We start from the raw sequence: 56,180 nt of genomic DNA, 5'->3' as shown, positions 1-56,180 counted from the left end.
GCGCGCGAGCGAGCCCGAGGAGATCGCCCGCGCCGTGCTGTTCCTCGCGAGCGACGAAGCGCTGAACATCCACGGCGCCACGCTCAGCGTCGACGGCGGTTACTCCGCGGTGCGGTCCGCGTAGCTCAGAACGCCGTGCCGCCGTCCGACCAGTTCGTGTCGCCGAAGTCCTCGTCGTCCACCGCCGCACGACGAGGACGTGGCTTCGGTTTCGGCAACGACTCGGCCACCACGGGCGGGACCTGCTCCGAGGCCGCCGCCTCCGGCTGCCCGTTCGGCCACACACACGGCGAGGTCGCACCGAGGTAGAGCTTGCCCAGTTCGTTGGCCTGGATCGACATGTCGAAGCTGTCGGAACCGTTGCGCACGAACACGTACTGGTCCCCCGGCCGCTTGTCGGCGACCACGGTGAACCCGTGCGAACGCCACCACGCGACCACGGCGTCGAAGTGCTCACCGAACGAGGCCACCGCCAGTCCGGTGACCTCGTAGGTCACGGAGATCTCGAAGCGCCCGGGCGGGCCGCCGTCGGTCGGGTCCGTGCACTCGGACCGGTTCTGCGAGAACAAGGTGCGCGACGCCGTGGCCGGCAACGCCTTGAATGCCGCGCGCACGTAGTCCTCGGCCCGGTCGTGGGCTTGTTGCTCGGTCATCGTGGTTTCCATGGCCCCACCTCCGGGGGAGCAGGCGACACAGGTCAGCAGGACGGTCAGCGCGGCGAGCGCGCGGCGGGCACTCACCCCGGCTTCCCCGCGATGATGCGGCCGAAGCTGCGCAGCGAAGGATTGTTGTCCTCCCAGTACTGGCTGTGCGCCGCGGGGGAAAGCCCGCCCTCGTACCACGGGCCGGCGGTGCCGGGCGCGGAGTCGAAGACCTGACCGCCGAAGCCGGACGCCGCCGGGTCCGGCCCCAGCGGGTCGTGCCCGGCGACGCCCACGTTGGTGATCTTGATCAGGTCGTGCTCGGCGACGGTCGAGTGCACGTGCTGCGCCACCTGGTCCTGCGGCACGCCGTCGAGGTGCAGCTGGTTCGCGTGGTCGACGCCGACGCCCGGGCTCGCGACGAACACGAGCTCGTCGGCGTCGAGGCCGCCGTCGCGCGCGGCGTGGCCGACGACAGTGGTGCCGTAGCTGTGCCCGAGCACGGTGTTGTGCGACGGCGCGCCTTCGTGGGAGGCGCGCAGACCGTCCTCGAACTTCGAGAGGTCGGCTTTGCCGTTGTCCGCGTAACTCGCGCCGGCCGCGTCCCACAGTTCGTCGGGCGCGTCGTAGCCGACCCAGGCGATCACCGACGGCGAGGGCGAGCCCGCCATCGTCGCCGACTGCCACATCTTGTCCGAGCGCACGAGGTCACCGCCGATCTTGCCGAGCTCACTGCCGGTGCCGGGCACGTAGGTGGCCACATCCGTTGCCGTGTCGGGGTTTCCGGCCGCGACCACGGCTTTGCCGTCACCGCTGGTGTCGAGCTGCATCAAGTACGCCTGCGGTTTGCCGGGCCCGGTCTCACCGAGCCGGTCACTGATGTCGGTGAGCCCCCGCAGTTTGGTTTTCGCGTCGTCGCTCGGGTCGTTGCGCAGCCGGGCCATCTCCCGTTGCAGGACAACGCGGTTCGCGGCGTCGCGATCCTTCACCGGCACGCCGTCGAGATTGCGCACCAGATCCGGGTTGTCGCGCAGGATCGTGCCCTGCGCCGTGGTCGAGAGGCTGTCCCACCACGCGCGGTTGTCGCCGGGTGTGCCACCCTGCGGCGGGCCGATGGTCGACAGGCCGCTCTGCGCGGCGCCGGCGTCGGCCGCCTGGGCGAGTGTGGTGACGCCTCGGTCGGTGATCTCGCCGCGCGCGGCGCGCGTGAGCACGGCCGCGAAATCGGCGTCGACATCCGTGGCCTGCCTGAGGATCTGCTCGACGCGGTCGGACAGCTCCACGCGCACGCTCTCGTTCGGCACCACACCCGGCCCGGGGACGGCGGTGATCCAGCCGCCGTCGTCGATGGTGAATCCGTTGTGGGCAGCCACTTCGTCGGTGTCGCGGACGTCGGCCACGATGCGTTCCACGGCCACCTGCGTCTCGTGCGCGGCGCGCCGCACGGCCGAAGCCTCGGCCACGAGCTGTTCGAGGCGCGTGGTCAACGCGGTGCCGCGGGCTCGCGCGGCCGTCGCGGCGTCGCCGGTCCAGCCGTCGAGGCGGGTCATGCCCTCGACGTCACCGTCGGCCGCGAGCAGTTGCTCGACGCGCCGGCTCACGGTGTCGGCCACCGCGCCGACGGCCGCGGGGTTCCAGCTCCGCACCTCACCCCACGTGATCATCGGCCGGCCTCGGTCACGTCGCCGGTGGCTTGCTGTTCCGTGCCGTGGTAAGCGCGCGCGGCGTCGTCGAGCTGTGTGCCGTAAGCGTCGGTGTCGGTCGCCCACTGCGGGACGGCCGTGTGCCAGGCGTCGCCCAGCTGCGCCGCCGCCCCGACACTCGTGCCGCCCGGCATCCCGGTCGCGACCCCGGCGATCGAGCCGGCCAGGTCGACCGGGCGCACGGTCGCGGCCGCGCGGTGGGCGTGCCCGGCCGCCTCCGCCACCGTCGCCGGAACGACTTCGAACCCCGCACCCATGCGCAACCTCGCTCACCCCGCGGCCAGAAGTCACCGTACGACGATCGGCCCTACCGCGCGGTTCCGAGACGACACCGGAAATCCGGATTGTCTGTACCACTGCTCCTGACCTGGGCACTCTTGCCCTTATCTTGTCCACATATGTGAACGCCAGTCACGTGACTGAATAGTTATCAGCCGGTGTATTGCCCACCGATGGGCCGCGTGTGACTGTGTACGGCGAAGTTCGTCGGAACGCGTCCGGCGCCCAGCCAGGAAAAAACCGGCTATTCGAGACCACCATGCTCGGCCGAACGGCGCTGGTCCCCACCGGCGAGCCGGACCGGCCGGCCAGCACCGGAAAGAGACGGCTCGGTTATGACACAAACTGCCGCGGCGCGGCGGCCCATCAACAGGACCACGTTGTACTTCTTCGGTGCCCTCGGCGGCATCCTCTTCGGTTACGACCTCGGTGTCATCTCCGGTGTGCTGCCGTTCATCGGCAAGACCTGGAGCCTGACCGGGTGGGACAAGGGCGTGATCACCGCCAGCCTGTCGGTCGGCGCGATCATCGGAGCCCTGTTCTCCTCGCGGATGAACGAGAAACTGGGCCGGCGCCGCACGATCATGGTCGCCGCGGTCATCGTCATCATCGGCACGATCGCGGCGAGCGCGTCGCCGAACTTCGCGTTGCTGATCATCTCGCGGCTCGTGATCGGTGTCGGCATCGGGCTTTCCTCGTCCACCGTGCCGACCTACCTGTCCGAGCTGGCGCCGGCGCGCCTGCGCGGTGCCATGGGCGCGCTCAACCAGATCTTCATCGTGCTCGGCATCCTGATCGCGTTCCTCGTGAGCTACGGCCTCGGCCCGTCGGCCAACTGGCGGCTGATGTTCGCGGGCGCCATCGTTCCGGCCGTGATTCTGCTCGTGGGCTTGATCTTCCTGCCCGAGACGCCGCGGTGGCTCGTCGCCAACGGCCACGAGGAGCAGGCGCGATCGGTGCTGCGCAGCTCTCACGGCAACAACGTGAACATCGACGAGGAGATCGGCACCATCCGCGAGGTCATCCGCCTCGACACGGAGTCGGCCAGGACGCGCTTTCGTGACCTGTGGGCCCCGATGGTGCGCCCGATGCTGATCGTCGCCCTGCTGCTCGCCGTGGGCCAGCAGTTCAGCGGCGTCAACGCGGTCAACGCGTACTTCCCGACGATGCTGATCGGCCTCGGCTTCGCCACGCAAGCGGCGCTGCTGTCCGGCGTGCTGCTGGGTGTCACGAAGTTCCTGTTCACCGCGTGGGTGGTGTTCGTCGTGGACCGCTGGGGCCGCAAGCCGCTGCTGCTGATCGGCAACGTGCTCATGGTGATCACGCTCGTCGCGGCCGGGTTCATCGTGATCGAGGTGGACGACGTGACCACCAAGGGCATCCTGATGCTCGTCGCGATGGTGCTCTACCTGGTGGGCTACGAGCTCGGCTGGGGCGCGGTCGTGTGGGTCATGATGGCCGAGGTGTTCCCGCTCAAGGTCCGCGCCGCGGGCATGGGCATCAGCAGCGTGGTGTTGTGGGCCGCGACCGGCATCATCAGCGCGATCTTCCCGATCATCTCCGATCCGGGTGCGCTGGGGCTCGGCGGTTCGATGTTCCTGTTCGCGGGTATCAACGTGGTGCTCTTCGGCCTCACCAAGTGGCTGGTCCCCGAGACCAAGGGCCGCACGCTCGAGCAGATCGAGCTCGATCTGCGCGGCCGCCACAAGGCGAGCGCACCGGCCGAAGCGGCCTGATCCCTTCATCCCGGCCGGCCGGGGCGTGCCGTTGCGGGCGCGCACCGGCCGGCGTCGGTTTCAGGGTTCCTTCAGGCGCTCTTCGGGTCCACTTCGGACAGAATTTGCCGCGCGGAGTTGGCACGGCGGTGATCACGGTGCTGTACTGCCACCAGAGCACGAGGAGGTGGCGACATGAGCGAGCCGGACGGGACACCGGGCCGGCACCGCGTGTCCGACCCCGCCGAACTCCCCGAAGACGGCCTGCTCGTGCGGCCGTACGCCCGCGCCCACGCGACCGCGCGCGTCAGCCACGAGCTCGCCCTCGAGACGCTGGTCTCGACCACCGAGCAGGGCCGGCGGCTCAGCCGCATGCTGCGCGAGCCGTACGGCAGCGCGTGCGAGCTGTGCGTGTCCACCGTGTCGGTCGCCGAGCTGTCGGCGTACCTCAACCTCTCGATCGGCACCGCGCGCGAGCTGGTGGAGGAACTGCTGGCCGAAGAGCTGCTGTACGCACACCCGCCGGTCGGCGCGTACGACACGCAGGCCCGTACGGAGGTCCTCGACCGCATGCTCGGCGGGCTCGACCGGCTGTAGCGGCGCGGATATCCTCGGCGCGATGACGACTGCCGTGGCGCGGTTCGACCGCTGGATCAGAAACGAGTTCGTCGAGTACAACACCGCGCTGGAAGAAGCGTACTTCGCCGAGCGGCGGGAGGTCCTCGGCGGCCGTCCCGAACTCGACGAGCTCAACCGGGCCCTGGTCGCCGAAGGCCACCACCTGATCGGCCGCATTCTGGCCGAGGGCGCGCTACCCGTGGTAGAGCGGGAGAAGTACCAACTGCTGGGCCTGGTGGGCTATCACCTCGCCGCCTGCCGGAGGCACGAATCGGTTGCGCCGGGTGCCGAGGAGCTCTCGGCCGCCTGGTCGCTGGCAACGTTGCTCGGGTCCTCGCTCGGCGTGGCGCCGCGGTTCGTTTTCGCGCACCAGGCAATGTACAACCCTGCCGGTGGCGGGCGGTTCCGGACGTTCACCGCACTCGAAGACGAAGCGATTTTCCTGACCAACAACGGGCTGGCCGTGTTCGCTTACCAGCGCGCGGCCGAGGCGATCCGGCAGATCGTGCCGATCGGTGTGTCGAGCCCGCTTTCGGCGTATTTGCTGGAAACGGCACGCGCAGCTCTGGAAGACGTTCTGCAGTTCAACCAGGTGCTCTCGAAGACTTTGGACGTCGAGCGGTTCTTCTTCAACGTCCGGCCGTACTTCAAGACCCATCGCGTGGGCAATGCCGACTACCGCGGCGCGAACGCGGGTGACTTCTCCGCGATCAACGAGCTCGACGTCCTGCTGGGACTGGCGAGCACGCGCGATCCGTTCTACCAGAACGTGGTGACCGAGAAGTACCCGTATGTCACGCCCGCGGACCAGGTGCGACTGCGCGCGATCGGGGACGCGGAGCCGTTGCTCGGGCAATTCCTGCGAGAAGCTGCCGATTCGCCGAACGAACAGCTCCGGCGCAATGCGGAACTGTTCCTCGCCGTCTGCCGGGCGCACGGCGCCGCGTATACCTACCATCACCACAAACTCGTGCTGCCGTTCCTCGTCGAACCCGCGAAAAAGGCGCCGCCCGAACGGCTTTCGGAGCTCACGGCGAGCGGCCCACCGCTCGAGGTCGTCGTTTCCGGTCTCGCGCACCTCGCGGATCTGCGGGCGGCCCGCGACCGGCCCGGAAAACCGTCGGCGCGAAACGACCTCGACCGACTCCGGGAATGGGTTTCCGCCGCTCCCGGTGACGGCCACCCTGCGTCACTCACCGTATCGGCCGAGTAACTCGGCGGCCGCGGCGACGACTTTCCCACCGTTGATCCCGATCGACGAAAGGGAAGTGAAGCCTTGAGACCGAGACTGTGGGCCGGCGCCGTGCCGCTGGCCGTGGTGGCTCTTGTCATGAGTGCGATACCGGCTCAAGCCGTGACCGGGAACCTGCCCGGCGGCACGAGCATCGCCGTGACCGTGGCCTCCCCGGCCGAGAACACCGTGATCCCCCAGGGATCCGCAACCGTGACCGGCACCGCGTCGGTGGGCACCGGCGCGGCCGTGAAGGACACCGGGCTCACCTACGTGCTCGACGTGTCCGGCAGCACCGGATCCGGCTGCTCGAACACCACCGTGCTGGGCTGCGAGATCGCGGCGGCCAAGGCGCTCAACAACGACGCGGCGGCGCCGAACACCGTGATCGGCAGTGTCGGCGCGGCCGTGTTCGGCTCCGACAGCGCCACGGCCGACGTGGGCCCGGCCGCCGGCGAGCAGACGCTGACCACCCCGACCGCCGACGCCAACGGCAACGGCGCCCGCGACATCGACGAGGTGCTCGACTCCGCCGTGATCGGCGGAATCGGCAAGTTCACCTCGAAAAGCTTCCCCAGCGGCACGAACTACGTCGCGGGCATCAACGCGGCCAAGACCGTGACCAACGCGCAGACCGAGAACCGCAAGATCGTGGTGTTCCTCTCCGACGGCGCGGCGATCGGCGACGTGCACCCGCCGCTGAGCACGGTGCCCGCGAACGTCACGTACTACACGTTCGCCGTCGGCGGCGGCGCGAGCTGCGCCGGGATCGAGTACCAGTCGAGCCTGCAGGCCATCGCCGACCTCACGGGCGGCACCTGCACCGCGGTGCCCGACCCGGCGAACCTGCCCAACGTGCTGCCGGGCGTGATCGACTCGCAGCTGAGCTCGCTGACGCTGTCGGTCGACGGCGGCGGCGCGACGCCGGTGACCAACGTGAACCCCGGGCTGCCGCGCACGGGCCCGGCGTCCATCACCTACTCCGTGGCCACGGGCAACCTCGCGCCCGGACGCCACGAGCTGTGCGTGACCGCGCACGGCACCGACGGCGGCGGCCCGGGCGCCGTCGCCGACTGCACGCACGTGATCGTGAACGCGCCGCCGGTGGTGACGGCCGGTGGTCCGTACGCGGGTCAGGAAGGCTCGACCGTGTCGCTCGCCGGCACGGTCACGGACCCCGACGGCCCCGCCGGTACCCGACACTGGAGCATCACGCCGGGTGCGGGGGTCGACCCGGGCACGTCGTGCTCGTTCGACAACCCCTCGGCGCTGAGCACCTCGGTGGTCTGTGACGACGACGGCACGTACACGGTCACCCTGACCGCCGACGACGGTGTCAACCCGCCGGTGTCCCGCTCGGCCACGCTGACCCTGACGAACGTGGCGCCGACCGTGCAGATCTCGGTGCCTGCCACCGACAAGGTGTTCAACCACGGTGCCGCGGTGGACGTGCTCGCGCCGTTCTCCGACGTCGGCCGCCACGACACGCACACGTGCACCGTGGACTACGCCGACGGTTCACCGCTCGTCACGGGCACGATCACGGAATCTGCGGGCGCGGGCGACTGTGCCGCTTCGCACGCGTACACGGTTTCGGGCACGTACAACGTGCTGGTGCGCGTGACCGACGACGACGGCGGCGCGGCGACCGCGATCGTGCGGATCATCGTGAACGATCCGCCGGTGGTCACGGTCGGCGGCCCGTACGCGGGCCAGGAGGGCACGGCGGTTTCGTTGGCGGGTTCGGTGTCCGACCCGGACGGCCCGTCGCTGGCCACGCACTGGAGCCTGACCCCGCAGTCCGGTGTGGACAGTGGGACTTCCTGTGCCTTCACCGATCCCGCCGCGCTGTCCACCACGGTGACCTGTGACGACGACGGCGTGTGGACGCTCACGCTCTCGGCCGGCGACAGCCTGCACCCAGCCGTGCTGAAGACGACCACGCTGACGCTGACGAACGTCGCGCCGCACGTGAGCATCTCGTCGCCGCCCGACGGGCAGCTCGTGGTGCGCGGCACGTCCATCGGCGTCACCGCGCCGTTCACCGACATCGGCAAGCACGACACGCACACGTGCACGCTCGACTTCGGTGACGGCTCCCCCGTCGCGACGGGCGCGGTGTCCGAGACGCCCGGCACCGGCACGTGTACCGCTTCGCACACCTACACCGGCGTCGGCGCGCACAACGTGCTCGTCACCGTGACCGACGACGACGGCGGCGCGGCGACGGCCGTGGTGAAGATCGTGTCGTACGTGCGCGCCGAGGCGTGGTCGCTGAGCGCGAGCGGCCTGATCAACGTCAGCAAGACGCCGCTCGCCGGCTGCCCGCCGAACAGCGACCGCACCACGGCGTCGGTGAACGTGCTGGGGCTGGCTTCGGTCCAGGCCCTGCACGCCGACTGCACCCTCGACGCGTCCACCGGCCACACCGACGCCGGCGCGCTCGTCTCGGGCGCAACGCTCCTGGGTGGCGTGATCTCACTGCAGGACATCCAGACGTCCTGCGTCGCCGACGAGACCGGCTTGCACGGCTCGTCGCGGGTCGGCACGCTCAACGGCCAGCCGATCGGCACCGGGCCGGCCACCATCGGCATCCCCGGAGTGGCGACGGTGCACCTCAACGAGACGGTCACCGGGCCGAACGGGCAGCTCGCCCAGTACGCGGTGCGGGTGGTGACGTTGCTGGGGCAGGAGATCGTGGTGTCGGGATGCCGGATGGGCTTATGACGGCCGTCGCTCCGACCGCGCGGCCTTTCCACCATTCGAGTGTGACGAAAAAACAATGAATTGTTATCCGGTCGGGGTGGACAGGACGTGAGGAAAATGTCTTGTCCCCCCGATCGGGTGAGTACGGAAAAAGTCCACCGAACTCTTCGGTCGAATCGAAACACAAACCGGCCCGGCACCCCGGGGAGCGGGGTGCCGGGCCGGTTTGCCGGGAGCCGAGGGTCAGCAGCTGATGAGCAGGCTGCTGATGGCGGTGCAGGAACGCGACGCCTTGTCGTTGGCCGCGTTCGGGTCGGTCGGGGAGCTGGCCTGCCGCTGGGCCGTGGTGGTGATCGTGCCGAGGCTCAGGAGTCCGGCGCGGGCGGTGAAGGTCGCCTTGGCCGAGGAGCCCGAGGGCACGGACGCGACGTTGCAGGTGACGGTGCGCCCGGAAGCCGTGCAGGAGGACGACTTCGAGAACTGCAGGCCGTTGGCCAGCGTCGCCTGGAGCTTGACGCCGGTGGCCGCGGCGGGGCCGGAGTTCTTCGCGGTGAGCGTGTAGGTGATCTCCGAGCTCAGCAGGCCCGTGGAGGCGGCCAGCGAGACGCCGACGTCGGCGGAGTCGGTGGCCGGCGTGACGGTGATGGCCGGGCCGTCGAGGGTTTCGAAGGAGAAGTTGTCGCCGACGAACTGGTCCTGCAGGGTGACCGAGCCGGTCGGGGCGGTGTCCTTCACCTTGAGCGTGAAGGTGACCTCGGCGCTCGCGCCCGGGGCGAGGTCGCCGACGCCCGCGCGCAGGCTGCTGCCGAGCACGCCGCACGCGACGTTGCAGGAGACCACGTCGGCGACGTCGGTGATCGGCGTTTCCTTGCCGTACAGCGCGGCCTTCGCACCGGTGACGGTGAAGTCCTCCGGGTTGTACAGGGTCTCGGTGACCGTGAAGGTCTCACCGCGCTGCACGCTCGTGGGGCTCACGTCGATCGCGCTGCTGGGCGGGGCCGCGAGCGCAGCGCCGGGCGCCACGAACAGCATCCCGGCGGAAGCCGCCACCACCGAGAGAATGGTGATACCACGCCGGCGTCTTTGCTTGTCCATGCTTTCTCACTGTTTCGTCCGAGGGGTACCGCTCTGGCATTTTCGGGAAGACTCGGGAAAACGTAGCTGCCCCTCCGTCGCCGGAAGCCCTTCGTTCGTTACACGGGCATTTCCCTGGCACCGACCTGATCGACAGTGAGTTCTTCACCGGATGCCCTCGGCACCCCGTGGAGATCAGTCCGGCAGCAGCGGCACCGCCATCCCGGGGTCGTGCCCGAGCAGCGACCCGCGGGTGATCGCCTCGCTCCCGAACCGGTCGCGGATCCCGTCGACGGCCGAGTCGAGAACCACCCCGTCCTCCACCTCGAAGGGCAGCACCAGCTGCACCGACCCGTGGGGCGTGAGGTTCGAGAACGAGATCCCGAGCAGCGTGAGCCCTCGGTCGTAGACCAGCGATTGGGCCTGCACCAACAACTCCCGCGCGGCGGCCAGCAGCGTCGCGGTGTGGTCGGTGGCCTCGACCAATGTGCGCGACCGCGTGGCCCGCGTGAAATCGGCGAACCGCATGCGCAGCACCACCGTGCGGGTCAGCCGCGACGCCGACCGCAGCCGCCGCGCCAACCGGTCCACAATGGACACCAGCAGCTCGTCGAGCTCCGCCATCGACCGCCGCCGGCGCCCGAGCGCCCGCTGCGAGCCCATGGACCGCCGCCTCCGGCCCACCTGCACCGGACGCGGATCGAGACCGTGGGACAACGCGTGCAGGTGGTGCCCGGCGCCGCGCCCGAGCATCGACACCAGGTCCACCTCCGGCAGCTCGGCGACCTGCCGGACGGTGCGGATCCCCCGCGACCGCAGCTTTTCCGACGTCACCTTCCCCACGCCCCACAGCCGCTCCACCGGCAGCGGGTGCAGGAACGCCAGCTCACCGTCGGGTGGCACGACCAGCAGCCCGTCGGGCTTCGCCACCGCGCTGGCCACCTTCGCGAGGAACTTCGTGCGCGCCACCCCCACTGTGATCGGCAGCCCGACCTGCTCCAGCACGTCGGCCTTCAACCGCCGCGCGATCTCCGACGGCGTGCCCCTGATCCGCCGCAGCCCGCCCACGTCGAGGAACGCCTCGTCGATCGACAGCCCCTCCACCACCGGCGTGGTGTCCCGGAAGACCTCGAACACGGCCTTGCTGGCCGCGCTGTAGGCCGCCATCCGCGGCGGCACCACCACCGCGTGCGGGCACAGCCGCAGGGCCTGCGCACCGCCCATGGCCGTGCGCACGCCCAGCGCCTTCGCCTCGTAACTCGCCGCCAGCACCACCCCGCCCCCGACGATCACGGGCCGGCCGCGCAGCCGCGGATCGTCGCGCTGCTCGACCGACGCGTAGAAGGCGTCGAGGTCGGCGTGGAGGATGGGCCCTTCAGTCGACACGAACACATGTTCGCATCGAACACCGACAAAACCTAGCCTTCTTTCACCCGATCAGCCTAATATCAGCCCTCGGACCCCCGCATTCCGGCCAGCGCGGACGCGACCAACGCAACGGCCGGATCGTCGTCGGACGTCAGCTGCCGCAGCAGATCCTCGGCCCCCGGCAGCTCCGCAAGCGCTTGCGTGAGCCGGATCCGGACGGCCGCGTCCGCCGTGTGGGCCGCCAGCTCGTCGGCCAGCGCGGCCTTGATCCGGTCCGCGGTCGCAGCGTCCTCCGAAAGCGCGCTCAGCACCTCCGCCGCCTCGACGTCGTTCGGGCCGTCGACCACCATCGCGATCAGCACGGGCACGGCCGACGTCGAGCCGCGGGAGCCCAGCGCGAGCGCGGCGCGGGTGTGCACGGCCGGGTCCGGGTCCGAGAGGGCGTCGGACAGCGCGGCCATCGCGTCGTCGCCGGGCAGGCCGGCGAGGGCGCGGACCGCGCGGCGGCGCACGGCGGCATCGTCGGAACGCAGGCCCGCCGTCAGGCTCGCCAGGCCGTCGCCGCCCGCGCGGGCCAGTGCCCAGCGCAGGGCACCCGCCACGTTCTCGTCGGCTTCGGCGAGCACGGCCTCGACCAGTACCTCCGCGGGCACGTCCTCGGCCGGGGCCAGCGCGGCTTGCTGCCTGCGGGCGGCGTCGGGCGAGTCGAGGCCGTGCAAGAGCTCCACCAGACGCAGCACCTCCTGCCAGCCCGGCGGGGCCGACGCGTCGACCCGCCGCAACCGCTCCAGCAGCTCCTGCTCGCGCCGCAGCCGATCTTCCGTCCGACCGATGAGCTCACCGACCAAAGTGGACGGTGTGAAACCCGGGTCCGCCAGCGCCCGCCCGATCTCCCGCAGCGACAAACCCAGTGACCGCAGGCTTTCCACGTGGAAGATCCGCCGGATGTCCTCTTCGGCGTACTCGCGGTAGCCGCCGACCGTCCGGCCGGTGGGGCGCACCAGCCCGAGGGTGTCGTAGTGCCGGAGCATCCGGGCACTCACCCCCGAGCGGCGCGCCACTTCACCGATCAGCACCGGCCACCTCCGCCGCCCGCTCCGGCCCGAGCGCGGCCATGCGCCTGGCCTCGTCGAGGCCTGGGTCGAAGGCCGCGTCCGGGTCACGCAGCAGCCGTTCGGTGGCGCGGGCGTGCGCGCGCACCAGCGGGTCGGCGCTGATCAGACCTTGCCGCAGCACGGGTTCGGCGACGTCCCCGAGCGCGACGAGCGCGCGGCTCAGGCTCAGCTTCACAGCCCGGTCACCACGCCCGAGCCGGCTCGCCAGCTCCGCGGCCAGCGCCGGCCGTTCGGCGGCGGGCACGAGCACGACGGCCGCCCGCCACGCGCTGCGCGCGACCTCGTCGTCGGCGTCGTGCAGCAGCGTCCGCGTGATCGCGGGCCAGCCGCTGCCGTCCCCGATCTTCGACAGCGTGTGCAACGCCTGGCTGCGCGCCTGGGCGCGCTCGGAGCGCAGCTGTTCGACGAGCCGGGGCACCGTCAGCTCCGCCGGCAGCCGGGTGAGGGCCCAGGTGAGCATGTCGCGCACGAAGAAGTCCGGCTCGACCGCGCAGCGCTCGATCAGCGCGCCGAGGAGCCCCGGGTCGGCGGCCGTGCCGGCGGCCAGGGCCGCTTGCAGGCGCCGCGACGAGTTGCCGGTTTCCAGTGCGATGTGTGGCGGGTTCATCCGGACCACCTCCTGCGACCCAGTGAAGGCCTTGTCACGGTGTCAAGGTCAAGTACCGGGTTCAGGCGTGGTAGCGCAACCCGTCCACCAGCAGGTCGAGCAAACGTCCGGCCTGCTCGCGCCGCTCCGGCGCGCCGGCCGCCAGCGCGATACCGCTGAGGCTGACGAGGACGTCGTCCACGGGGACGTCGCCGCGCAGCTCACCCGAGGTGATCAACGGCGAGACGAGCTGGTCGATGGTCGAGCCGAGCCGGTCGCGGCTGTGGGCGTACGGGTCGCCACCGGAGGCGATCACGGCGCGCAGGGCGTCGGACATGCCGATCTTCGTGGTCACGTAGTCCACGAACCGGTCCATCCACGTGCGCAGCGCCTGGTCCGCCGGCAGTTCCTTCAGCAGCGCGGGACCGGCGTCGCACAGCTGGTCCAGCTCGTTGCGGTAGGCGGCCTCGATCAGGGCCTCGCGCGTCGGGAAGTGGCGGTAGAGCGTACCGATGCCGACGCCCGCGTCCTTGGCGATGCCTTCGAGCGTGGCGTCGAGACCCTTGTCGGAGAACAGCTTCACCGCGGACGCGAGCAGGAGGTCGCGGTTGCGCCGGGCGTCCGCGCGCAATGGCCTGGTCACCTCTCACCCCTTCCGGTTGCGCCTACTCAAGCACACTCTCCGCCGGAGAGATGTCCGGTTGGCGGCAAAAATCACGTCAGACCGGAGTGGGTGCAGAAGTTGATCGCCGTTAGGCTCGCGGCATGAGCGAGGAGATGAAGCTCGCGGAGGCACTGGCGCTGCGTGCCGACGCGGCGAAGCGGATCGAACAGCTGCGCACGCGGATCGTCGCGAGCGCCCGCTACCAGGAAGGCGAGCCGCCGTCGGAGGACGCGGCCGAGCTGCTCACCGAGGCCGGGACCGTCCTCACCGAACTGGAGACGTTGATCCGGCGCATCAACCGGACGAACGCGCAGACCCCGCTCGGCGACGGCACCGTCACCGACGCCCTCGCCCGCCGCGACGTGCTGCGCCTGCGCCACTCCGTGCTCACCGGGGCGGCCGATGCCGCGTCCGGGCGCGGGCAGGGTGTCGGGCGGCAGCTGCGATCCGAGCTGAGGCAGCTGGCCGCCCTCCCGGTGGCCGAGCTGCGTGAGCAGGCCGACCGCGTCGCCGTCGAGCTGCGCCACCTCGACATGGACATCCAGCGCACCAACTGGGAGGCCGACCTCCTCCACTGACCAGCGGCACGGAAGCAGGTAACCGCCCGGGGAAAGCGAGCACAAGCCGAGGGCCGGCGGCCAATCCGGCTCGTGGTGCGTGGTGGGCAACGCAGGGGTTCGATTCCCCACTTCGACAACGCAGCCCAGCACCGCGCACAGGTGACCGCGCACGCGGCACACCTCATCACCACGTGCTGGTTCCCCGGGAAGGTGAGGGTGGGCAAGGGGTTTTCCGTGCCAGGGCAGCGCCGCGGGTCGGGGTGCCGGCGTCGACCTCGACGAGGTTGTGGGAGGTCTCGCTGGAGCTGCTCGCGCGCTGACCCTCCGGTCGGTGTGCGCCGCTCGGGTCGTTCGGGCGTGATCGGCGTGCGGTGGCGCGCGGTGTCTGCATAGGGTCGTCCGGTGCGGCTCGTGCTGTTCGACCTCGACAACACCCTCGTCGACCGGGCGGAGGGGTTCCGGCGCTGGAGCTGGGAGTTCTGCGCGGAACACCGCCTGACCCCCGACGACGCGGGCTGGCTCACGTCCGCGGACGACGACGGGCTCGCGCCGCGCGACGTGTTCTTCCAAGCCGTGCGCGACCGGTTCGGGCTGCGCGAGAGCGGCGCTGAGCTGCTCGAGTCGTACCGGCGGCGGCACCCGGCGCTGATTCCCGCCGCGCCGGGGGTGCTGGCCGGCCTGCCGCGGCTGCGCGCCGCGGGCTGGCGCATCGGCGTGGTGACCAACGGCGACGCCGAGCAGCAGCTCGCGACCCTGGTGTGCACCGGCGTCGCCGGGCTCGTGGACGGGTGGGCGATCTCCGGTCACGAGGGCGTCGGCAAACCGGACCGGCGGCTGTTCGAGATCGCCGCCGACCGGTGCGAAGCGCCGCTGCGCGACGGCTGGATGGTCGGCGACGGCGCGGCGACCGACATCGCCGGCGGCCGGGCCGCCGGGCTGCACACGGTGTGGGTCGAGCGCGGGCGCGCGTGGGCCGGAGAAGGGAAAGCCCCGGACCACGTCGTCGCCGACGCGGCCGGGGCCATCGAACTGCTGCTGGAGTGAGGGCTATCCGCGGCTCTCGGTGTCGATCTTCCACACGCCGTTGTCGTTGACCATGTGGTAGACGTGGCGCTCGGTCGAGCGGACCCGGCCGCCATAGGTGATCTCGGCGCTGAACGTGTCGGCGCCGACCTGCCGGATGTCGCTCGCACTGGCCGTGCGTCCGGTCCAGAACTCCTGGTAGCTGGTGTAGTTCTGGTGGGCGGTGGCCTTGAAGTTGTCCGTCAGGAGGCCAAAAGCCTTCTGCAGGTTGCCCGGGATGAGCGTGAAGTAGTTCTGCAGCGCGGCGGCCGCGTCCTTGGGGGTGTCGGCCGGGCTGCTCGGTGACGACGGCACGGTGCTCGGCACCGACGGCTTGGTCGGCGGCGGGGTCGTCGGCGTCGTGGTCTTCGAGTCCGTGGCCGGCGCCTGGGAGTTGACCGACGACGGGTTGAGCACCGGCGACGAGCCGTCGGCGGTCGGCGGCGTGCCGTTGCCATTGCGGTTCACCAGCACGATCACCACGACGGCGACCACCACGAGCACGGCGCCGAGGCCGGCGAGGACCATCGAGCGTCGTCTTCGGTCGACGGGGGCCGGCGCCGGGGTCGTCGGTGCGGCGGCCGGCGCGGGGGCGGCAGGCGCGGGCGCGACGGGCAGCGCCGCGGGCACCGTGAGCGGGACCGGCACCGCCGCGACGGGCGTGACGCCGCCGTCGAGCTCGCGCAGCTCGGTGAGCACCTCGGCCATCGACGGCCGGTCCTCGGGCTTGAGCTCCAGCAGCTTCAGCAGCAGGGGTTCCAGCTTCCCGGCCTGCTTCGGCGGGTTGATCGAACCGCTGGACACGCGGTACAGCAGGGCGATCGCGTTGTCGGCCGTGCCGAACGGCGGCGCACCTTCCACCGCCATGTACAGGGTGGCGCCGAGCGCGAAGACGTCGGAGGCGAACATCGCCTCCTCACCGCGTGCGACCTCGGGCGCGAGGAACGCGGGCGTGCCGGAGATCTCGCCCGTGGCGGTGAGGGTGACGTCGCCGACCGCGCGGGAGATGCCGAAGTCGGTGACCTTGACCGTGCCGTCTTCGCCGAGCAGGACGTTGCCGGGTTTCACATCGCGGTGCACGATGCCGGCGCGGTGCGCGGCGGCCAGCACACCGGCGAGCTGCACGGCGATGGGGATGACCTCGTCGACGGAGAGGGGACCGTCTTCGTGCAGCTTCGCGGAAAGGCTGCGCGAGGGCAGGTACTCCATGATCAGCCACGGCCGGTCTTCGTACTCGACCACGTTGAACACGGAGATGGCGTTGGGGTGCTGCAGGCGCGCGGCGATGCGGGCTTCGCGCATGGCGCGGCTCTTCGCCTCGTCGACCTTCTCCTCGCCCTGGTTCACGGGCATGAGGAGTTCCTTCACCGCGACCACGCGGCCGAGGATCTTGTCCTCACCGCGCCAGACCATGCCCATGGCCCCGCTGCCGATGAGCTCGACGAGCTGGTAGCGACCGGCGATCTGCCGGCTCTCCTCGGTCAACGAAAACCCCTCAGTACGACGTTCACGGACGGCGATCGCCAAGTTTTTCACGGCCCTCGCCCGAGTGTCCCGACGCCCCACCGGTGGTACCGGGGGTTGCTCCGCGTGGCCGAACCGGGACACTCTGATCATATGAGCGCCGGGGCCCCGTCCATCCGAAACGTGTTCGGCGTGACCGAATTCCGGGCCCTGTGGCTCGCGCACGTGCTCTCGGTCGCCGGTGATCAACTGGCTCGTGTCGCGCTCACGGTCCTCGTCTTCGACCGTACCGAATCCGCGGGCTGGGCGGCGCTCACGTACGCGCTGACCTACCTGCCCGATCTGCTCGGCGGCGCCCTCGGTGGTCTGGCGGACCGCTTCCCGCGCCGCACGGTGCTCGTGGTGGCCGACGTGCTGCGGGCCGTGCTCGTGGCCGTGATGGCGATTCCCGGGCTGCCGTGGCCGGTGGCGGCGGTGCTGCTGGTGGTGGTGCAGCTGGCGGCCGGGCCGTTCCAGTCGGCGCGCCAGGCCGTGCTGCCCGACATCCTCGGGCCGGACCGGCTGCCCGTCGGCCAGGCGATGCTGTCCTCGACCTACCAGGCGGCGCTCGTGATCGGCTTCGGCGCGGGCGCGGCGGTCGTCGCGTGGCTCGGGGTGACGGGCGCGCTGGCGGTGGACGCGGTGACGTTCGCCGTGTCCGCGCTCGCCCTGCGGTGGGGCTTGCGGCCGCACCCGGCCTCGGCGGTGGGCGGTGGCGAGCGGGGTTCCCAGTGGGCGTCACTCGTCGCGGGCTGCCGCCTGGTCGCGCGAGACCGGCGGCTGCGGTCGTTGCTGGTGATCGCGTGCTGCAGCGGGTTCTACGTCGTGCCCGAGGGCCTGGCCGTGCCGATCGCCGCCCAGCTCGGCGGCACGGGCGTGCTGGCGTGGCTGCTGATCGCCAACCCGGTCGGTTCACTGCTCGGCGCGGTGGTGCTGAGCCGGGTGCCGCGCGTGCGCCAGGCGCGGCTGCTCGGGCCCCTCGCCGTGGCGACCAGCCTCGTGCTGCTGCCGACGGGCTGGACGCCCGGGCTCGTGGTGACCGTGCTCCTGTGGACGCTGTCCGGGATGTTCTCGGCGCACGACTTGATCACCCAGGTCCAGTACAGTCTCGCGGCCCCGCCCGAGCAGCGCGGCCAGGTGATCGGCGTGGCCATCGCCGGTCTGCGCGCGGCCCAGGGCCTGGCCATCGCCGCCGCCGGCGCCCTCGCGCAGGTCCTGGCGCCGACCACGGTGGTGACGGTCGCCGCGCTCGCCGGCTCGACGGTCGCCGCCCTCGCCGCCACCTCCTGGGTCCGCGCGGCGTGGCCTCGTCGACGTCCCCTCGACGAGGCCACTCCACCCGCGGCTTCCTGACCCGCTGGGGTGCGGCTGGGTTTCTTGCCGCCTGGGTCCGGTGACTGGCGCACCTCCTCGTGGTGGTCGTGGGTTTGCGGGTTCCCCGGTTCCCGTGGTTCTCGCCGTGCTCACGCGCGGCCGAGCTCCATCGCGAAAGACCTCAGGTCCAGTTGTTGTCACGCATGCCTTTCACCCCCTCTGCGGGCGCTTGGCCGGGTTTCGCTCAGCAGGTCCAGTTGTTGTCACGCACGGGCTTCTCCTCTCGACTCGTCACGAACGTCGGCGGGGCTCAGCGAGTCCAGTTGTTGTCACGCACCGGCATCTCCTCTCCACTCGTCACGAACGTCGGCCACTCGGCTCAGCGGGTCCAGTTGTTGTCCCTCACCAGGGACTCCTTTCCATTCGTCGCAGCAGTCGGCAGGGCCTTCAACAGGTCCAGTTGTTGTCACGCACAGCAAGCTCCTCTCGATTCGTCGCGGCAGTCGGCGGGTCTCAACGGGTCCAGTTGTTGTCGCGCACGGACTTCTCCTCTCCACTCGTCGCGGGCAGCGGACCGCTTCAGTTGGTCCAGTTGTTGTCCTGCATCTCGGACACCTCCTCTCGCTCGTCGGAACCCGTGCCGGTCACCAGTTGTTGTCCCGCATTCGCTCTACCTCCCTTCGTCTGCGCTGGTCAGCGGACTTCGACCGTCACCGGTTGTTGTCCTGCACCGCGGACACCTCCTCCGCTCGCGTAAACCACACCGCCGAAACTCTCGACCTCAGGTCGACCTCAAGGGTCCAGACCACTCCTGCCGACCACGGCCGCACACCGAGGCCGACAAACCCTCCGAGGCCGCAGGACCAGTGGTCTTGCCGGTCACCGATCGTGGTGGCCGCACGTCAGTGGCCCAGGCGGACACAACTCGTGGATGCCCTGGTCCGCCGGGGAATCCGGGCGGACCGTCGCTACACTCAGTGGTCACCTCCCCTCTGCGCTGCTCGGACACTGGGCTGTCCGGGCGAAATTCCCGGGCCAGGTCCCAGAGTCCGGACCACGGGCGGCACCCGGCGCGCCCCGTCGTTTACGGTAGAAGCCAACCGGGTGAGGTGAAGAGTGCGCGGACGAGCAAACCGGTCTGCCGGATGGTTCACGGGCTGGCGCCTTTGGCGGTTGCCCTCTCACGTCCGCACTTATGTGCTCCTCGTCAACTTCCTGGCGGTCCTCGCGTCGGTGAGCACCGCGTGGCTGGTGCCGGTGCACCAGCAGGACCTGATCCGCTTCGGCGTCCTCGCCGTGTGCGCGGCGGCGGCCATCGAGGCGACGCGGCACATCGAGCGGCAGCGCGAGTACAACCGGGCGCCGACGGTCGCGTACGTCGACACCAAGGCCGTGTGGAGCATCGCGGCGGTCGTGGCGCTACCGGCGGTGCTGGCCACGGCGATGGTCGTGTTCACCTACGCCATGGCGTGGTGGCGGATCTGGCCGCGGGAACGGCCCGTGCTCCCCCACCGCTGGATCTTCTCCGCCGCCTCGGTCCTCTGCGGCACGCAGGCGGCCGTCGCCGTGCTCGCGCTGGGCATGCACGACTACCCCGGTGTCCCGGCCGCGGGCTTCCTGCCCGGCCTGACCGACCTCGTGGTCATCGTCTTCGCGGCCGCCCTGCGCTGGGCCATCAACACCGCGCTGGTGATGGTCGCCATCGCGCTCTCGAGCGCGCCGCGGTCGCTTTCGGAGCTGTTCTCCGGCTTCGGCGACCAGCTGCTGGAAGCCGGCGCCATCGGCCTCGGCCTGGTCACCGCCGCGCTGCTCCTGCTGGCCAACCCGCTGGTGCTCGTCGGCGTGGTCGTGGCGCTCGTCGCGCTGCACCGAGGCCTGCTACTCGCGCAGTTCCAGCGCGACGCCCGCACCGACGTGACCACGGGCCTGGCCACCAAACGCTGGTGGCGCACCCTGGCCGAGCAATACCTCGAGCGCGCCCGCACCGGCAACGGCACCGTCGGCGTGCTGCTGCTCGACCTCGACCACTTCAAGGCCATCAACGACACCTACGGCCACCCGACCGGCGACCTCGTGCTGCGCGAGATCGCCATGGCGCTGCGCAGCGAGGTCCGCGACCAGGACGTGTGCGGCCGCTGGGGCGGCGAGGAGTTCGCGATCGTGCTGCCCAACGTGCCCACGATGGAGCACCTCGGCCAGCTCGCCGACCGCATCCGCCGGCGCATCCCGCAGGTCGTGGTGGCGCTGCCCGAGCGTGACACGGTGATCAGCGACCTGACCGTGTCGATCGGCTGCGCGCTCTACCCGGCCGAGCACCTCACGGGGGTCGACGACGTCCTGGTCGCCACCGACACCGCCCTCTACCGGGCTAAGCAGGCGGGCCGCAACCGCGTGGAGCTCGCCACACACTGAAGGACGTTCCGGACAACCCCGCCGTCTCGGCCCGACTTCGCCGCTGCCCCGTGCCACGATGGACGGGGAGGCCCGCACCGTGGCCGGCGAGGAGGTCGGAGTGCCCGACTGGGATGGCCGTGGACTGCCACCGGTCGCGCGGGCGCGCGTCGACCGGTTCGCTTCCTCGGGCCTGCGCACCTCGCTGCTCAGCGTGCCGGGGGCGGTCGGCGCGGAAGTCGCCGGATTCACCCCCGTGGGGGAGGTCATGGGGTGCGTCGTCGAGCGCCTCGGCTGGACGTCCGGCTTCGGCATCACCCCCAACCAGCAGGCCGCGATCTACGCCGACGCGCTGCGCCAGGGTTACCGCATCGCCCTCGAACGGCTTCGTCTCGAAGCCGAGGCGATCGGCGCCGACGGTGTCCTCGACATCAGCACGTCCGTCACGCGGCTCGACGAGACCATGCAGGAGTTCGTGGCACTCGGCACCGCCGTGCGCGCCGAGACGCGGCAACGGCCCGGGTGCGTGTTCACCACCGAGCTGCCCGGCCAGGACGTCGGCAAGCTGATGCAGGCCGGCTGGGTGCCCGCGGCCGTCGCGATCGGCATCTCGGCGCACACCACGTTCGACTACAACATGCAGTACCAGACCACGATGTGGGCCGGGAACGTCGAGGTCGACGCCCACACCCGGCTCGTCACCGAGGTGCGGTCCGACGCGCGCAGCCAGTTCCACCGGTCCGTGAAGTCCATCGGCGCCGACGGCGCGATCGTCACGCGGATGTCACTCGACACCTGGCAGCTCGGCGAGGTCGCCGTGGCCGGGGTGTCGAGCGTGTTCGGCACCGCCATCGCGCGGTTCCACAGCGGCAGCGCCGCGCCCACTTCCGCGCTCGCCATCCTGCCGCTGAACCGAGCCTGAAGGAGGCCCTGTGACGACCACGGACCCCACCGCGCAGCACATCCCCGAGGACGCGATGCGCCGGCTCGCCGAAATGCGGCCGGGCCAGGCCACGAGCCTGTTCACATCGGACCTGAGCGTGAACGAGTTCCTGCTCGTGCGCGAAGCCGGCTTCCGCCCGCTCGGGCTGGTGCTCGGGTCGAGCATCTACCACGTCGGGTTCCAGATGGGCCGCTGGAGCAAGAACCAGGAGATGGACCGGCTCTCGGCCGCGATGTACCACGCGCGCGAGCTCGCGATGACCCGCATGGAAGCCGAGGCCGATCTGCTGGGCGCCGACGGGATCGTGGCCGTGCGGCTGGAGATCGAGTTCAAGGAGTTCGGCAGCGACCTCGCCGAGTTCATCGCCGTGGGCACTGCCGTGAAGGCCGACGAGCCCGGCGAGTGGCGCAACAACACCGGCAAGCCGTTCACGTCCGACCTGTCGGGCCAGGACTTCTGGACGCTGGTGCAGGCCGGCTACGCGCCGCTGGGCATGGTGATGGGCACGTGCGTCTACCACATCGCGCACCAGCGGTTCCGCCAGGCGATGAGCAACATCGGCCAGAACGTGGAGATCCCGCAGTACACCGAAGCCCTCTACGACGCGCGCGAGCTGGCGATGTCGCGCATGCAGGCCGAGGCCGAGCAGCTGAAGGCCGAGGGCATCGTGGGGGTGCAGTTGCTGTCACTGCCGCATCGCTGGGGCGGGCACACGACGGAGTTCTTCGCGATCGGCACCGCCGTGAAGCCACTGCGCCCCGACCACCGCATCACCAAACCGCAGCTCGTGCTGCCGCTCACCGACTGATGGCCGGGTCAGAGCTCGGCCCGGCCGGCGAGTTCCACCTGCTGGTGGCCGCCCTGCGCGCCGACCGCGCCGACGTCGAGTCGTACACCCGCGTGCTGTCCGAGACGCTCGGCGACGCACTGCCGCCGGGCATGGTCGAGATCGATCGGCGGCGCAGCTTCGCCGACCGCGTGGCCGGCCGGCTCGGGCAGCCGGTGGAGGTGCGCGTGTCGACGCCGCACCAGCTGCTCGTGCTCACGGCCGGGCGCACCGGCGGGGTCACGGGCGAGATCCGCCAGGTGGTGCGCGGGGTCGTGATCAGCCGCCGCGACGCGGACGTCGAGGAGTGGGTGACGGTGCTCGCCGAGGAGCTGCAGGCGCTGGCGTCGCGGGACGCGCGGGCGCGCGAGGCGTTGGCGCGGCTGCTGGGTGGTTGACCGGGCCTGGTTGAACCACTGGTGCTTGACCTGCCCGTTTCGCCCGATTACAACTCGGGGATGGACTGGACACTCGAGGTCGTCGTCGTTCCCGTGTCCGATGTGGACCGCGCCAAGGCGTTCTACGCCGAGCGGTGCGGTTTCCACGTCGACCACGACATCGAGATCGGGCCCGGCGCCCGGCTCGTGCAGCTGACCCCGCAGGGCTCGGGCTGCTCCATCGTGATCGGCGAGGGTGTGGTGGCGTCGATGCCGCCCGGCTCGCTCAAGGGCCTTCAGCTCGTGGTCGCCGACCTGCCGAGCGCCCGCGAAACGCTCGTCGCCGCCGGCGTCGACGTCAGCGAGATCCAGCTCCTCGGACCGGACCCGGCTACGGGCCGGCCCGAAGACCTGGACAACATCGGCTTCATCCACTTCACCGACCCCGACGGCAACGCCTGGGCCGTGCAGCAGATCTCTGCCCGTGCGAAGGGCTAATCCACCAGCGCCCCACAGCTGATGTTGGCCGTCGCCGCGGTCATGCTGCGCGCGCGGTCCGAGGCGACGAACGCGGCGACCGCGCCCACGTCGGCCAGCGTCGCGGCGCGGCCGAGCATGGTGGACTTCGCGATCCCCTCCGAGATCGCCTCGGAGTGCGCGAAATCTGCGGGCAGCGTCTCGGGCACGCCGCCGGTGCGCAGGGTGACCGTGCGGACGCCGTAGCTCCCGAGTTCCGCGGCGAGCTGACGGCGCATGGCCTCGAGCGCGTGGAAGGCCACCTGCAGCCCACCGACGGCGTGGCTGCGCACCGGGTCCCCGTCGCCGCCGAACACGAGCACGACCCCGCCGCCTTGGCGCTTCATGTGCCGACCGGCCGCGCGCATGGTGAGGAACGTGGTGCGCACTGCCGTGACCACGGGTTGTTCGTAGTCGGCCAGGGACATCTCCAGCATCGGGGTACCCTGCACGTCGCCGTGGGTGATCACGTTGACCGAGATGTCGAGGCTGCCGCCGGCGGCGACCACGGCGTCCGCGTGGGCGTCGACGGCCTGCTCGTCGAGTGCGTCCAGCTCCGCGACCTCGGCCCGTCCACCGGCGGCGCGGATGTCGCCGGCCACCTTCTCGAGCTTCGCGCGCGTACGCCCGGCGAGGAACACCCGCGCGCCCTCCTCGGCGAAGGCGCGCGCGATGGCGCCGCCGATCGCTCCGCCACCGCCGTAGACCACCGCGTTCTTGCCTTCGAGCAGCATGGGTCCTCCGTTCGTTCGGGTTCGGCTTCCACCCGTGCGTCGAACGAGGTGCTCAGGAATCGACAGGCTGGTCCACGACGAGCACGATCCGGCGCCCGTGCAGCTCACCACGCTCCATGCGGCCGTGCGCGTCGGCGGCTTCGGCGAGCGGCACCCGCTCTAGTGCCCGCGGCCGCAGCCCCCCGGCGGCGAAGCGCTCGTTCAGCGCCGCCGCCGCTTCGGCCAGTTCCCCGACTGGGGCCCGGGAAATGACGAACCCGGTCACGGTCTGGTCGTTCAGGTACAGCTCGCCCGCCGGCAGCACCGGCCGGCTGCGCGGCCCCGCGAGCAACACGATCCGGCCGCGGAAGGCCAGGTGCCCCACGGCGGTCTCGAGATCGTTGGTGCCGGAGGTGTCCACGAACAGGTCGACGCGCTCGGGCAGCTCGGCCTTGCGGTAGTCGAGCGCCACGTCGGCGCCGCGGGCCACGCAGTGCTCCAGATCCCCCGCCGAAGCCGTGGCCACCACCCGCGCCCCCGCGGCGGCCGCCAGCTCGATCATCGCCGTGCCGACGTTCCCGCCGCCCCCGACGATCAGCACCGTCCGCCCCGCGACCAGCCCGCCGTGGGTGAACAACGCCAGGTACGCCGTGGCCGCCGGGTGCACCACCGCGACGGTTTCCAGCGGATCCGCGCCCTCGGGCAGGCGGTAGAGGCGCTCGGCCGCCACGGACACGCAACCGGCCGCCGCGCCCTGGCGCCCGCCGTGCCCGAGACTGTTGCCCCACACGGCTTCCCCGGCCGTGAACCCCTCGGCCGACTGCCGCACGCGGCCCACGAAATCCCGCCCGAGCACCAATGGCCAGGGCCCGGGCACCGGCCACTTCCCGTTGCGCACGAACGTGTCCACGGGATTCACGGTGCTCGCCGCGACGTCCACGAGCACCTCACCGGCCGCCGGCACCGGCTCGGGAAGGTCACCGAAGCGGATTTCCCCGACGGCGCCGGGTTTCTGGACGAATGCGGCCTTCACCCAGGCGAACGTACCAGCGGTGACGACGGTCCACTCCCGGCTCTGCCGATGGAGCCGCGCCGCACCCCCGCCACTCGCCGGCTAGGGCCGCACGGCGCCCATCGGGTTCGGGATCGGCAGGCCACCCGCGTCGACGACAGCGCGGCCGAGCGGTTCGGCCAGCGTCAGCACGCGGTCCACCGCGTCGGGACCCAGCGCGTCGAGCGGGTCCGTGGCCAGCCGGTCGGTCATCTCCTCGACGTCGCGGCGGACGGCGGCGCCGCCGGCCGTGAGCCGGCCGGCTGAGTCGAGCAGGCCGCGCGAGAGCAGGCGCGCGGTCGACGCGCTCCACTCGTCGTCGGTCCAGCCGCGGGCGCGCTGCACGACCTCGCGGTTCGTGGCACCGGCGGCGATGTGGGTGAGGCTCGCGTCGAGGCCGGTCAGCCCGGCGGCAACACCGGCCAGCACGTGACCGTCGCCGCGGTGTTCCCGCAGCGCGCAGGTGGCGAGCCACAGCCGGGCCAGCGGGCGGTCGGGCCGCGCGGCCTCGGCCCACGCCGCGGCGAGCGGGCGGCCGTCGAAGCGGCAGCCGGCCACCGCTCGTTCCAGCAGCTCCACGAGCTCGTCGACGCCCGGGTGCGGCAGCAGGCGTGTGAGCGCGGCCTCCACGGCCTCGATGCGGGTGCGCAGCACGTCTTCGGGGTTGGCGAACGTCCACGCGTCGGGCAGGGCGCGCGCGACCATTGCCGGGGCGAAGCCGTAGAACATCGACGTGACGGGCCCGGGGCCGATCGGGCCCAGCGGGGCCGCGCGGCCCGCGAAGTACCCCATCCACCAGCCGCGCAGGCCCACTCCCTTCGCCGCCGCGGCGGGTTCGGGCGCGAAGTAGACCACCGCGTGCAACGGCTCCAGCGCCACCCAGAACCGCCTGGCCAGGCTCGAGTTCGGCTCCATGACGATCAGCGTACGCACGACGGAGGCCCCTCCACCGCGTGGTGAAGGGGCCTCCGGGGAAACGGATCAGGCGAGGTCGAGCCCGTAGGACTGGAGCTCGAGGGTGAGCGGGTAGAAGTAGCTGGTCACGGTGTCGCCGCCGGACAGGGTGCCGAGACCCTTCGAGCCGTCGTACGCCGGGCCGCCCGAGTCGCCGTGGTCGGTGTGCGCGGTGGTGCCGAACTCGTGGTTGAGCACGCCCACGTCGAAGTTCACGGACTCGTCGACCGAGGTGACCTCGCCGCTGCCGCCGCCGGTGGTCTGGCCCTGCTTCTGGATCTGCTCGCCGACGGTCGGCGTGCCGGCGCTGGTGATCTCCTGGCCGGTGTTGATGGCGCCATCACCCGAGCCGTTCGGGCGGGTCAGCAGGCCGGAGTCCGCTCCGGGGCAGTCGCTCTCCACCACGCGGGCGCCGGAGACGTCGCCACCCGACCAGGTGCCGCCCTCGTTGGTGCAGTGGCCGGCGGTGAGCATCATCGGCTCGCCGCCGCGGGTGACGTTGAAGCCGAGCGAGCAGGTGAACTGGCCGTTGTTGATCGAGTCGCCGTCGGCGATGTAGGTCGAGAGCTTGCCGGCGCGGTGCTCGATGCGGGCGGAGTCGCCCAGCTTCGCGGCGGCCTCGGTGACCTTGGCGACGGTGGCCGGCGACGCGGCGTCGTAGATCTTCACCACGACCTGGTTGTTCTTGGTGTCGATGCCCCACGCGGTCTGCGGCACGTTCTTCACGGCGTCGAGCGAGTTCTTGGCGCTGGTCAGCGCGGCGAAGCTGTGCTTCACCAGCTTTGTGGCGAAGCCGGCGGCTTCGGCCTTCTGCTGGGCGGCCGCGTCGGTGACGTTGACGATGGCCTTGCCGTTGTCGAGGTAGATGCCACCGCCCGACAGGCCGAGGCTGTCGACGACCTGCGTCGCCTGGGTGATGGCCTGGGCCTGCATCTGCGCGAAGGCGAGCGGGCTGGCCGAAGCGGCGTTGACGCAAAGGCCGGCGGTGAGCGCCGCCGCGGAGAACACGGTGAAGCCGGCGACGAATGTTTTCCGGGAAGTCATGGACTCTTCCTCCAGGTGAGCTGGACGGATCCTGCGCGAACGGCTCGCGCGACCACGGTGGGACTCCCCACACTTTTGTTGCCAGGCAACCAACGCACTACCGACTAAGGTTGGTTAATAACCAATTCATGCGGGCAAAACGGACTGCCCGCGCCTGTTCGGCCCACTGAGATTGGACCGAATGGGCGAGCAGCGGCTCCGGTCAAGCGTGAAGTACCCGCTCGCCGGCCGACCGACACGGGTCGCGGGCAAAAGAAAAGCCCGCGCGGAGTCACTCACGCGCGGGCTTCGTCACCGAGTCCACTAAGGACTTACTGGGCCGCGGAAGTGCCTTCCGGCCACCGGACGTGGTCTTCGTACCCGTCGTGCTTCTTCAGGAACGCCGCGATGAACGGGCACACCGGCACGATCACCCCGCCGCGCTTCACGACGTCGTCGAGCGCCTGCGTCGCCAGGATGGTGCCGAGGCCACGGCCGCCGAAGGCCTTGTCGATCTCGGTGTGGGTGAAGACGGTCTGGTCGCCGCGCAGCAGGTATTGCGTGAAGCCGGCCAGCTGCTCGTCCGCGTACACCTCATAGCGGTGTTTCTCGTCGTTGCGCACGACTCGGGTCTCGTCGCTCATACGGTCGCTCCTCGTAGTCTTCCGGCATTCAGGTGAACGCCGGACACCTTGCCGTACTTCCCCGGCACGCGTTGATCTTCACCGAAGAATGACGCCGTGGCACGGGAAACGACCGTGAGGTGATCCGGGCTGGGCCGCCTGGGCGACACCGTGGGGGCGATCGGGTGGAACGCACCCGCGGACCTTCCGGCGCGCGGGAGGAGTTTGGTTGCCTCTCTGCGTCGGTGACCACCACTGGGAAGGCCAGGACCGCGCTGTGCAGCCCTTCGTTCTGCCCGAGTTCTACATGCCCTACCCGGCCCGGCTGAACCCGCACCTGGAGGGCGCGCGGGCGCACAGCAAGGCGTGGGCCCACACGATGGACATGATCGACGTGCCCCAGCACGGCACCGTGATCTGGGACGAACACGATTTCGACTCCCACGACTACGCGCTGCTGTGCGCCTACACCCACCCCGACGCCGGCGCGACGGAACTCGACCTCGTCACCGACTGGTACGTCTGGGTCTTCTACTTCGACGACCACTTCCTCGAGCTGTTCAAGCGCACCGGCGACATCGACAGCGCCCGCGCCTACCTCGACCGCATCGCGCTGTTCATGCCGGTGACGGGCGACATCACGGAGACGGCGGAGAACCCCGTCGAGCGTGGGCTCGATGACCTGTGGAACCGCACCGTGCCGCACCGCTCGGAGGGCTGGCGCCGCCGGTTCGTGGAGAGCACGCGCAACCTGCTGGACGAGTCGTTGTGGGAGCTCGCCAACATCAACGAGGGCCGCGTCTCCAACCCCATCGAGTACATCGAGATGCGCCGCAAGGTCGGCGGCGCGCCTTGGTCGGCCAACCTCATCGAGCACTCGGTCCACGCCGAGGTCCCCGACGCCATCGCCGCCTCCCGCCCGATGGCAGTCCTGCGCGACTGCTTCGCCGACGCCGTTCACCTGCGCAACGACCTGTTCTCCTACCAGCGCGAGGTCGAGGACGAAGGCGAGCTCTCCAACGGAGTCCTCGTCTTCGAGAAGTTCCTCGGCTGCACCACCCAGGAAGCCGCCGACGCCGTCAACGACCTGCTCACCTCGCGCCTGCACCAGTTCGAACACACCGCGCTGACCGAGGTTCCGGCGTTGTTCGACGAACACGGCGTCGACCTCTCCGGCCGCGCCGAGACCTTCGCCTACGTGAAGGGCCTGCAGGACTGGCAGTCCGGCGGCCACGAATGGCACCTGCGCTCCAGCCGCTACATGAACGACGGCGCCCTCGACACCCGAGGCGGCCCCGAGCTGCTCGGCGGCCCCACCGGCCTGGGCACCTCGGCCGCGCGCATCTTCTCGTCGCTCGTGAGCACCGCCCCGCGGCGCCTGCGCGCGTTTTCCCACCAACCGTTCGAGACCGTGGGCCCCTTCGTGCGCCCCGACATCTACATGCCCTACGACCTGCGCCTGAGCCCCCACCTCGACTCGGCGCGCGAGCACCTCGCCGAGTGGTGCGCCACCTTCGGCCTACTGGACGGCGTGGTGTGGGACGAGCACAAGATGCGGGCGATGGACCTGCCGCTGTGCTCCGCCGGGATCCACCCGGACGCCTCACCCGAGCAGCTCGACCTGACCAGCTCCTGGCTGGCCTGGGGCACTTACGGCGACGACTACTACCCCGTCGTCTTCGGCGCCCCCCGCAACCTCGCCGGGGCGAAGGTGGCCACGGAACGGTTCAAGCTCTTCATGCCGGTCGACGACTCACCGATGCCGGCTCCGGAAAGTTCTCTGGAAGCCGGGCTGGCCGACCTGTGGGCCTGGACCGCGGGACCGATGAGCCTGGAGGCCCGGCAGGCGTTCCGGAAGTCGATCGTCGACATGTGCGAGGCGTGGCTCTGGGAGCTGGCCAACCAGGCCGAGAATCGGATTCCGGACCCGATCGACTACGTGGAGATGCGGCGCAAGACGTTCGGGTCGGATCTGACGATGAGCCTGTCACGAATCTCCCACGGGCGGCTGGTGCCACCGGAGATCTACCGGACTCGGACCATTCAGGCCATCGAGCATTCGGCTATGGATTATGCTTGCTTGTTGAATGATGTATTCTCCTATAAGAAGGAAATTCAGTACGAGGGAGAGCTGCACAATGCGGTTCTTGTCGTGCGGAACTTTCTGGCCGTGGATGAGCAGGCAGCGTTCGAGATCGTCAATGATTTGATGACGGCGAGGATGAAGGAGTTCCAACACGCCGTCGAGGTCGGCCTGCCTGGGTTGTTCTCGGATTACTCGCTGGACGAGGACGTCCGGGCTGCGTTGACGGCGTATGCGGATGAACTGAAGGACTGGATGGCGGGGATCTTGAACTGGCACGCCGGATGTGCCAGGTATACGGAGGAGGAGATCAGGCGGAAGCCTGGGGTTGATGCCGCGACTGCGGCACCGACGTTCTCGACCGGACCGACGGGGTTGGGGACCGGGGCGTTGCGGATCTCTTCAATCCTCGCAGCTGCACGGTGATGGCGGGGGTCTGGCCGCTCATTGAGCTTTGACGGGTTCCACCACCCGCACAACCGGCGGCGGGGTTGAAAAAGCCAGACCCTTGCCACGCCACCCCCACCACGCGATCACCGCCAGCTTCGGCCATCTGACCAACAGACGGCGGGCGGATCAACTCAAGCCCGTGCATTCGCTTCCCCCGACCTTCCCCCGGCCGGCCCCCCGAGGAACGAAAAGACAATTGAGTTCGGGGAGCCTATTGTGCAGTTTAATCTTTTTATCTTTTGCTTTTCCCTAAAGACCTAAAGACTAAAGAAGCAAGCGGCTAGCACCCCGAGCGCCCAATGGTTCTACGGGACTTGAGTTGTGTCAAGGATGGAAAGACTCCTTGACACAACTCAAGTCCCGCAGAAGATCAAGCGCCGTCGGGGGGCCGGCGGGGGAAGGTTCAGCCCAAAAGAAGCGGCGGCAGTTCGGGGGGTTGGGCCGGCCCGCTTGCTGACGGTTTGATTTGTGGATGAAGTGCGGGTTGTTCGTGCCGTTCGGTTTCACGTGGGGTTGGGTTGGTCGACGTGCGGTAGTTGGCCGGTTGAGTGGGTGGTTGTGACCAGGGCCCGGGGGCATCTCCGTTTGCCCATTTGGATAGAGGACTTGCGAGATCCGGTCGCCGTAAGTCGCCATTCCGCCGGGGCCGAGCCGTCCTGCCGAGCCAGACCACCGTCCCGCCAAGCCGAGCCGCCAACCCAAACCAACCCCACCCACCCGCCGCCACCCCCACCATGACCTTTCGGACACCCCCGACCGCATGATCGACCCGATCAGGGTGCAACCCGCCACTCCTCCGGGCGTTTTCGCCCTCATCAGGTGATACTCGAACCGTGAGAGGCTTGAACCTGCACTTCCTCGGCCACGCGACGACGCGAGTGGAGCTCGGTGGACGGGTGGTGCTCACCGATCCGGTGCTCACCAGCCGTGTCGGGCCGTTGACCCGGGTGGTCCCGCTTCCCGACCCGGAGGCGTGGGCGGGTGTGGACGTCGTCCTGGTCTCTCACCTGCACGGCGACCACCTGCACCTGCCGTCACTTCGGCTCTTGAACGCGCCGCGGGTCGTGGTGCCGCGGGGAGCCGGGCGGTGGCTGCAAGAACACGGCGTCCGCAACGTTGAGGAAATCGCGCCCGGGGAGTCCCTGCGGGACGGGGATCTCACGATCACGGCGACCGAGGCGGTGCACTCCGGGCACCGCTGGGGCCCGAGGTTGACGCACGGCCCGCAGAGTCCGGCGCTGGGACATCTGCTCGAAGCGGCTGGCACCAAGGTCTACTCGGCCGGCGACACCGATCTGTTCGAAGGCATGAAACAACTGGGGCCGGTCGACGTGGCGCTGCTCCCCGTGTGGGGCTGGGGCCCGAACCTCGGGCCGGGGCATCTCACGCCCGAGCGGGCGGCCGTGGCGGCGGGGCTGCTCAAGGCGGCGGCCGTGGTGCCGGTGCACTGGGGCACGCTGGCGGTGCCGGGGATCCACCTCACCAAGCGGATGAAGAAGCTGCTGGTGGAACCTCCGCAGACGTTCGCGGAGCAAGTTGGGGTGGCGGGGCTGCCGACGGACGTGGTGGTCACGCGGCCGGGCGCCGAAGTGATCTTGCCGGCTGCTGAGGAACGCGCGTGAGCTGGACGGACCCGTCGGCGATCGGGTACCCGGCGTTGTTCGGTGGGGTGCTGCTGGGGTCGGTGATCCCGATCGTGCCGACGGGGGCGTTGGTGGGGGCGGCGGCGGCCGTGGCGACGACGACGGACCACTTGTCGCTTCCATTGGTCATCCTGTTGGCGATCGCGGGGGCCTACCTCGGGGACGTGTTGACGTTCGCCGTACCGAGGTTCGGGAGTGAGCCGTTGCTGCGGTGGGTCGAGAAGCGGCAGCAGGCGGAGAAGCTCGAGAAGGGGCGGGAGCAGTTCGCTCGGCGCGGGTGGCAGCTCGTGGTGATCGGGCGACTGGTGCCCGCGGGGCGAATCCCGGTCCTCCTCGCCGCCGGGACGCTGGGGTACCCGTGGCGCAAGATACTGCCGGCGGGGCTCGTGGCCTGCGTGTTGTGGGCCGTTGCCTATTCTCTGCTGGGCATCCTCAGCGGCGGGATCTTCGACTCGCCGCTGATCGCGACGTTGCTGGCCACCGTGCTCGTGCTGCTGGTCACCGTGTTGTTGACGGTGACCAGCAAGCTGCGCGCGCGGGCGGCGGCCGCACGGACTGGAGGACATCAGTGACGACACCCGCTCCCTCGAAGGGGCGCCTGCTGGGCAGCGGCCGGGTCGTCGCCCGCGTGGTGCTGGTGTGGGCCGCGGTCACGGGCGCGCTGCGGCTGCTCGACATGTGGCTCGACGGGTTCTCCATGCAGTCGTGGTGGCAGCCGACGGTGTGCGCGCTCATCCTGGGCCTGCTCACGTCCGTCGTGTGGCCGTGGGTGGTGCGGATCGCGTGGCCGATCGCGTACTTCACGCTCGGCGTGGGCACCTACCTGCTCCTCGGCGCGGCGACGCTGGCGATCCTGCAGGCCGTGCCCGGAGTCGAGCTCACGGGATTCGGCACGGCGGTGATCATCACGGTCGTGATGTCGGCCGTCGGCGCGTTGATCTCGAGCGCGCTCGCCGTGGACGAGGACGAGATCTTCTTCCGCCGCGCGGCTCGTCGGCGGCGCAAGCACGCGCCCGGCGACGACCTCGCCGAGGAGCCGCCCGGGGTCGTGTTCCTGCAGATCGACGGGCTGGGTTACGACACCGTGCGCCGCGCCGTGCGCGACGGGGACATGCCGACGTTCGCGGCGTGGCTCAACGAGGGCACGCACTCCCTCACCCGCTGGCACACCGACTGGAGTTCGCAGACCGGCGCCAGTGTGTGCGGCATCCTGCACGGCTCCAACCACGACATCCTCGGTTTCCGCTGGTACGAGAAGGACCGCGACCACGTGATGGCGTGCGCGCACCCCAGCGACGCGGCCGAGATCGAACGGCGCCACACCAACGGCCGCGGCCTGCTCGCGGGCGACGGCGCCAGCCACGGCAACCTCTTCTCCGGCGACGCCGAGCACGTGAGCCTCACCATGAGCTCGATCCCGGTCCTCGTGCCGCGCAAGGTCCGCGGCCCGCGCCACGACTCGGTGGGCGCCGGGTACCGCGCGTACTTCGCGAACCCGATCAACGTGCTGCGGACGTTCGGCGTCGCGTTGATCGACGTGTTCCGCGAGCTGTCGGCGGCGGCCAAGCAGCGCCGCGCCGGTGTCGTGCCGCGCATCCCGCGCGGCGGCATCTACCCGCTCGCGCGCCCGGGCACCACGGTGATCGCGCGCGACGTGGTCGTCTCCGCGATCATCGGCGACATGCTGGCGGGCCGGCCCGTGGTGTACGCCGATTTCCTCGGCTACGACGAGGTCGCGCACCACTCCGGCATCGAACGCTTCGACACGCTGGAAGTACTGCGCTCGATCGACCAGCAGTTCGCGCGGCTGCTGCGCGCGAGCCGCATCGCGCCGCGGCGCTACCACATCGTCGGGCTGTCGGACCACGGCCAGACCCAGGGCCAGGCCTTCGTCGACCGCTTCGGCGAGACCATGGAAGCCCTGGTCGGCCGGCTGTGCGGCGGCACGCCCATGGCCGATCACGGCAAGCGCCGGCAGGCCGAGAGCTGGCAGGTCAACGCCGCGCTCGCCGAAGCGACCACCACCGGCGGCCTGATCGCCCGGCGGCTGCGCGGACGCGTGGAAGACGCCGAGTGCGCCGAGAACCGGCCGCGCACCACCAGCGGCGCGCCCGGCCAGGTCACGCGCGTGGCGCCCGGGGTGGTGTGCGTGGTGTCCGGGCACCTGGCGATGGTGTCGTTCACCGAGCACGAGGGCCGCGTGACGCTGGAGACCATCGAGCGCGAGTACCCGGACCTGCTGCCGACCCTCGTCGACCACGACGGCGTGGGCTTCATGCTGGTGCACAGCTCGGAGTTCGGCCCGGTCGTGCTCGGCCGCGACGGGCTGAAGCGCCTCGCGACGGGCGTCGTGATCGGCGAGGACCCGCTGGCGGACTACGGCCCGTACGCCGACGAGCTGGTGAAGCGCGTCGACACGTTCCCGCACTGCGCGGACATCATGATCAACAGCCGCTACGACCCGGAGTCGGACCAGTCCTCGCCGTTCGAACGGCACGTCGGCTCCCACGGCGCCCTCGGCGGCCCACAGCAGCGTGGTTTCATCCTGCACCCGCGCTCGTTCCCCGCTCCCGGCGAACCCGTCGGCGCCGAGGCCGTGCACCACGTTTTCAAGGACTGGCTGACGTTCCTCGGCCACGGCACTCCGGCCGTGGAACCCGCGGTACCCGTCTCGGAGGTGGCATCATGATCGTGTACGGCGCGAGCTGGTGCCCGGACGTCAAGCGCAGCCGCGCACTGCTCGACGCCCAGGGCGTGGCCTACGACTACGTGGACGTCGAAGCCGATCCCACCGCCGAGGCCCTCGTGCGTTCCCTGCAGAACGGCGCGCGCCGCATCCCCACCATCGTCTTCGCCGACGGCACCCACCTCGTGGAACCCAGCAACGCCGAACTCTCGGCCCGCCTGTGAAGCTCTCGGAGGTGCCACTGGGCACCCGCGTGGTCGTGCGCTTCCGCGTGGAGGGCGGCTTCACCGACGCCCTCGGACCACTGGTGGCCCGGGATTCCACGACGTGCACGGTGGAAACGCGACGCGGACCGGTGGTCGTGCCGCTCGCTTCGGTGGTGGCGGCGAAACCCGTACCACCCGCACCCCCACGCCGGCGACCGAAATCGGCTGGCCCTCCTCCCTCGGACCTGTGACGATCGGGTCGTGTCCTTCGACGACCTGGTAACCGAAGCAGCCACCGTCTCCGTGGCCGGCTGGGACTTCTCCTGGCTCGACGGCCGCGCGACCGAGCAACGCCCCTCCTGGGGCTACCAGCGCCTCATCAGCACCCGACTGGCCTCGGCCACGTCCGCTCTGGACATCCAAACCGGCGGCGGCGAAGTCCTGGCCGGCGTCCCGGTGCTACCACCGCTCACCGTCGCCACCGAATCCTGGCCGCCCAACCTCGCCAGGGCAGCCGCCCTCCTGCACCCCCGCGCCACCGTGGTCGCCGACACCGACGAGCCACCACTGCCCTTCCGCGACGAGTCTTTCGAGCTGGTCGTGAGCCGCCACCCGGTGACAACCTGGTGGCCGGAAATCGCCCGCGTCCTGCGCCCCGGCGGCACCTACCTGTCCCAGCAGGTCGGACCGGCCAGCGTCTTCGAACTGGTGGAACACTTCCTCGGCCCCCAGCCCTCCGAGGTCCGTCACAGCCGGCACCCCGACGACGCCCGCACCGCCGCCACCCACGCCGGCCTCGAGGTCACCGACCTGCGCTCCGAATCCCTGCGCACGGAATTCTTCGACATCGGGGCCGTCGTCTACTTCCTGCGCAAAGTGATCTGGCTGGTCCCGGGCTTCACGGTCGACGCCTACCTCCCCCAGCTCCACACCCTGCACGAACAACTGAAGGACGGCCCTTTCATCGCCACCACAACGCGTTTCCTGATCGAAGCACGCAAGCCCTGACCCCCGCTGCAACAGCCACCGGGCTTCACGCCTCGCGAGCGATCACCGCCTCGATCCCACCCAGCAACAACTCCAACCCGGCGTCCAAACTCAACCGCGCCTCACGCTCCAAATAAGACTCGCCCGAGGAACCCGGAACCTCCTGCGCCGAGCCCACCCGCCCCACCAACGGATACCGCTCCACCAAATCCGGCACCAACTCCCCCAGCACGGCCGCACGGGAGTACCACCAGTCCTCTTCGGACATCCCCGTCTCACGACTCAGCTGACGCGACTCAGCGGCAATCTGCACCGACCCACGAACCGTGTTGAGCAACGCCCCCACCAGCCACCGCACCCGGCCGGCCGGCAACCCGGTCGCGAACAGCACCTGCAACACCACTTGCTGCAACCGAAACTCCCCCGGCCCCAGCACCGGACGCGCGTGCGAAACCTGCAACACCCACGGATGCCGCAGGTGGAACTCCCACAGCTCGCGCGCCAAAGCCACCACCGCGGGCCGCCACCCACCGGACAGATCGTGGTCGTCACGGAGCTCACCGAGCGTGGAGTCGTACATGAGATCCACGAGCTCACTCTTACCCGGCACATACGTGTACAACGCCATCGCCGTACGACCCAACCGCTCACCGACCGCACGCATCGACAGCGCGTCCATCCCGGACTCGTCGGCCAGCTCCACAGCGGCCGCGACGATGGCGTCCACGCTCAGCCCGGGCTTGGGTCCCGGGCCACCGGCACGGGGCGCGACATCCTTGCGCCACAGGAGTTCCAACGACCGACGGGCATCTCCCTGCCCAGCGAACACAACCACGAGGAACCCCCTGCAACGGCGACTCCTTACAGCATAAAGCTAGAACCCCAGCGCGGTGACCGTGAGCACGTACTTGCCCTGCAACAGCTCCCCGCGCATCTCCGGCGTGACAGCACGCGAAGCATCGGTGTACGTACCCGGCGAAGCAGTCTGCACCGCGTACACGAAGGTGCTCACACTCGGATCCACGACAAGGCTGATCGTCGGCGTGAGCGTCGGCGAGAAGCGGTTCACGGCGCGCACGTAGGTGAAGACCGAATGCACAACGGTGTCCGCGGCAGCCGAGTCCGTGGCGCACCCCGTGACCGGGGCCGCGGGCAGCTGCGCGGTGGCGTCGTTGAACGCCGTCGCCGCCGGATTCGCCGTGGCGTTCGGATTCGAGCCCATCCCCGCGACGATGGCCTCGACCCGCGAGTCGAGCCGGGCCGCGACATCCCCGACCGCGGCACACCGCAACGGCGAAGGCGGGATCGGCGCGATCGACGCCGACGCGGGTACGGCGACCGCCGCGAGCAAGGTCGGCGCAGCGATCAGCACGGACACGAAACGGCGCAGCGACACGACGGGTTTCCCTTCCCCGGCAACCAGGACGAGTCACCCTAGCCAGCACCGCGCCGGCCACGACATTCCCCGGTCGGGCGTCACACCACCGTGTGGCACGCGACGGTTCCCCACTCCGGTTCCACAGTGGAGATACATGGAGCAGAACACCGTGTCGAGCGCCGCCTTCGACGACGCTCGGCACGGATTCGGAAAAAGCCTCAGCCCGCGATTTCGATCGCCAGCGCCGGGCAGATCTGCGCCGCCTCGCGGACCTGGTCGTGGAGCTCCTCGGGCGGGTTCTCGTCGAGCAGCACGACGATGCCGTCGTCCTCGCGCTGGTCGAACACCTCGGGCGCCGCGAGCACGCACTGGCCCGCGCCGACGCACCGGTCCTGGTCGATGACCACCTTCATCTGCTTGTCCTTTCGCGAGGAGTCACCAGGTCACGGGCAGCGAGTGCACGCCGTAGACCAGCATGTCGTTCTTGAAGTCCAGGTCCGCCAACGGCGCGGCCAGCTTCAGCGTGGGAATCCGCCGGTAGAGCGTGCTGTAGACCACCTGCAGCTCGACGCGCGCGAGCGGCTGGCCGAGGCACTGGTGCACGCCGTAGCCGAACGCCACGTGGTGGCGGGCCTTGCGCGTGACGTCGAGCTTGTCCGGGTCCGGGAACGCCTCGGCGTCGCGGTTGGCCGAGTCCGACGCGGCGATCAGGCCTTCGCCTTTGAGGATCCGCTGACCCGCCACCTCCATGTCCTCCAGCGCGACGCGGCGGCGTCCCGTGTGGACAATCGTGAGGTAGCGCAGCAGCTCTTCCACGGCGTTGGCGATCAACTTTTCATCGCCTTCGCGCACGAGGTCGAGCTGGTCCGGGTGCTCCAGCAGCGCCACGGTGCCGAGCGCGATCATGTTGGCCGTGGTCTCGTGGCCCGCCACGAGCAGCAGCTGGCCCATGGCCGCGACCTCGTCGGCCGTCATGTTCCCGGTGGCCACCTGCTCGGTCGCGAGGCGGCTGAGCACGTCGTCACCGGGGTCGGTCAGCTTCCGCTCGACGAGGCGACCCAGGTAGGCGAGCAGTTCCTCGGTCGCGTCGAGAGACTCCTGCGGTGTGGCGTCCCGCGAGATCAGCACCTTGCTGAGCCGGTGGAACATCGCGCGGTCGGCGTACGGCACACCCAGCAGCTCGCAGATCACCAGCGAGGGCAGGGGCAGCGCGAACGCCTGCACCAGGTCCGTGGGCCTCGGGCCGGCGAGCAGCTCGTCGATCAGGTCGTCGACGATCTGCTGGATGCGCGGGCGCAGGCGCTCGACCTTCTTGACCATGAAGTCGGCGGTGAGGAGCCGTCGCTGCGCGGCGTGGTCCGGGTCGTCCATGGAGATGAACGCCTTGGCCCGCCGGCGCCGGGCCGCCAGCCCGGCCGACTGCAGCGGATAACCCGGCAGGTCGGTGTCGGCGCTCACGCGTGAGTCGCGAAGCACCGCACGGACGTCTTCGTAGCGCGTGACCAGCCACGGCTCACTGCCGTCCCAGATCCGCACGCGCGACACCGGTTCGTCGTGCAGCCGCCGTTCGAGCTCCGGCGGCGGGTCGAACGGGCAGCGCCCGCGGGACATCGGGTACTCGGGCTTCGGGTCGGACACAGCCTTCGACGAGAGGGCTTCCGTCATCGACATCCCCTCCTACGGAGAGTTACCAAACAATTGTTCGGATACTTACTGAACACATGTTAGGCAATCGAGTGGAGAATTGGCCACGTTCGTGGACAAGATCACCGGGACGGCCGAGACCACCCTGGTGGAAACGGGAGAAAACGCCCGTGGCTCAGGCGAAAACGAGCGCGACGAGCTCGTCGACGAACGGCACCACCGAGTCGGCTGCGCCCCGCGCGGGCATGGTGTGGAACAACGCGACACGGCCGTGGGCACCGACGAACGCGATCACGCCGGCTCGCTCGGCGGGCACCCTGAGCGAGAAACCGGCTTCGTCGCAGCGCGCGAAGCCGGTGGTGAGCAGTTCGATCAGGTCGGGCAGCGGACCCTGCGGGTGCGAGTCGGGCGTCGAGCGCGTGGAGCCGTTGGCCGTCATCAGCCGGTAGTGACCGGGGTTGTCCATGGCGAAGCGGCAGTACGCGTGGATCAGCGCGCGCACGCGGCCGACGACGTCGCCGGGGTCCTCGCTCGCCTCGGCGGCTTCCATCTCGGCGCGCAGGCGGGCGAACTCGTAGTCGAGCAGGCCCGCGACGAGCGCCGAGCGATCGGTGAAGTGCTGGTAGATGCTCGCGGGCGCGATGCCGACCGCGCGGGCGACGCCGCGGATCGTGAGCCCGTCCTCACCGCCGAGCTCGGACAGCAGCCGGCTGGCCGCGTCGAGGATCTCCCCGCGCAGCCGGTCGCCTTCACCCCACTTGTTTCGGGTCCGCCCGGCGCTGACCTCGACTTCTTCCGGCACGTGCCCATTCTTACGCCTTGACCTGCCCGGGCCTCGGTCGGGCCGCCTCGTTTCGTCGTCGACCCGTCATCTGCGGTTCACCCGGACACCCCGGACATCTCGATATTTTTTTTCTGGTGGACGAGCAGGAGTGGCTGGACGATTTCCAGCGGCGGGTTGACGAGATGCGCGCGAAAAGCGTGGCACTGCAAGAGAAGCTCACCGTCGCCGAGGGCAAGGCCCGCTCGGCGGACGGGCTGGTCTCGGTCACCGTCACCCCCAACGGCGCCCTGAAGCACCTGCACATCGACGACCGCGCCCTGCGCTCGGGCGGTGGAGCCCAGCTCACCGCAGCCATCATGGAGACCTACGGCAAGGCCCAGCGACAGGTTTCGCGCGACGTCGCCGACGCGCTCGAGCCACTGGCCGGCGGCACCGAGATGATGGACGTGGTCCGGTCCTTCCTGCCCGCGCCGGAGCCCGAGGACGACGAGCCGCAGGACGCGCCGCGCCAGCCGGGTGAGCCCGAGGCCGAGGACCGCACTCCGCCGCCGCCCCGTCCCCCGGTGCAGCACCAGGGTCCGCCGGTGCCCCCACCCCCGCCGCCGCCCACGTCACCGCCCATGCCACCGCCGCCGAGGCCGCCCGTTCCGCCGGCCCCCCAGCAGGGGCCACAGCCGCGACCCGAGGAGCAGCAGCGGCCGCCGTCGGGCCCGCACCGCCGCCGGATGGATGGCGACGACGACGAGATGCAGCCGTGGTGACGAGGGAGAAGGACTAATGGACGGGTACACGGTCGATCCGGAGACGCTGACGTCGTACGCGAGTGGCCTGGACGACCGCGCCGGGCGGGTGACGGCCTCGGCCAACCGCGTCCAGCAGGTCAACGGCGCTGACATCAATGCGTTCGGCGTGTTCGTCGGGCAGGCGCTGGGGGTCCCGACGCGCATCGCGCTCGGTGTGCTGCACGACCAGGTGGCCGGCGCGGCGAAGGCCTTCTCCGACCAGGCCGGCAACACCCGCACGGCCGCGGACAAGTACCGCACCACGGAAACCGACCACGCGCAGGCCATCACGACAGCGGGGACCCCGAAGTGACCACGACGTTCGACCCGAACGCCAAACCCGACTTCGGCGCCGGAGTGGTGATCACCGACTCGAACAAGTTCTCCGGCGCGGGTTTCCTCGACTCGTACTCGTTCCTCATCAAGAGCTGCGAGGACATCAAGACCGCCGACGACGCCGACAAGGCGGCACTGGGCGTCTCCATCGGGCTCGGCGTGGTGGCCGCGGCCGTGGACACGGTGAAGTTCGCGCTCAACCCGCTGGGCAGCCTGATCTCCGCGGGGCTCGGCTGGCTGATCGAGCACGTGAGCATCCTGCGCGAGCCGTTCGACATGCTCATGGGCGATCCCGACCAGATCCAGCTGCTGAGCCAGGAAGTGCACACGATCGCCGAGACCATCCGCAAGATCGGCGACGATCAGAAGTCCTCTTTGGACGGTGATATCAAGAAGTGGCAGGGCGATGCCGGCGAGACGTTCAAGCAGCGGATGCAGGAGCTCGCCGCCGACCTGGAGAGCAAGGCCCACGGTGCCGACATCGTGGGGTACCTGATCCAGACAAACATGGCCATCATCGCCGCCGTGCGCGGGCTGGTCCGTGACCTCATCACCACCGTTCTCGGCGACATCATCTCGACGATGCTGATCGCCCTGGCCGCCGCGATCCCGACGTTCGGCGCCTCCATCGCCGCCGGCATCACCTGGTGCGTCACGCAGGCCTCGCTCACGGCCGCCTCGATCGGCGCGAAGCTCGCCGCCGTCCTCGCCCAGGCCACCCGCTCGGCCGGCCGCATCGGCGACGTCGTCAAGGCCCTGAAGACCCGCGCCGGCGCGAGCGGCGCAGCGGGCGCCGGCGCCAAGACGGGCGACGACATCCCGCTCACGAACGTCCCCGCGCGCGGCGGCTCCGGCGGCGGCTCGGCCGCCCACTCCGGCGACGACGTTCCGCCCCCGCCGCCGCCGAAGGACGCCCCGCCGACGAATGGCGGTACGGGCGGTGGTTCGGGTTCAGGTTCGGGTTCCGGCAATGCCGCCCACAGCGGCGACGATGTCCCACCGCCTCCGCCGCCCAAGGACGACGTGCCCCCGCCCGCCAACACCGGCGGCGGCTCGGGTTCCGGCAGTGGCTCCGGCTCCGGCGGTGGTTCTGGCAGTGGCTCTGGCAGTGGCTCTGGCAGTGGCAACGCCGCCCACAACAGCGACGACGTCCCCCCGCCACCCCCGCCCAAGGACGACGTGCCCCCGCCGGGCAGCCACCCCGGCGACGACGCCGCCTCGACCACCGGCACCCAAGGCCACCACAGCGACGACACGCCGCCGCCCGTGCCGCCCAAGGACAACGCACCCCAAAGCAGCGGTGGCCAGCACGGCGACGACGCCGCCTCGACCACCGGCACCCAAGGCCACCACGACGACGGCACGCCACCCCCGGTGCCGCCCAAGGACAACGACACGCCGCCGCCCGTGCCGCCCAAGGACGATGCGCCGCAGGGCAGCCAGCACGGTGACGATGCGGCACCGCCAGCCGACAAGCCGGCGACGCCGTGGACGAAGAAGCACGAGGACTGGCTGAAGCAGAGCCAGCCGGAGGCGTACGCGAAGTACAAGTACCTCGAGAACCAGCTGAAGTCGAACTACCCGGATGCCTTCAAGTTCTTCAAGCAGCAGGTCGCCGACTCCGACAGCTCGAAGGAGTACTGGGCCTGGCCGATCAAGGGCGGCCAGGAGATCATGAAGCAGATGCTCGACATCCAGAAGACCGCTGAAACCGGCTGGGCCAACGCCAACGCCGACACCGGCGACCAGCCCCCCGCAGACGGCGGCCACTGACCCGCCGGAAACCACCACGCCCCCGGCCGCTCACGAAGCAGCCGGGGGCGTGGTGCGTCCGACGAATCAGGAAACCAGCTGCGGGTACTGCTCCTCGATCCCGCGCGAGAGCGTCGAACGCACGCCGCGGCTCACGTCGTCGACCACGACCTCGAAGGCGCCCTTCTCGAGACCGTCCAGAGCGAGCGCGGCAACGGACGCCGGCGAGACCTTCGGGCCCTCGACGTTCGCCGCCATGTCCGTGTCCATGTAGCCGACGTGCAGGGCCGTCACCAAGGTGCCCTGGTCCTGGAGGGCGAGGCGCAGGCCGTTGGTCAGCTGGAGGCCCGCGGCCTTCCCGGCGGAGTACGCGTTGACGGGCTCCATGGTGAACCACGACAGCACCGAAAGGATGTTCAGCACCGCGCCGCCGCCGTTGCGGGCCAGCACCGGGGCGAAGGCGCGCGCCAGCTCCAGCGGGCCGAAGTAGTGCGTCTCCATTTCGAGGCGGATGTCGTCGGAGCTTCCTTCGAGGAAGGAGGCGCCCGTCGAGACGCCGGCGTTGTTGATGAGCAGCGTCACGTCACCGGCGGCCTCGGCGGCGGCGCGGATCGAGGCCGGGTCGGTGACGTCGACCTTGAGCGGCACGACACCCGGCAGGTCGAGCGTCTCCGGGCGGCGGACGGCGGCGTAGACCTTCGCGGCGCCGCGGTCGAGCAGGGCGGTGGCCAGTTCGCGGCCCAGCCCGCGGTTCGCGCCGGTCACCAGCGCGACAGAACCCTTGATCTCCACGACGAACACACTCCCTGAGCAGATCTGGCTTGCCATTTGCAAGCTAGCTCTCACGCTACCGGAGTAGGCTTGCTTAAAGCAAGCCAGAGGAGGATCGCATGGGCCGACGCTCGAGCTGGGACGGCACGTCCTGCCCCATCGCCCGCGGGGCCGACGTGCTCGGCGAGCCGTGGACGCTGGTGATCCTGCGCGACACCCACGCGGGCACCACCCGCTTCGACGACTTCCGCGGCAACCTCGGCATCGCGGACAACGTGCTGGCAGCGCGCCTCAGGCGGATGGTCGAAACCGGCCTGATGGCCCGCGTCCCCTACCGCGACAGCGGCCGCACGCGCGACGAGTACCGCCTCACCCGGGCCGGCGCCGACACCCTGCCGGTGATCCACGCGCTGGGCGACTGGGGCGACACCCACACGCACTCCCCCACCGCGGGCGAGCCGATGCGGCTGGTCCACACCACCTGCGGCGAGATCACACGCCCCGGCGAGACGTGTGATCACTGCGCCGCGAAGCTCTCCCGGGCCGAGCTGCTGCGGCTCGATAACGACGATCAGGTGCCACTGGCCGAACCCGTGGGTTGAGTCAACCCGTGAAAGGTGTTGGTAAATCACCACTTTCCGGACGGTACGAAAGTCGGGTCACAAACGGGGCTTGATTGCCTAGATTTGGTGCAGCGCGCGCAAATCAGGCAAAACTCCCCTCACCCACCCGAGGAGCTTTCCGATGTCGAGGAAGTTCTTGCTGTCCGGCGCGATCGCGCTGGCGGTCGCCGCCACTGCGCTCGTCGCGGGCACGGCCACCGCTGCCACCGCCGCCACCGACCAGGTCGCCGCGGTCACCACGGTGTACTACAGCACCTCCGCCGCGCCGACCTTCCGCGCGGCGATCAACGCCGGCGCGGCCAACTGGAACCGCTCGGTCACCAACGTCAAGCTGGTCGAACGCTCCTCGGGCGCCTCGCTGCGCTACGTCGAGGGCAACGACCCGCGCGGCTCCTACGCCCAGAGCAACGGCCACGGCACGGGCACCGTCTTCATCGACTACACCCAGGCCCGCCAGTACGACAACACCCGCATCGCCGCCCACGAGACCGGTCACGTGCTCGGCCTGCCCGACCACTACTCCGGCCCGTGCTCCGAGCTGATGTCCGGCGGCGGCCCCGGCCCGTCGTGCACCAACGCCGTGCCCAACTCGCAGGAACGCTCCCGCGTGAACTCCCTGTGGGCCAACGGCTTCCGCTCGGTGAGCGCCGATGCACCGCAGCAGCGCATCTACGAGACGCTGCCCGTCCTCACACACTGACGTGACCGGTGACGGGTTCCCCGGAGTCCCCCGGGGAACCCGTCACCGGCGTCAGCTGCCGGGATTCAGCAGCGGCGCGAACGCGGCCAGCACGTTCTCCAGGTCCTGCCCGCCACCGGCCTCGTGCCCGTTGTACTCCCACACGTCGAGGTGCTTCGGCCCGCGATAAGCGTTGTAGGCGCCGAAAACCGTCGACGGCGGCACGATGTCGTCCATCAGCCCGATCGAGAAGTGCGCGGGCGCCACCGCCCGCGATGCGAAGCCGATACCGTCGAAATAGGACAGTACGTCGAACGTCGGGGCCACCGCGTGCCGTTGCGCGGCCAGGTAACCCGCGAGCTCGGTGTACGGCGGTTTGCCCGCGATCAACGAGGCCCGCCGCAGGTCGCACAGGAACGGTGCCTGCGCGTAGAGCGCGGCGACGCCGGGCACGAGCGCCGCGGCGGCCAGCGCGATCCCGCCGCCCTGGCTGTTGCCCGCGACCGCGACCCGGTCCGCATCGACGAAGTCGAGGGCTCGCGCGGCCTCGACCGCCCGGGCCGCGTCGGTGAACACGCGGCGGTAGAAGTACGTTTCGCGGCTTTCGATCCCGCGCGTGAGGAAGCCGGGAAAGGACGGGCCGCTGCCCACCGGGTCACCGGTCGTGCCGCCGGCGTGCGCCCCGCCCTGGCCGCGCACGTCCACCTGAAGCTGCGCATAACCGGCCGACGCCCAGACCAGTTCTTCGAGCGCGCTGCCGCGGCCACTGCCGTAGCCGTGGAACTGCACGACGGCGGGCAACGGACCGGCGTGGCCCCGCGGCACGCGCAGCCAGGCGTGGACGGGGTGGCCGCCGAACCCGGCGTAGGTCACCTCGAACACGTCCAGCGTCCGCAACGCGGTCTCGACCGGCGTCACCGTGACGGCCGGCTCGTGTTTCGCCGCCTCCGCGAGGGTTTCCCGCCAGAAGTCGTCGAAGTCGTCGGGGGCCTGGTACGCGCTCGTGTACGTGCGCAGCTCGGCCAACGGGAGATCGGTCAACATCGGAGTGCACCGTCCAGTTCGGACATTTCGCCGACGACCCGGGCCGGGCACAGATCTTCGTTCGTCACAGCAGTTCTTTCACTCGAGCCCGGTGGTGGTGGCGCCTCGCACGGGAAAGCTGTGCGTGGTCGCCACCACCGCGTCCTCCTGTGGTTTCGAGGGTGGCTCAAACGGTGAGCTGGTCCACGTCGAACACGCTGTCGCTCGGGTTGCCGAAGATGATCTGGTTGGTGCCGGCCATCAGGTAGATCGGCACCGTGATCGTGTGCGCGGTGTTCCAGTCGTTGTCGTTGGTGCCGGGCGCGGGCAGGCGGAACGAACTGCCGTTGACCGTGACCACGGCGGAGCGGCTGGTGTCACCGTCGACGTAACCGAGCTTCACCAGGTACGTGCCTTCGGCGGCGACCTTGATGTTGTTCATCGTGAGCAGGCCGGAGCCGCCGAGGTAGCCGACCTTCTTGCCGCCGGAGCAGGTGCACTCGTACACGGTGGCGCCACCGCCGGGACTGCCGTTCTCCGCCTCGTACACCACCGGGCCGGACGCCGCCGGCGTCACGTAGGACACCTCGGTGCCGGCGGCGGAGCTGCGACCGAAGCGGTCGTGGCCCACCACGGTGAAGGAGTACGACGTGGCGGGCTCGAGGCCGGTGACGGTCGTGCTCGTGCCGGTGGTCGACGCGACCTTGTGGCCGCCGGCGAACACGTCGTACCCGGTCACCGGCGCGAGCTTGCTCGCCGACGCGTCCCAGGCCAGCGAGATGCTGGTCGGCGTCGAGGCGGTGCCGTGAACCACGGCCGGGGCCGAGACACCCACCGGGTTCACCGGGGTCAGGCGCAGCAGCTTCGAACCGTGCACGGGCAGCGTCGCGGAGAAGGAACCGTTGCTCAGTCCCAGTTCCCGGTGACTCCAGAGGTCGCGGGCCTTCGCCGCGCCGGTGAGCCCGAAGTCGCCGAAGTTCGCGGTGACCTGCGTGGGTGCGGAGCCGAGGTTGAACAGGGCCACGGTGTAGCTGCCGTCGGCGTTGCGGGCGTACCAGACCTGCTGATCGCTCTTCTGGCTCACGGGCTTGGCCGGCACGCCGGCCTGGTCCACGGCGATGACTTCGTCGTTGGTCAGCAGCTTGATGCCGTAGTCGTCGAGCTGAGTGAGGTCGTCACCCAGGTAGAGCGGCGCGGATTCGATGGCCCAGAACGTCATGTAGCTCTGGCGCTCGGCTTCGGTGATGCCGTCCATCCTGCCGCTGCCGACGTCGAGGGAGTCGAGGTTGTTCCAGTGGCCCGGGCCGGCGTCGGGGATGTACTGCACGACGTCGTTCCAGCGGCCCTTCACCGAGTTGTTCCAGGTGACGAGGGTGTCGCAGTAGCACTCGACGTCGGTGTCGATCCGCCAGCCGTTGGAGTTGGCCTTCCACGTGTCGATCTCGTTGTGCGACAACGACCACGACAGCACGAACTGCATGGGCCGACCGGTCTTCTTGAGCGCGTCGGACCAGGCTTTCACGTCGGGGGTGTTGTCGTGGGCGGCGTCGCCCTTGAACGAACCCGGGCCGACGCCGTCCAGCTTCAGGAAGTCGACACCGAAGCCCGCGAGCACGTCGGCCTCGGACTGGATGTAGGCCTGGGCGCAGGGGCTCGCGAAGTTGATCTGGTAGGACTGGTTGTCCCAGCCGGACGTCTGGCGCAGGTCGGGGTAGACCAGGTCGCGGGTGTGGCAGCCGGTGGTGCCGAAGATCGGCGAGTTGCCGTCGTGGTAGGCCTTGAGGTCCAGGCCCACCGCGAGGTAGGAGCCGAGCTTGAGGCCCTTCCTGTGCACGTAGTCGGCGACGTACCTCATGCCGTCGGGAAACTTCTTCGCGTCGACGACGGGGCGGGCGTACTGGTCGAAGGAACCGACCCAGCCGGCGTCGATGTTCACGTACTCGTAGCCGTGCTGCTTGAACTCGGCGGCCAGGATGTCGGCCTGCTGCAGCACGTGGGCTTCGTTGAGCCAGCTGCCGCTGCCGGTCGGGTTCACGCCGGGGTAGTTCGTGGACTCGAGGCTCCAGCTGCTCCAGCCCAGGTAGGGTTTCTGGGCTTGGATGGGGGCTGGGTTCTGAGCTGGGGCCGGGTGTTGAGTCGGGGCTGGGTCCTCGTTCTGGCCGGGCGCGGCCGTGGCGGGGACCTGGGCCGCCGAAACCGTCAGCACCGCGGCGGCGATCCCGGCGAGCACGGCGAACGTCCGGCTCCCGGTTCTGCCCGATCTTGGCATGCCCACTCCTTCGACGTCGAACCCGCCCAGACATCGGAGGTCCTGGCGCGGGAGGGCCCTCGCGCTCCGGCGGTTTCCGCGAGGTCACTGACAAAGATCTGACGAATGGGTGCCTGAGTCCAGTGGGGCCCGAACACGGGCAGAATTAATCCCGACAACTGACGGTGAGACGTGCAGGTGAGAGCCCCCGGTGTCGGCTGCTTCGTAGTCACGATCGTTATCTGCCGGTCGTCGTCCCGGCCCCGCGTGCTCTTGCCGGAGTGAGCGATTTACATCCGCACCCGCACCCGGTAGAGATGATGATCAAGAAAAGGGGGCGGCGATGATGCGCTGGGCTGTGGTTCTCTCGGTCGTACTACTCACCAACCCGATCACCGCACAACCCGAGTGGCACCCGAAAACCCCACCGTTGAGTACACCGTGGACGGACGAGGTCTCGCCCACCAACGCGCTGCCCGAGTACCCGCGGCCCCAGCTGACCCGCGCCGAGTGGCAGAACCTCAACGGAGTCTGGGAGTTCGTGTCCACACAGGACGTTCCGCCGTTCGGGCGGCACCTGTCCGAGCGGATCCTCGTTCCCTACCCCGTCGAGTCCGCGCTGTCGGGCATCATGCGCCACGAGACGAAGCTCTGGTACCGCCGAACCTTCGCCGTGCCCGAAACCTGGCGCACGCAACGGATCCTGCTGCACTTCCAAGCCGTGGACCACGACACCACGGTCTACGTCAACGGCCACGAAGTCACCCACCACACCGGCGGCTACGACTCCTTCACCGCCGACATCACCGACGCCCTCACCACCGGCCCGCAGGAGCTCGTCGTCCGCGTCACCGACGCGACCGGCGACGGCCAGCCCCTGGGCAAACAACGTGCGCCCGGCGCCGGGGTGTTCTACACGCCGTCGTCGGGGATCTGGCAGACGGTGTGGCTCGAACCCGTTGCCCCCGTGCACATCACCCGCCTCGACACGACCACCGACCCGCGAGGCAGGGTCACGGTGACCGTCCAGGGTGCCGACGGCCACGCCTTCCACGCGGAAGCCGAGGACCACGGCCACGTCGTCGGCCGGGTCGACGGCATCGCCGGGCACCCGGCCACGATCACCCTCACCCGGCCCCACCCGTGGTCACCGAGCGACCCGTTCCTCTACGACCTGCGCGTGACACTGTCCACAGGGGACAGCGTCGGCTCCTACTTCGGCCTGCGGTCCGTGGCGGTCGAGGGCGGGCGCATCCTCCTCAACGGCAAGCCGTTCGTGCAGCTCGGTCCCCTCGACCAGGGCTTCTGGCCCGACGGCCTCTACACCGCCCCCACCGACGCCGCCCTCGCGTTCGACCTGCGGCAGGAGAAGGCGCTCGGCTTCACCATGGTCCGCAAGCACCTCAAGGTCGAACCCGACCGCTGGTACTACCACGCCGATCGCCTCGGCCTGCTCGTGTGGCAGGACATGCCGGCGATGCCGGAAACGGTGACCCCGACACCGCGGGCCCGCGCGAACTTCGAGGCCGAGCTGCACCGCGTGATCGACCAGCACCGTTCGTTCCCGTCCATCGTCACGTGGGTGCCGTTCAACGAGGGCTGGGGCGATTTCGACGTCGCCCGCATCGCCGACGAGGTCGCCGCCTGGGACCCGACCCGGCTCGTCGACGCGGAGTCCGGCGTCAACTGCTGCCGTTCGGCCCCCGACACCGGCCACGGCGACCTGCTCGACGATCACACCTACCCCGGTCCCGGCACCCCGCCGCCCGACGCGACCCGCGCGCGGGTCGACGGCGAGTACGGCGGCCTCGGCCTGAAGGTCCGCGGCCACGAGTTCGCCGCTGGGGGCAGCTTCGCCTACGAGCTGGAACCCGACAGCGCGACCCTGACCAGGCGGTACGTCGAGCTGCAGGACAAGCTCGCCGCCGAGGTGCGCCGGGGGCTGTCCGCCGCCGTCTACACCCAGCTCACCGACGTCGAGAAGGAGGTGAACGGCTTCCTCACCTACGACCGCCGCGTCCGCAAGCTCGACTTCGCCGCGGCCCGGCGGGCGAACCTGGCCGTGGAATCGGCCGCATGAACCACGCGCTGGCGGATACGGTCGGATCATGACCGAAGAAGAGCGTTACGCACTCGGCCTCGAGACCATGAACGCCGTGAACGAAGGCAGCGCCCAAAAGGTGCTGGACGGGCTCGCCGACGTCGCGCCGGAGCTGGCGCGGCAGGTCGTGTCCTGGGGGTTCGGCGAGATCTACGCACGGCCGGCGCTCAAGCCCCGCGACCGGCAGCTGCTCACGATCGGCATGCTGACCGCGCTGGGCGGCTGCGAACCGCAGCTCGAACTGCACATCGGCACAGCGCTGAACGTCGGCCTCACGCCCGCGGAGATCATCGAGGCGCTGCTGCAGTCGGCCGGCTACTGCGGTTTCCCCCGGGCGCTCAACGCCACCAACGTCGCGAAGAAGGTCTTCGCCGAGCGCGGCCTGCTTCCGGTGCGTGACGCGTGAAGGTCGTGCTGTTCGGCGCCACCGGCATGGTCGGCCAGGGCGCGCTGCGGGAATGCCTGCTCGACGAGCGCGTGGAGCACGTGCTCACCGTCGGGCGGACGGCCACCGGCACCCGCCACCCGAAGGTGACCGAGCTGGTCCCCGACGACCTCGCCGACTTGACCCCGCACACCGCCCAGCTCGCGGAGTACGACGCGTGCTTCTTCTGCCTCGGCGTCTCCTCGACGGGACTGCCCGCGCAGGAGTACGAACGGATCACCTACGAGCTCACGCTTTCCGTCGCCCGCACGTACGCCGAGGCCCGGCCGAACGCGACGTTCCTCTACGTCTCGGGCGCCGGCACCGACAGCAGCGAACGCGGCCGCGTGCGGTGGGCGCGGGTGAAGGGCGCCACGGAAAACGCCCTGGCCCGGCTGCCGCTCGACGCCTACGCGTTGCGGCCCGGCTTCATCCAGCCACAGCACGGGATCACGTCGAAAACACCGCTGTACCGCGGGCTCTACCGCGTCACGACGCCCCTTTTCATGCTGCTCCAACGCTTCCCGGCCGTGTACATCACGACGGACGTGCTCGGGCGAGCGATGATCGCCGTGGCGGCGGACGGTTTTCCCCGCCGGATCCTCTCCTCGCGCGACCTCAACGACGTCGGGCGACGAGACCGGCCAGGAGGTTCGCCAGCGTCTCGCTGAGACCGTCGACGAACCGGTCGGCGCCGGGCGCGGCACCCATCTCCGCGCTGACCGTGGCCACGGCTTCGGTCGGGTTCGCGTACGGCCACAGGCCCGCGACCAGCACGAACACCGCTTCGGCGAAGTGGACGGCACCAGCCGGTGACAGTTCCGGCACTTGTCCGCGCACGAGGGTGGCCAGTCGGTCGGTGCCGGCGGCCGCGCGGTGTTTGAAGCTGCGCGCGGTGGCCACGGAGATGTTGCGTTCGAGCACCGACGCCATCGAGCCGACCAGCTCGCACAGCAGCCGATCGTCGCCCAGCGTGCGGGCGATCGTCGCGGCGACGCGCTCTTCGCGCACGAAGCCGGGCCCGTCGGCCGGAGCGGTGGTGAGCGCCCGCTCGACGACGTCCAGCCACCGCCGCAGCACCTCGTCGAGCACTTCGAGGAAAATCGCCTCACGGCTGTCGAAGTAGCGCAGCACGTTGGACTTCGCGAGGCCGACGCGGTCACTCAGCTCACGCAGGCTGATCTCGGCGACCGGGCGTTCCCGCAGCATCGCCGTGGCCGTCGCGAGGATCGTGGCGCGCCGCGCCTCGATCTGCTCGGGGCGGCGGGCCCGCTGGAAACCGGCGCTCACGGGGCCGAGATTAGCAGCCCAGCAGTCTGTTAACCCGGCCGAGACTGTGGCCGAACTCGCGGGCGTCCGCTTCCCGAACGCCCGCGAACCGCGGGTGGAAACGGGTCAGGAGATGACCAGGCTGGCGATCTTGCCGTCGCGCAAGTCGATCGTCATCGTGCCGGTGCCGTTGAAGCGGTTGCTCTTCACCCCGACCGTGAGCACGTAGTTGTCCGCGCCCTTGCCGGGCTTGACACCCTTCATGGTGAAGCTCGCCTGAACCCCCATGTTGTCGGTTTCGTTCCAGCTCAGCACGCCCTCGTGGCCGTGGAACTTGCGTCCCCAGTCCTCCAGGAACGCGTCGGTGGTGAAGGCGTCGACGAAGCTCTCGGCGTCGGCCTTGTTGGTGGCGTCCACGAACTGCTGGATCGCGGCCGGCACCTGCGTGGAGTCCGAAGTGGTCATGCCCGGATTCTGCCCGGTGGGCGCCGAATGCGCCTCCCCCTCCCGGGACTTGACCCGCTGGTAGCTCCAGATCAGCAGCGCGAACAGGATCACCCCGGAGAGGATGATGCTCGACCCGGTGCTCCAGCCACTGAACGGCAGCCAGTCGATCGTGCCCCACAGGATGCCGGCGGCGAACAGCGCCAGGCCGGCCAGCACCGAACCCGCGATCCGCAGCGGCGAGGCCACGCTGTCCTCGGCGGCCTTCATCGCCCGCGTGCGCACGGGGTCGACGAACTTCTGCAGCGCCGGGAACTGCGAGGCCAGCACCACCAGCCCCGCGAGCACCAGCAGCAACCCCGGGCCCGGCAGCACCAGCAGCGCGACCCCGACGAGGAACAGCAAGCCGCCCACCACCGCGGCGAAGGCCTGCTTCACCGGTCTGCCGAGTTCCACGCGGTCCCCTCCTGTCCGTTTCAGCCAGTGTGCCTGGCTCGCGGACACCGCGCCCGGAGAAACTCCGGAACACGCGGGATCGGCCCACCCGTCCGAAGTGGACCGAGCGGACCGACCCCGGCCTCAGCTCTGCGCGCCGAGGTGGGCGCCGAGCTTGTCGAGCCAGTCGCCCGTGCCCTGCTCGCGCCACGCCGGCTGCTCGTGCCCGTCGAGGAACGTGTCCTGTTCGGTGAGCACCAACCGGGTGCCGGAGCCGTCCGGGACGAGTTCCACGGTGGTGATGGAGACGGTCGCCAGCCCGGGCGGGCCGGTGAGCGCGCCGGAGTACACGATGCGCTCACCGTCGACGATGTCGTGGTACTCGCCCACGAAGGCCATATCGCCGCTGCGGTTGGTCTCGCGGCCGCCGACGCGGAAGTCGAGCGAGTGCTCGGCGGCACCGAACCAGCTGGCCTTGGCCGCCGGATCGGCCCACGCGGCGAACACCCGGGCGGGCGGCGCGGGGTAGTGGCGTTCGAGCGTGAACGTTTGACCTCGGTCATGGCGTGTTCCCTTCTTCTCGGTCGGCGGCCAGAAAGCCACCGAGACGGTCGAGCCGGCGTTCCCAGCCCGTGCGCTGCTCCCCGAGCCACTGCTCGGCCAGGCGCAGCCCCGCGGGCTCCAGCCGGTACGTGCGGACGCGGCCGGCCTTCTCCGAAGCCACCAGCCCGCACGACTCGAGCACCCGCAGGTGCTGCATCACGGCGGGCAGTGACATCGCGTGCGGCCGCGCCAGCTCCTTCACCGCTGCCGGTCCCGTGACCAGCCGCGCCACGAGCTCACGCCGGGTGGCGTCGGCGAGTGCCTGGAACACCCGGTCGAGCTGATGGTCAACCATGTGCTTAACCATCCACCGGACTGGCCGAATAGTCAAGTAGATGCTTAACCGAATTTCCGGATGGATCCTGTCGGTCCGGGCGGTCCCCGGTGGTCGCACTGACGAACCGCCTCGACCGCACGCCCGCGGCGCGGTAGGAAACCACCAGAGAGAAGGGGCGAACCGATGCGCTACCTGATGCTGATCTGCGGCACGAGCCACGACGAGTCGAAGCCGCTGCCCGACGAGCCCATCGACGCGACCACCGAGGCGTGGGTCAAGGAAATGGACGGGCGCGGCGTGCGCCTGATGGGCCAGCGCCTGCGGCCCGCGAGCATGGCCACCACAGTGCGCGTGAAAGACGGCGAGGTGCTGCTGACCGACGGTCCGTTCGCGGAGACGAAGGAGCAGATCCTCGGCTTCGACCTGCTCGAGTGCGAGAACCTCGACGAAGCCCTCGAAGTCGCGGCGAAGCACCCGTCGGCGCAACACGGGCCGGTCGAGGTCCGCCCGCTGTGGCCCTTCGCCGGGGACGAGAGCTGACCGCGAACGCCGCCGTCACGGCCGCCTTCCGCGAGGAGGGCGGCCGGGTGGTGGCCACGCTCATCCGGCTGACGGGCGACTGGGACCTGGCCGAGGAGTGCGTGCAGGAAGCAATGACCCGGGCACTGGAACGCTGGCCGCGCGACGGCGTGCCCGCCCGGCCCGGCGCGTGGCTCACCACGACCGCGCGCAACCACGCCCTCACGCGGCTCAAGCGCAGCGCGAACGAAGCCGCGAAGCTGCGTGAAGTCGCCACGCTGGCGCCGGTCGAGGAACCCGAGGCCGACCCGAGCGGCGTGCGCGACGACCGGCTGCGGCTGATGTTCACGTGCTGCCACCCGGCGTTGCCGCTCGAAGGCCGCGTGGCGCTCACATTGCGGACGCTGGCCGGGCTGACGACGGCGGAGATCGCCCGCGCGTTCCTCGTCACCGAAGCCACGATGTCCCAACGGCTCGTGCGCACGAAACGCAAGATCCGCGAAGCCGGCATCCCCTACCGCGTGCCGCCCGCGCACTTGCTGCCGGAACGGACGGCGGCCGTACTGGGTGTGCTGTACCTGCTGTTCAACGAGGGTTATGCCGCGTCCGCGGGCGACGGACCCGCGCGCCACGACCTGTGCGCCGAAGCCATCCGGCTCACGCGCACACTGGCCGAGCTCATGCCCGCCGAGCCAGAGATCGAAGGCCTGCTGGCGTTGCTGCTGCTCCAGCACTCCCGGCGCGACGCGCGGCTCGACGAAACCGGCGAGCTCGTGACGCTCGAAGACCAGGACCGGTCGACCTGGGACGCGGCGGCGATCGAAGAAGGCCTCGCCCTCGTCGACACCGCCCTGCACCGCGGCTCCCCCGGCCCGTACCAGCTGCAGGCGGCCATCGCGGCGTTGCACGCGGCCGCACCGTCGGCGGCGGACACCGACTGGCCGCAGATCGCCGCGCTGTACGGGGAACTCGCGAAGCGCGTGCCGTCGCCGGTCGTGCTGCTCAACCGTGCGGTGGCCGTCGCGATGGCCGACGGACCGGACGAGGGCCTGGCGCTCGTCGACGCGATGGCGGGCGACCTCGGCGGCTACCACCTGCTGCCGGCCACTCGCGCCGACCTGTTGCGTCGCCTGGGCAGGCGGGCCGAAGCGGCGGAGGCGTACCGCGCGGCACTCACGTTGGCGGGCAACGACGCCGATCGCCGGTTCCTGCGGCGCCGGCTGATCGAAGTCAGCCCCGAAACGCAGTGAAGGACTCCCCTGCCGAGGGGAGTCCTTCACCGGTGTATCGGCTTACAGGCCTTCGCCGGCCAGCAGCTGCTCGAACGGCAACGACGTCAGCTCGTCCGTCACTTCTGCTTTCGGCGCCGCGGAAACCAGCGCCGCCAGCTCACCCGCGGCCCGCTCGACGCGCCGCTGCAACGAGCCCGTCGCGCTCGTGCTGCCCCAGTCCGACGAAGCGGCGTACACGCCCGTCGCGACCGAATTCGCCCGCAGGTAGGCGAAGAGCGGGCGCAGCGCGAAGTCGAGCACCAGCGAATGCCGTTCCGTGCCACCGGTCGCCGCGAGCAGCACCGGTTTCCCGTCGAGGGCTTCTTTGTCCAGGATGTCGAAGAAGGACTTGAACATCCCGCTGTAGGAGGCGGTGAACACCGGCGTCACGGCGATCAGGCCGTCGGCCCGCGTGACCGTGTCGATCACTTCCTTCAGCTTGGGGCTGGGGAAACCGGTGAGCAGGTTGTTGGTGACGTCCGCGGCGGTGTCGCGCAGCTCGATCACCTCGACGACCGTGTCGGGGCCCAGTGCGGCGCGCGTCGCGTCCGCCAGCCGGTCGGCCAGCAGCCGGGTGGACGACGGCTGGCTCAGCCCGGCGGTGACCACGGCGATGGTGCGTGCGGTCATTTCTTGCCTTCTTCTCTCCGGAAAACCGGGTCAGACGAGGGTTTCTTCGGTGGCGGCAGCGGCTTTGAGCGACTCGTGGGTCGGGGCCTCCGGCACGTGCGCGGGGCGCATCGCCTCGAGCTCCTTGCGCAGCACCGGCACCACCTGCTCGCCGAGCAGGTCGAGCTGCTCCAGCACGGTCTTCAGCGGCAGGCCGGCGTGGTCCATCAGGAACAGCTGGCGCTGGTAGTCGCCGAAGTGCTCACGGAAGGTCAGCGTCTTCTCGATGACCTCCTGCGGGCTGCCGACGGTGAGCGGGGTCTGCGAGGTGAAGTCCTCCATCGAAGGACCGTGCCCGTACACCGGCGCGTTGTCGAAGTACGGCCGGAACTCGTTCCACGCGTCCTGCGACTTCGGGCGGATGAACGCCTGCCCGCCGAGGCCGACGATGGCCTGGTCGGCCTTGCCGTGACCGTAGTGCTCGTAGCGCTGGCGGTAGAAGCCGATCAGCTGCTGGTAGTGGGAGGTCGGCCAGAAGATGTGGTTGGCGAAGAAGCCGTCGCCGTAGTACGCGGCGAGCTCGGCGATCTCCGGGCT

56 protein-coding genes and 2 pseudogenes (2 of these 58 cut by a window edge) are annotated in these 56,180 nt (G+C 70.2%); 30 read left to right on the top strand and 28 right to left on the bottom strand.

Going from position 1 to position 56,180, the window contains the following annotated elements:
• Positions 1 to 124, top strand: partial view of an SDR family NAD(P)-dependent oxidoreductase gene (locus tag ACWEOE_RS23670; protein WP_452012577.1) — the 3' portion only. The gene continues 644 nt to the left of window position 1, outside the view; 124 of the gene's 768 nt are visible here — the last part of the coding sequence; the start codon falls outside the window, past its left edge; it ends in the stop codon at positions 122 to 124.
• 1 nt (position 125) lies between these two features.
• Here the strand turns inward: ACWEOE_RS23670 and ACWEOE_RS23665 are convergent, their stop codons facing one another.
• The 3 genes from ACWEOE_RS23665 to ACWEOE_RS23655 form a co-directional block, all read right to left on the bottom strand.
• Entirely contained in the window at positions 126 to 665 is a 540-nt protein-coding gene (locus ACWEOE_RS23665) for a hypothetical protein (RefSeq protein WP_452012576.1), read from the bottom strand.
• A gap of 71 nt (positions 666 to 736) precedes the next feature.
• Positions 737 to 2,305, bottom strand: a complete 1,569-nt coding sequence (locus ACWEOE_RS23660) for an alpha/beta hydrolase (protein ID WP_452012575.1) — start codon at positions 2,303 to 2,305, stop codon at positions 737 to 739.
• The gene (locus ACWEOE_RS23655) at positions 2,302 to 2,601 is read right to left on the bottom strand and encodes a hypothetical protein (RefSeq protein WP_452012573.1); all 300 of its coding nucleotides are present in this window, start codon (positions 2,599 to 2,601) and stop codon (positions 2,302 to 2,304) included. Before ACWEOE_RS23655 ends, ACWEOE_RS23660 begins: the two co-directional genes overlap by 4 nt.
• 357 nt (positions 2,602 to 2,958) lie before the next feature.
• On the opposite strand from ACWEOE_RS23655, the gene ACWEOE_RS23650 reads away from it, so the two are divergent.
• From ACWEOE_RS23650 to ACWEOE_RS23635, 4 genes are all read left to right on the top strand, one after another.
• Positions 2,959 to 4,359, top strand: coding sequence for a sugar porter family MFS transporter (locus tag ACWEOE_RS23650; protein WP_452012571.1), 1,401 nt, complete (start codon positions 2,959 to 2,961; stop codon positions 4,357 to 4,359).
• Between the two features lie 174 nt (positions 4,360 to 4,533).
• Positions 4,534 to 4,935 (top strand): DUF742 domain-containing protein, encoded by a 402-nt coding sequence (locus tag ACWEOE_RS23645; RefSeq protein ID WP_452012570.1) that lies wholly within the window; start codon positions 4,534 to 4,536, stop codon positions 4,933 to 4,935.
• 22 nt (positions 4,936 to 4,957) lie between these two features.
• Positions 4,958 to 6,169, top strand: coding sequence for a monodechloroaminopyrrolnitrin synthase PrnB family protein (locus tag ACWEOE_RS23640; protein WP_452012569.1), 1,212 nt, complete (start codon positions 4,958 to 4,960; stop codon positions 6,167 to 6,169).
• A gap of 117 nt (positions 6,170 to 6,286) precedes the next feature.
• On the top strand, positions 6,287 to 8,914 hold the full coding sequence (locus ACWEOE_RS23635) for a PKD domain-containing protein (protein ID WP_452012568.1): 2,628 nt from the start codon (positions 6,287 to 6,289) through the stop codon (positions 8,912 to 8,914).
• Between the two features lie 222 nt (positions 8,915 to 9,136).
• Here ACWEOE_RS23635 and ACWEOE_RS23630 read toward each other — a convergent pair whose 3' ends face one another.
• The 5 genes from ACWEOE_RS23630 to ACWEOE_RS23610 all read right to left on the bottom strand — a co-directional run bounded on the left by ACWEOE_RS23630 (position 9,137) and on the right by ACWEOE_RS23610 (position 13,679).
• Positions 9,137 to 9,988 (bottom strand): hypothetical protein, encoded by an 852-nt coding sequence (locus ACWEOE_RS23630; RefSeq protein WP_452012567.1) that lies wholly within the window; start codon positions 9,986 to 9,988, stop codon positions 9,137 to 9,139.
• A gap of 174 nt (positions 9,989 to 10,162) precedes the next feature.
• Entirely contained in the window at positions 10,163 to 11,359 is a 1,197-nt protein-coding gene (gene dinB, locus ACWEOE_RS23625) for a DNA polymerase IV (protein ID WP_452012566.1), read from the bottom strand.
• Positions 11,360 to 11,415: 56 nt separating this feature from the next.
• A complete protein-coding gene (locus ACWEOE_RS23620; RefSeq protein WP_452012565.1) occupies positions 11,416 to 12,411 on the bottom strand; it encodes a HEAT repeat domain-containing protein in 996 nt (331 codons plus the stop codon).
• A complete protein-coding gene (locus tag ACWEOE_RS23615; RefSeq protein WP_452012563.1) occupies positions 12,398 to 13,057 on the bottom strand; it encodes a HEAT repeat domain-containing protein in 660 nt (219 codons plus the stop codon). The genes ACWEOE_RS23620 and ACWEOE_RS23615 overlap by 14 nt, the downstream gene beginning before the upstream one ends.
• Before the next feature lie 61 nt (positions 13,058 to 13,118).
• On the bottom strand, positions 13,119 to 13,679 hold the full coding sequence (locus ACWEOE_RS23610; protein WP_452012562.1) for a TetR/AcrR family transcriptional regulator: 561 nt from the start codon (positions 13,677 to 13,679) through the stop codon (positions 13,119 to 13,121).
• 122 nt (positions 13,680 to 13,801) lie between these two features.
• Here ACWEOE_RS23610 and ACWEOE_RS23605 point away from each other — a divergent pair, with 122 nt between their 5' ends.
• Positions 13,802 to 14,278, top strand: coding sequence for a DIP1984 family protein (locus tag ACWEOE_RS23605; protein WP_452012560.1), 477 nt, complete (start codon positions 13,802 to 13,804; stop codon positions 14,276 to 14,278).
• A 384-nt stretch (positions 14,279 to 14,662) separates the two neighbouring features.
• Positions 14,663 to 15,304, top strand: coding sequence for an HAD family hydrolase (locus ACWEOE_RS23600; RefSeq protein WP_452012559.1), 642 nt, complete (start codon positions 14,663 to 14,665; stop codon positions 15,302 to 15,304).
• 3 nt (positions 15,305 to 15,307) lie between these two features.
• On the opposite strand, the gene ACWEOE_RS23595 is transcribed toward ACWEOE_RS23600, so the two are convergent.
• Entirely contained in the window at positions 15,308 to 16,807 is a 1,500-nt protein-coding gene (locus ACWEOE_RS23595) for a serine/threonine-protein kinase (protein WP_452012557.1), read from the bottom strand.
• Positions 16,808 to 16,939: 132 nt separating this feature from the next.
• Between ACWEOE_RS23595 and ACWEOE_RS23590 the strand changes: the two genes are divergently transcribed.
• The 6 genes from ACWEOE_RS23590 to ACWEOE_RS23565 all read left to right on the top strand — a co-directional run bounded on the left by ACWEOE_RS23590 (position 16,940) and on the right by ACWEOE_RS23565 (position 23,174).
• On the top strand, positions 16,940 to 18,178 hold the full coding sequence (locus ACWEOE_RS23590; RefSeq protein WP_452012556.1) for an MFS transporter: 1,239 nt from the start codon (positions 16,940 to 16,942) through the stop codon (positions 18,176 to 18,178).
• A gap of 1,134 nt (positions 18,179 to 19,312) precedes the next feature.
• On the top strand, positions 19,313 to 20,551 hold the full coding sequence (locus tag ACWEOE_RS23585) for a diguanylate cyclase (protein WP_452012554.1): 1,239 nt from the start codon (positions 19,313 to 19,315) through the stop codon (positions 20,549 to 20,551).
• Between the two features lie 100 nt (positions 20,552 to 20,651).
• Positions 20,652 to 21,452, top strand: a complete 801-nt coding sequence (locus ACWEOE_RS23580; protein ID WP_452012552.1) for a heavy metal-binding domain-containing protein — start codon at positions 20,652 to 20,654, stop codon at positions 21,450 to 21,452.
• Between the two features lie 10 nt (positions 21,453 to 21,462).
• Entirely contained in the window at positions 21,463 to 22,281 is an 819-nt protein-coding gene (locus ACWEOE_RS23575; protein WP_452012550.1) for a heavy metal-binding domain-containing protein, read from the top strand.
• Positions 22,281 to 22,697 carry a hypothetical protein gene (locus tag ACWEOE_RS23570; protein ID WP_452012549.1) on the top strand — a complete coding sequence of 139 codons (417 nt, stop codon included), beginning with the start codon at positions 22,281 to 22,283 and terminating at the stop codon, positions 22,695 to 22,697. The genes ACWEOE_RS23575 and ACWEOE_RS23570 overlap by 1 nt, the downstream gene beginning before the upstream one ends.
• A 60-nt stretch (positions 22,698 to 22,757) precedes the next feature.
• Complete coding sequence (locus tag ACWEOE_RS23565; RefSeq protein WP_452012548.1) at positions 22,758 to 23,174, top strand: VOC family protein; 417 nt, start codon at positions 22,758 to 22,760, stop codon at positions 23,172 to 23,174.
• Here the strand turns inward: ACWEOE_RS23565 and ACWEOE_RS23560 are convergent.
• The 5 genes and pseudogenes from ACWEOE_RS23560 to ACWEOE_RS23540 form a co-directional block, all read right to left on the bottom strand.
• A complete protein-coding gene (locus ACWEOE_RS23560; RefSeq protein ID WP_452012546.1) occupies positions 23,171 to 23,926 on the bottom strand; it encodes an SDR family NAD(P)-dependent oxidoreductase in 756 nt (251 codons plus the stop codon). The two genes, ACWEOE_RS23565 and ACWEOE_RS23560, sit on opposite strands and share 4 nt — an antisense overlap.
• 52 nt (positions 23,927 to 23,978) lie before the next feature.
• The gene (locus tag ACWEOE_RS23555; RefSeq protein WP_452012545.1) at positions 23,979 to 24,938 is read right to left on the bottom strand and encodes a zinc-binding dehydrogenase; all 960 of its coding nucleotides are present in this window, start codon (positions 24,936 to 24,938) and stop codon (positions 23,979 to 23,981) included.
• 81 nt (positions 24,939 to 25,019) lie between these two features.
• The gene (locus ACWEOE_RS23550) at positions 25,020 to 25,871 is read right to left on the bottom strand and encodes an SCO6745 family protein (protein ID WP_452012544.1); all 852 of its coding nucleotides are present in this window, start codon (positions 25,869 to 25,871) and stop codon (positions 25,020 to 25,022) included.
• Positions 25,872 to 25,937: 66 nt separating this feature from the next.
• Positions 25,938 to 26,954: a S1 family peptidase gene (locus ACWEOE_RS23545; protein ID WP_452012542.1), complete on the bottom strand. Its 1,017-nt coding sequence runs from the start codon at positions 26,952 to 26,954 to the stop codon at positions 25,938 to 25,940.
• A 311-nt stretch (positions 26,955 to 27,265) separates the two neighbouring features.
• Positions 27,266 to 27,580, bottom strand: a pseudogene (locus tag ACWEOE_RS23540) (GNAT family N-acetyltransferase); the annotation flags it as partial.
• 253 nt (positions 27,581 to 27,833) lie between these two features.
• Here ACWEOE_RS23540 and ACWEOE_RS23535 point away from each other — a divergent pair.
• The 7 genes from ACWEOE_RS23535 (at position 27,834) to ACWEOE_RS23505 (ending at position 35,632) form a co-directional block, all read left to right on the top strand.
• Positions 27,834 to 30,065, top strand: coding sequence for a terpene synthase family protein (locus tag ACWEOE_RS23535; RefSeq protein ID WP_452012540.1), 2,232 nt, complete (start codon positions 27,834 to 27,836; stop codon positions 30,063 to 30,065).
• Positions 30,066 to 30,922: 857 nt separating this feature from the next.
• Entirely contained in the window at positions 30,923 to 31,711 is a 789-nt protein-coding gene (locus ACWEOE_RS23530) for an MBL fold metallo-hydrolase (protein WP_452012539.1), read from the top strand.
• Positions 31,708 to 32,304, top strand: a complete 597-nt coding sequence (locus ACWEOE_RS23525) for a DedA family protein (RefSeq protein ID WP_452012537.1) — start codon at positions 31,708 to 31,710, stop codon at positions 32,302 to 32,304. Before ACWEOE_RS23530 ends, ACWEOE_RS23525 begins: the two co-directional genes overlap by 4 nt.
• Positions 32,301 to 34,421 (top strand): phage holin family protein, encoded by a 2,121-nt coding sequence (locus tag ACWEOE_RS23520; protein WP_452012535.1) that lies wholly within the window; start codon positions 32,301 to 32,303, stop codon positions 34,419 to 34,421. Before ACWEOE_RS23525 ends, ACWEOE_RS23520 begins: the two co-directional genes overlap by 4 nt.
• Positions 34,418 to 34,642, top strand: coding sequence for a glutaredoxin family protein (locus ACWEOE_RS23515; protein WP_452012533.1), 225 nt, complete (start codon positions 34,418 to 34,420; stop codon positions 34,640 to 34,642). Before ACWEOE_RS23520 ends, ACWEOE_RS23515 begins: the two co-directional genes overlap by 4 nt.
• Positions 34,639 to 34,875 carry a putative acetyltransferase gene (locus tag ACWEOE_RS23510; RefSeq protein ID WP_452012531.1) on the top strand — a complete coding sequence of 79 codons (237 nt, stop codon included), beginning with the start codon at positions 34,639 to 34,641 and terminating at the stop codon, positions 34,873 to 34,875. Before ACWEOE_RS23515 ends, ACWEOE_RS23510 begins: the two co-directional genes overlap by 4 nt.
• 10 nt (positions 34,876 to 34,885) lie before the next feature.
• Positions 34,886 to 35,632, top strand: a complete 747-nt coding sequence (locus tag ACWEOE_RS23505) for a class I SAM-dependent methyltransferase (RefSeq protein WP_452012530.1) — start codon at positions 34,886 to 34,888, stop codon at positions 35,630 to 35,632.
• 25 nt (positions 35,633 to 35,657) lie between these two features.
• Here ACWEOE_RS23505 and ACWEOE_RS23500 read toward each other — a convergent pair whose 3' ends face one another.
• The 5 genes from ACWEOE_RS23500 to ACWEOE_RS23480 all read right to left on the bottom strand — a co-directional run bounded on the left by ACWEOE_RS23500 (position 35,658) and on the right by ACWEOE_RS23480 (position 39,435).
• Positions 35,658 to 36,446 (bottom strand): TetR/AcrR family transcriptional regulator, encoded by a 789-nt coding sequence (locus ACWEOE_RS23500; RefSeq protein WP_452012529.1) that lies wholly within the window; start codon positions 36,444 to 36,446, stop codon positions 35,658 to 35,660.
• A gap of 39 nt (positions 36,447 to 36,485) precedes the next feature.
• A complete protein-coding gene (locus ACWEOE_RS23495; RefSeq protein ID WP_452012527.1) occupies positions 36,486 to 37,007 on the bottom strand; it encodes a hypothetical protein in 522 nt (173 codons plus the stop codon).
• Between the two features lie 200 nt (positions 37,008 to 37,207).
• A complete protein-coding gene (locus tag ACWEOE_RS23490) occupies positions 37,208 to 37,402 on the bottom strand; it encodes a ferredoxin (RefSeq protein WP_452012525.1) in 195 nt (64 codons plus the stop codon).
• 22 nt (positions 37,403 to 37,424) lie between these two features.
• Positions 37,425 to 38,660: a cytochrome P450 gene (locus ACWEOE_RS23485; protein ID WP_452012523.1), complete on the bottom strand. Its 1,236-nt coding sequence runs from the start codon at positions 38,658 to 38,660 to the stop codon at positions 37,425 to 37,427.
• Between the two features lie 148 nt (positions 38,661 to 38,808).
• Complete coding sequence (locus ACWEOE_RS23480) at positions 38,809 to 39,435, bottom strand: TetR/AcrR family transcriptional regulator (protein WP_452012521.1); 627 nt, start codon at positions 39,433 to 39,435, stop codon at positions 38,809 to 38,811.
• A 116-nt stretch (positions 39,436 to 39,551) separates the two neighbouring features.
• On the opposite strand from ACWEOE_RS23480, the gene ACWEOE_RS23475 reads away from it, so the two are divergent.
• Genes ACWEOE_RS23475 through ACWEOE_RS23465 form a run of 3 tightly spaced genes read left to right on the top strand, consistent with a single transcriptional unit; the run spans position 39,552 to position 42,308 of the window.
• On the top strand, positions 39,552 to 40,178 hold the full coding sequence (locus ACWEOE_RS23475) for a YbaB/EbfC family nucleoid-associated protein (protein ID WP_452012519.1): 627 nt from the start codon (positions 39,552 to 39,554) through the stop codon (positions 40,176 to 40,178).
• Between the two features lie 16 nt (positions 40,179 to 40,194).
• Complete coding sequence (locus ACWEOE_RS23470; RefSeq protein ID WP_452012517.1) at positions 40,195 to 40,512, top strand: type VII secretion target; 318 nt, start codon at positions 40,195 to 40,197, stop codon at positions 40,510 to 40,512.
• Positions 40,509 to 42,308, top strand: coding sequence for a hypothetical protein (locus ACWEOE_RS23465; RefSeq protein WP_452012515.1), 1,800 nt, complete (start codon positions 40,509 to 40,511; stop codon positions 42,306 to 42,308). The genes ACWEOE_RS23470 and ACWEOE_RS23465 overlap by 4 nt, the downstream gene beginning before the upstream one ends.
• Positions 42,309 to 42,374: 66 nt before the next feature.
• Here ACWEOE_RS23465 and ACWEOE_RS23460 read toward each other — a convergent pair whose 3' ends face one another.
• Positions 42,375 to 43,079: an SDR family oxidoreductase gene (locus tag ACWEOE_RS23460; RefSeq protein ID WP_452012658.1), complete on the bottom strand. Its 705-nt coding sequence runs from the start codon at positions 43,077 to 43,079 to the stop codon at positions 42,375 to 42,377.
• Between the two features lie 98 nt (positions 43,080 to 43,177).
• On the opposite strand from ACWEOE_RS23460, the gene ACWEOE_RS23455 reads away from it, so the two are divergent.
• Together ACWEOE_RS23455 and ACWEOE_RS23450 are read left to right on the top strand one after the other, a co-directional pair.
• Positions 43,178 to 43,660: a winged helix-turn-helix transcriptional regulator gene (locus tag ACWEOE_RS23455; protein ID WP_452012514.1), complete on the top strand. Its 483-nt coding sequence runs from the start codon at positions 43,178 to 43,180 to the stop codon at positions 43,658 to 43,660.
• Positions 43,661 to 43,802: 142 nt separating this feature from the next.
• Positions 43,803 to 44,381 (top strand): snapalysin family zinc-dependent metalloprotease, encoded by a 579-nt coding sequence (locus ACWEOE_RS23450; RefSeq protein ID WP_452012512.1) that lies wholly within the window; start codon positions 43,803 to 43,805, stop codon positions 44,379 to 44,381.
• Positions 44,382 to 44,432: 51 nt separating this feature from the next.
• On the opposite strand, the gene ACWEOE_RS23445 is transcribed toward ACWEOE_RS23450, so the two are convergent.
• Positions 44,433 to 45,404 (bottom strand): acetylxylan esterase, encoded by a 972-nt coding sequence (locus ACWEOE_RS23445; protein ID WP_452012510.1) that lies wholly within the window; start codon positions 45,402 to 45,404, stop codon positions 44,433 to 44,435.
• Positions 45,405 to 45,570: 166 nt separating this feature from the next.
• Complete coding sequence (locus tag ACWEOE_RS23440; protein WP_452012508.1) at positions 45,571 to 47,652, bottom strand: fibronectin type III domain-containing protein; 2,082 nt, start codon at positions 47,650 to 47,652, stop codon at positions 45,571 to 45,573.
• A 322-nt stretch (positions 47,653 to 47,974) separates the two neighbouring features.
• Here ACWEOE_RS23440 and ACWEOE_RS23435 point away from each other — a divergent pair, with 322 nt between their 5' ends.
• From ACWEOE_RS23435 to ACWEOE_RS23425, 3 genes are read left to right on the top strand one after another with little or no spacing between them, the layout of a single operon-like run.
• Positions 47,975 to 49,711, top strand: a complete 1,737-nt coding sequence (locus ACWEOE_RS23435; RefSeq protein WP_452012507.1) for a glycoside hydrolase family 2 protein — start codon at positions 47,975 to 47,977, stop codon at positions 49,709 to 49,711.
• A gap of 28 nt (positions 49,712 to 49,739) precedes the next feature.
• On the top strand, positions 49,740 to 50,138 hold the full coding sequence (locus ACWEOE_RS23430; protein ID WP_452012505.1) for a carboxymuconolactone decarboxylase family protein: 399 nt from the start codon (positions 49,740 to 49,742) through the stop codon (positions 50,136 to 50,138).
• A complete protein-coding gene (locus ACWEOE_RS23425) occupies positions 50,135 to 50,827 on the top strand; it encodes an epimerase (protein WP_452012503.1) in 693 nt (230 codons plus the stop codon). The genes ACWEOE_RS23430 and ACWEOE_RS23425 overlap by 4 nt, the downstream gene beginning before the upstream one ends.
• Here ACWEOE_RS23425 and ACWEOE_RS23420 read toward each other — a convergent pair.
• From ACWEOE_RS23420 to ACWEOE_RS23405, 4 genes and pseudogenes are all read right to left on the bottom strand, one after another.
• Positions 50,775 to 51,446, bottom strand: a complete 672-nt coding sequence (locus tag ACWEOE_RS23420; protein ID WP_452012501.1) for a TetR family transcriptional regulator — start codon at positions 51,444 to 51,446, stop codon at positions 50,775 to 50,777. The two genes, ACWEOE_RS23425 and ACWEOE_RS23420, sit on opposite strands and share 53 nt — an antisense overlap.
• A 486-nt stretch (positions 51,447 to 51,932) precedes the next feature.
• Positions 51,933 to 52,325: pseudogene (locus ACWEOE_RS23415) on the bottom strand (PGPGW domain-containing protein); the annotation flags it as partial.
• 123 nt (positions 52,326 to 52,448) lie between these two features.
• Complete coding sequence (locus tag ACWEOE_RS23410; protein ID WP_452012499.1) at positions 52,449 to 52,907, bottom strand: SRPBCC domain-containing protein; 459 nt, start codon at positions 52,905 to 52,907, stop codon at positions 52,449 to 52,451.
• On the bottom strand, positions 52,864 to 53,202 hold the full coding sequence (locus ACWEOE_RS23405) for an ArsR/SmtB family transcription factor (protein WP_452012497.1): 339 nt from the start codon (positions 53,200 to 53,202) through the stop codon (positions 52,864 to 52,866). Before ACWEOE_RS23405 ends, ACWEOE_RS23410 begins: the two co-directional genes overlap by 44 nt.
• A 165-nt stretch (positions 53,203 to 53,367) precedes the next feature.
• Here ACWEOE_RS23405 and ACWEOE_RS23400 point away from each other — a divergent pair, with 165 nt between their 5' ends.
• Together ACWEOE_RS23400 and ACWEOE_RS23395 are read left to right on the top strand one after the other, a co-directional pair.
• Positions 53,368 to 53,724 (top strand): YciI family protein, encoded by a 357-nt coding sequence (locus ACWEOE_RS23400; RefSeq protein ID WP_452012495.1) that lies wholly within the window; start codon positions 53,368 to 53,370, stop codon positions 53,722 to 53,724.
• Positions 53,697 to 54,953 (top strand): RNA polymerase sigma factor, encoded by a 1,257-nt coding sequence (locus tag ACWEOE_RS23395; RefSeq protein WP_452012494.1) that lies wholly within the window; start codon positions 53,697 to 53,699, stop codon positions 54,951 to 54,953. Before ACWEOE_RS23400 ends, ACWEOE_RS23395 begins: the two co-directional genes overlap by 28 nt.
• Before the next feature lie 42 nt (positions 54,954 to 54,995).
• Here ACWEOE_RS23395 and ACWEOE_RS23390 read toward each other — a convergent pair whose 3' ends face one another.
• Together ACWEOE_RS23390 and ACWEOE_RS23385 are read right to left on the bottom strand one after the other, a co-directional pair.
• Positions 54,996 to 55,604 (bottom strand): FMN reductase, encoded by a 609-nt coding sequence (locus tag ACWEOE_RS23390; protein WP_452012492.1) that lies wholly within the window; start codon positions 55,602 to 55,604, stop codon positions 54,996 to 54,998.
• 30 nt (positions 55,605 to 55,634) lie between these two features.
• Positions 55,635 to 56,180 carry the 3' portion of an LLM class flavin-dependent oxidoreductase gene (locus tag ACWEOE_RS23385; RefSeq protein WP_452012490.1) on the bottom strand. Its footprint extends 546 nt past the window's final position, so 546 of the gene's 1,092 nt are visible here — the last part of the coding sequence; the start codon falls outside the window, past its right edge — the gene reads right to left on this strand; the stop codon is at positions 55,635 to 55,637.

The sequence above is a fragment of the Amycolatopsis sp. NPDC004368 genome, from assembly GCF_053602515.1.
This window is presented reverse-complemented; position numbering and strand designations above follow the sequence as displayed.

Coding starts and splice junctions, on each gene's coding strand:
- ACWEOE_RS23515 (WP_452012533.1), top strand. CDS start 34,418: ATGATCGTGTACGGCGCGAGCTGGTGCCCGGACGTCAAGCGCAGCCGC.
- ACWEOE_RS23590 (WP_452012556.1), top strand. CDS start 16,940: ATGAGCGCCGGGGCCCCGTCCATCCGAAACGTGTTCGGCGTGACCGAA.
- ACWEOE_RS23650 (WP_452012571.1), top strand. CDS start 2,959: ATGACACAAACTGCCGCGGCGCGGCGGCCCATCAACAGGACCACGTTG.
- ACWEOE_RS23490 (WP_452012525.1), bottom strand. CDS start 37,402: ATGAAGGTGGTCATCGACCAGGACCGGTGCGTCGGCGCGGGCCAGTGC.
- ACWEOE_RS23550 (WP_452012544.1), bottom strand. CDS start 25,871: ATGGAGCCGAACTCGAGCCTGGCCAGGCGGTTCTGGGTGGCGCTGGAG.
- ACWEOE_RS23405 (WP_452012497.1), bottom strand. CDS start 53,202: ATGGTTGACCATCAGCTCGACCGGGTGTTCCAGGCACTCGCCGACGCC.
- ACWEOE_RS23660 (WP_452012575.1), bottom strand. CDS start 2,305: ATGATCACGTGGGGTGAGGTGCGGAGCTGGAACCCCGCGGCCGTCGGC.
- ACWEOE_RS23455 (WP_452012514.1), top strand. CDS start 43,178: ATGGGCCGACGCTCGAGCTGGGACGGCACGTCCTGCCCCATCGCCCGC.
- ACWEOE_RS23545 (WP_452012542.1), bottom strand. CDS start 26,954: ATGACTTCCCGGAAAACATTCGTCGCCGGCTTCACCGTGTTCTCCGCG.
- ACWEOE_RS23435 (WP_452012507.1), top strand. CDS start 47,975: ATGATGCGCTGGGCTGTGGTTCTCTCGGTCGTACTACTCACCAACCCG.
- ACWEOE_RS23400 (WP_452012495.1), top strand. CDS start 53,368: ATGCGCTACCTGATGCTGATCTGCGGCACGAGCCACGACGAGTCGAAG.
- ACWEOE_RS23565 (WP_452012548.1), top strand. CDS start 22,758: ATGGACTGGACACTCGAGGTCGTCGTCGTTCCCGTGTCCGATGTGGAC.
- ACWEOE_RS23560 (WP_452012546.1), bottom strand. CDS start 23,926: ATGCTGCTCGAAGGCAAGAACGCGGTGGTCTACGGCGGTGGCGGAGCG.
- ACWEOE_RS23450 (WP_452012512.1), top strand. CDS start 43,803: ATGTCGAGGAAGTTCTTGCTGTCCGGCGCGATCGCGCTGGCGGTCGCC.
- ACWEOE_RS23640 (WP_452012569.1), top strand. CDS start 4,958: ATGACGACTGCCGTGGCGCGGTTCGACCGCTGGATCAGAAACGAGTTC.
- ACWEOE_RS23655 (WP_452012573.1), bottom strand. CDS start 2,601: ATGGGTGCGGGGTTCGAAGTCGTTCCGGCGACGGTGGCGGAGGCGGCC.
- ACWEOE_RS23645 (WP_452012570.1), top strand. CDS start 4,534: ATGAGCGAGCCGGACGGGACACCGGGCCGGCACCGCGTGTCCGACCCC.
- ACWEOE_RS23440 (WP_452012508.1), bottom strand. CDS start 47,652: ATGCCAAGATCGGGCAGAACCGGGAGCCGGACGTTCGCCGTGCTCGCC.
- ACWEOE_RS23485 (WP_452012523.1), bottom strand. CDS start 38,660: ATGTCGATGACGGAAGCCCTCTCGTCGAAGGCTGTGTCCGACCCGAAG.
- ACWEOE_RS23390 (WP_452012492.1), bottom strand. CDS start 55,604: ATGACCGCACGCACCATCGCCGTGGTCACCGCCGGGCTGAGCCAGCCG.
- ACWEOE_RS23630 (WP_452012567.1), bottom strand. CDS start 9,988: ATGGACAAGCAAAGACGCCGGCGTGGTATCACCATTCTCTCGGTGGTG.
- ACWEOE_RS23570 (WP_452012549.1), top strand. CDS start 22,281: ATGGCCGGGTCAGAGCTCGGCCCGGCCGGCGAGTTCCACCTGCTGGTG.
- ACWEOE_RS23635 (WP_452012568.1), top strand. CDS start 6,287: ATGAGTGCGATACCGGCTCAAGCCGTGACCGGGAACCTGCCCGGCGGC.
- ACWEOE_RS23665 (WP_452012576.1), bottom strand. CDS start 665: ATGGAAACCACGATGACCGAGCAACAAGCCCACGACCGGGCCGAGGAC.
- ACWEOE_RS23605 (WP_452012560.1), top strand. CDS start 13,802: ATGAGCGAGGAGATGAAGCTCGCGGAGGCACTGGCGCTGCGTGCCGAC.
- ACWEOE_RS23470 (WP_452012517.1), top strand. CDS start 40,195: ATGGACGGGTACACGGTCGATCCGGAGACGCTGACGTCGTACGCGAGT.
- ACWEOE_RS23445 (WP_452012510.1), bottom strand. CDS start 45,404: ATGTTGACCGATCTCCCGTTGGCCGAGCTGCGCACGTACACGAGCGCG.
- ACWEOE_RS23430 (WP_452012505.1), top strand. CDS start 49,740: ATGACCGAAGAAGAGCGTTACGCACTCGGCCTCGAGACCATGAACGCC.
- ACWEOE_RS23615 (WP_452012563.1), bottom strand. CDS start 13,057: ATGAACCCGCCACACATCGCACTGGAAACCGGCAACTCGTCGCGGCGC.